50 protein-coding genes and 1 pseudogene (1 of these 51 cut by a window edge) are annotated in these 56,497 nt (G+C 68.7%); 16 read left to right on the forward strand and 35 right to left on the reverse strand.

Annotated elements, in window-relative coordinates; translation table 11 throughout:
- Positions 1-99: 99 nt before the first annotated feature.
- The gene (locus tag HMPREF0321_RS06290; RefSeq protein WP_006945182.1) at positions 100-1,389 is read left to right on the forward strand and encodes a lipase family protein; all 1,290 of its coding nucleotides are present in this window, start codon (positions 100-102) and stop codon (positions 1,387-1,389) included.
- 273 nt (positions 1,390-1,662) lie between these two features.
- Here the strand turns inward: HMPREF0321_RS06290 and HMPREF0321_RS06295 are convergent, their stop codons facing one another.
- The 12 genes from HMPREF0321_RS06295 to HMPREF0321_RS06345 all read right to left on the reverse strand — a co-directional run bounded on the left by HMPREF0321_RS06295 (position 1,663) and on the right by HMPREF0321_RS06345 (position 15,461).
- Positions 1,663-2,049 (reverse strand): hypothetical protein, encoded by a 387-nt coding sequence (locus HMPREF0321_RS06295; RefSeq protein WP_006945166.1) that lies wholly within the window; start codon positions 2,047-2,049, stop codon positions 1,663-1,665.
- A gap of 161 nt (positions 2,050-2,210) precedes the next feature.
- Positions 2,211-2,372, reverse strand: a complete 162-nt coding sequence (locus HMPREF0321_RS16430) for a hypothetical protein (protein WP_006945173.1) — start codon at positions 2,370-2,372, stop codon at positions 2,211-2,213.
- Positions 2,373-2,386: 14 nt separating this feature from the next.
- Positions 2,387-3,748, reverse strand: a complete 1,362-nt coding sequence (locus tag HMPREF0321_RS06300; protein WP_006945174.1) for a threonine/serine exporter family protein — start codon at positions 3,746-3,748, stop codon at positions 2,387-2,389.
- A 198-nt stretch (positions 3,749-3,946) separates the two neighbouring features.
- On the reverse strand, positions 3,947-4,762 hold the full coding sequence (locus HMPREF0321_RS06305) for an FAD:protein FMN transferase (protein ID WP_040014593.1): 816 nt from the start codon (positions 4,760-4,762) through the stop codon (positions 3,947-3,949).
- A gap of 40 nt (positions 4,763-4,802) precedes the next feature.
- Positions 4,803-5,321: an FMN-binding protein gene (locus HMPREF0321_RS06310; RefSeq protein ID WP_006945133.1), complete on the reverse strand. Its 519-nt coding sequence runs from the start codon at positions 5,319-5,321 to the stop codon at positions 4,803-4,805.
- A 29-nt stretch (positions 5,322-5,350) separates the two neighbouring features.
- Positions 5,351-6,832: a ferric reductase-like transmembrane domain-containing protein gene (locus HMPREF0321_RS06315; protein WP_006945034.1), complete on the reverse strand. Its 1,482-nt coding sequence runs from the start codon at positions 6,830-6,832 to the stop codon at positions 5,351-5,353.
- A gap of 152 nt (positions 6,833-6,984) precedes the next feature.
- Positions 6,985-9,417, reverse strand: a complete 2,433-nt coding sequence (locus tag HMPREF0321_RS06320) for a hypothetical protein (RefSeq protein WP_006945189.1) — start codon at positions 9,415-9,417, stop codon at positions 6,985-6,987.
- The gene (locus tag HMPREF0321_RS06325; protein ID WP_006945139.1) at positions 9,414-11,930 is read right to left on the reverse strand and encodes a hypothetical protein; all 2,517 of its coding nucleotides are present in this window, start codon (positions 11,928-11,930) and stop codon (positions 9,414-9,416) included. The genes HMPREF0321_RS06320 and HMPREF0321_RS06325 overlap by 4 nt, the downstream gene beginning before the upstream one ends.
- A complete protein-coding gene (locus tag HMPREF0321_RS06330; RefSeq protein ID WP_006945124.1) occupies positions 11,927-12,880 on the reverse strand; it encodes a glycosyltransferase in 954 nt (317 codons plus the stop codon). The genes HMPREF0321_RS06325 and HMPREF0321_RS06330 overlap by 4 nt, the downstream gene beginning before the upstream one ends.
- 187 nt (positions 12,881-13,067) lie before the next feature.
- A complete protein-coding gene (locus tag HMPREF0321_RS06335) occupies positions 13,068-13,859 on the reverse strand; it encodes a DsbA family oxidoreductase (RefSeq protein ID WP_006945099.1) in 792 nt (263 codons plus the stop codon).
- A 130-nt stretch (positions 13,860-13,989) separates the two neighbouring features.
- Positions 13,990-14,727, reverse strand: a complete 738-nt coding sequence (locus HMPREF0321_RS06340; protein WP_006945143.1) for an ABC transporter permease — start codon at positions 14,725-14,727, stop codon at positions 13,990-13,992.
- Positions 14,724-15,461 (reverse strand): ABC transporter ATP-binding protein, encoded by a 738-nt coding sequence (locus HMPREF0321_RS06345; protein WP_006945069.1) that lies wholly within the window; start codon positions 15,459-15,461, stop codon positions 14,724-14,726. The genes HMPREF0321_RS06340 and HMPREF0321_RS06345 overlap by 4 nt, the downstream gene beginning before the upstream one ends.
- Between HMPREF0321_RS06345 and HMPREF0321_RS06350 the strand changes: the two genes are divergently transcribed.
- From HMPREF0321_RS06350 to HMPREF0321_RS17015, 3 genes are all read left to right on the forward strand, one after another.
- Complete coding sequence (locus HMPREF0321_RS06350) at positions 15,450-16,094, forward strand: TetR/AcrR family transcriptional regulator (RefSeq protein ID WP_254653975.1); 645 nt, start codon at positions 15,450-15,452, stop codon at positions 16,092-16,094. The genes HMPREF0321_RS06345 and HMPREF0321_RS06350 overlap by 12 nt on opposite strands.
- A gap of 126 nt (positions 16,095-16,220) precedes the next feature.
- Positions 16,221-16,466, forward strand: a complete 246-nt coding sequence (locus tag HMPREF0321_RS17010; protein WP_254653976.1) for a hypothetical protein — start codon at positions 16,221-16,223, stop codon at positions 16,464-16,466.
- Entirely contained in the window at positions 16,382-16,774 is a 393-nt protein-coding gene (locus HMPREF0321_RS17015) for a DMT family transporter (protein ID WP_254653973.1), read from the forward strand. The genes HMPREF0321_RS17010 and HMPREF0321_RS17015 overlap by 85 nt, the downstream gene beginning before the upstream one ends.
- Positions 16,775-17,166: 392 nt before the next feature.
- On the opposite strand, the gene HMPREF0321_RS06360 is transcribed toward HMPREF0321_RS17015, so the two are convergent.
- Together HMPREF0321_RS06360 and HMPREF0321_RS06365 are read right to left on the reverse strand one after the other, a co-directional pair.
- Entirely contained in the window at positions 17,167-18,435 is a 1,269-nt protein-coding gene (locus HMPREF0321_RS06360) for a hydroxyacid-oxoacid transhydrogenase (RefSeq protein WP_006945128.1), read from the reverse strand.
- Positions 18,436-18,609: 174 nt separating this feature from the next.
- Positions 18,610-19,527 (reverse strand): hypothetical protein, encoded by a 918-nt coding sequence (locus HMPREF0321_RS06365; RefSeq protein WP_006945108.1) that lies wholly within the window; start codon positions 19,525-19,527, stop codon positions 18,610-18,612.
- Between the two features lie 245 nt (positions 19,528-19,772).
- Between HMPREF0321_RS06365 and HMPREF0321_RS06370 the strand changes: the two genes are divergently transcribed.
- From HMPREF0321_RS06370 to HMPREF0321_RS06385, 4 genes are all read left to right on the forward strand, one after another.
- Positions 19,773-20,834 carry a DUF5336 domain-containing protein gene (locus HMPREF0321_RS06370; RefSeq protein ID WP_040014595.1) on the forward strand — a complete coding sequence of 354 codons (1,062 nt, stop codon included), beginning with the start codon at positions 19,773-19,775 and terminating at the stop codon, positions 20,832-20,834.
- A gap of 78 nt (positions 20,835-20,912) precedes the next feature.
- On the forward strand, positions 20,913-21,596 hold the full coding sequence (locus HMPREF0321_RS06375; protein ID WP_006945178.1) for an HAD family hydrolase: 684 nt from the start codon (positions 20,913-20,915) through the stop codon (positions 21,594-21,596).
- Between the two features lie 205 nt (positions 21,597-21,801).
- The gene (locus HMPREF0321_RS06380) at positions 21,802-23,355 is read left to right on the forward strand and encodes an amino acid permease (protein WP_006945063.1); all 1,554 of its coding nucleotides are present in this window, start codon (positions 21,802-21,804) and stop codon (positions 23,353-23,355) included.
- 149 nt (positions 23,356-23,504) lie between these two features.
- Positions 23,505-24,020, forward strand: a complete 516-nt coding sequence (locus HMPREF0321_RS06385; RefSeq protein ID WP_040014596.1) for a DUF1697 domain-containing protein — start codon at positions 23,505-23,507, stop codon at positions 24,018-24,020.
- A gap of 75 nt (positions 24,021-24,095) precedes the next feature.
- Here HMPREF0321_RS06385 and HMPREF0321_RS06390 read toward each other — a convergent pair whose 3' ends face one another.
- Positions 24,096-25,463 (reverse strand): threonine/serine exporter ThrE family protein, encoded by a 1,368-nt coding sequence (locus tag HMPREF0321_RS06390; protein WP_006945152.1) that lies wholly within the window; start codon positions 25,461-25,463, stop codon positions 24,096-24,098.
- 95 nt (positions 25,464-25,558) lie between these two features.
- Between HMPREF0321_RS06390 and HMPREF0321_RS06395 the strand changes: the two genes are divergently transcribed.
- Positions 25,559-26,353, forward strand: a complete 795-nt coding sequence (locus tag HMPREF0321_RS06395) for a TIGR00730 family Rossman fold protein (RefSeq protein WP_006945177.1) — start codon at positions 25,559-25,561, stop codon at positions 26,351-26,353.
- A 425-nt stretch (positions 26,354-26,778) separates the two neighbouring features.
- Here HMPREF0321_RS06395 and HMPREF0321_RS06400 read toward each other — a convergent pair whose 3' ends face one another.
- Complete coding sequence (locus tag HMPREF0321_RS06400) at positions 26,779-27,207, reverse strand: hypothetical protein (protein WP_006945141.1); 429 nt, start codon at positions 27,205-27,207, stop codon at positions 26,779-26,781.
- A 235-nt stretch (positions 27,208-27,442) separates the two neighbouring features.
- Between HMPREF0321_RS06400 and HMPREF0321_RS14810 the strand changes: the two genes are divergently transcribed.
- Positions 27,443-28,072, forward strand: a complete 630-nt coding sequence (locus tag HMPREF0321_RS14810; protein WP_006945032.1) for a GNAT family N-acetyltransferase — start codon at positions 27,443-27,445, stop codon at positions 28,070-28,072.
- Positions 28,073-28,162: 90 nt separating this feature from the next.
- Here HMPREF0321_RS14810 and HMPREF0321_RS06410 read toward each other — a convergent pair whose 3' ends face one another.
- The 4 genes from HMPREF0321_RS06410 to HMPREF0321_RS17020 all read right to left on the reverse strand — a co-directional run bounded on the left by HMPREF0321_RS06410 (position 28,163) and on the right by HMPREF0321_RS17020 (position 32,909).
- On the reverse strand, positions 28,163-29,911 hold the full coding sequence (locus HMPREF0321_RS06410) for an NAD-binding protein (protein ID WP_006945168.1): 1,749 nt from the start codon (positions 29,909-29,911) through the stop codon (positions 28,163-28,165).
- A gap of 3 nt (positions 29,912-29,914) precedes the next feature.
- Positions 29,915-30,292, reverse strand: a complete 378-nt coding sequence (locus HMPREF0321_RS06415; protein ID WP_006945029.1) for a DUF6394 family protein — start codon at positions 30,290-30,292, stop codon at positions 29,915-29,917.
- 41 nt (positions 30,293-30,333) lie between these two features.
- Positions 30,334-32,121, reverse strand: a complete 1,788-nt coding sequence (locus HMPREF0321_RS06420) for a DNA integrity scanning protein DisA nucleotide-binding domain protein (protein WP_006945087.1) — start codon at positions 32,119-32,121, stop codon at positions 30,334-30,336.
- 182 nt (positions 32,122-32,303) lie between these two features.
- Complete coding sequence (locus HMPREF0321_RS17020) at positions 32,304-32,909, reverse strand: antitoxin (RefSeq protein WP_006945049.1); 606 nt, start codon at positions 32,907-32,909, stop codon at positions 32,304-32,306.
- Between the two features lie 335 nt (positions 32,910-33,244).
- Between HMPREF0321_RS17020 and HMPREF0321_RS06430 the strand changes: the two genes are divergently transcribed.
- Positions 33,245-33,664: a hypothetical protein gene (locus tag HMPREF0321_RS06430; RefSeq protein WP_006945067.1), complete on the forward strand. Its 420-nt coding sequence runs from the start codon at positions 33,245-33,247 to the stop codon at positions 33,662-33,664.
- 6 nt (positions 33,665-33,670) lie between these two features.
- On the opposite strand, the gene HMPREF0321_RS06435 is transcribed toward HMPREF0321_RS06430, so the two are convergent.
- Positions 33,671-34,147, reverse strand: coding sequence for a low molecular weight protein-tyrosine-phosphatase (locus HMPREF0321_RS06435; RefSeq protein WP_006945043.1), 477 nt, complete (start codon positions 34,145-34,147; stop codon positions 33,671-33,673).
- A 126-nt stretch (positions 34,148-34,273) separates the two neighbouring features.
- Between HMPREF0321_RS06435 and HMPREF0321_RS16435 the strand changes: the two genes are divergently transcribed.
- Positions 34,274-34,411, forward strand: coding sequence for a hypothetical protein (locus HMPREF0321_RS16435; RefSeq protein WP_156444997.1), 138 nt, complete (start codon positions 34,274-34,276; stop codon positions 34,409-34,411).
- A 57-nt stretch (positions 34,412-34,468) separates the two neighbouring features.
- Positions 34,469-34,702 (forward strand): annotated as a pseudogene (locus HMPREF0321_RS14815) (DUF2252 family protein); the annotation flags it as partial.
- A gap of 138 nt (positions 34,703-34,840) precedes the next feature.
- Here HMPREF0321_RS14815 and HMPREF0321_RS06445 read toward each other — a convergent pair.
- The 12 genes from HMPREF0321_RS06445 to HMPREF0321_RS06495 all read right to left on the reverse strand — a co-directional run bounded on the left by HMPREF0321_RS06445 (position 34,841) and on the right by HMPREF0321_RS06495 (position 51,269).
- Positions 34,841-35,950, reverse strand: a complete 1,110-nt coding sequence (locus tag HMPREF0321_RS06445) for an LLM class flavin-dependent oxidoreductase (RefSeq protein ID WP_006945122.1) — start codon at positions 35,948-35,950, stop codon at positions 34,841-34,843.
- Between the two features lie 154 nt (positions 35,951-36,104).
- Positions 36,105-36,998 (reverse strand): SGNH/GDSL hydrolase family protein, encoded by an 894-nt coding sequence (locus HMPREF0321_RS06450; RefSeq protein WP_006945127.1) that lies wholly within the window; start codon positions 36,996-36,998, stop codon positions 36,105-36,107.
- A 279-nt stretch (positions 36,999-37,277) separates the two neighbouring features.
- Positions 37,278-40,604 (reverse strand): bifunctional lysylphosphatidylglycerol synthetase/lysine--tRNA ligase LysX, encoded by a 3,327-nt coding sequence (gene lysX, locus HMPREF0321_RS06455; protein ID WP_006945131.1) that lies wholly within the window; start codon positions 40,602-40,604, stop codon positions 37,278-37,280.
- Entirely contained in the window at positions 40,601-40,957 is a 357-nt protein-coding gene (locus HMPREF0321_RS06460) for a hypothetical protein (protein WP_006945125.1), read from the reverse strand. The genes lysX and HMPREF0321_RS06460 overlap by 4 nt, the downstream gene beginning before the upstream one ends.
- Positions 40,954-41,211, reverse strand: coding sequence for a hypothetical protein (locus HMPREF0321_RS16015; RefSeq protein ID WP_139023570.1), 258 nt, complete (start codon positions 41,209-41,211; stop codon positions 40,954-40,956). The genes HMPREF0321_RS06460 and HMPREF0321_RS16015 overlap by 4 nt, the downstream gene beginning before the upstream one ends.
- A 175-nt stretch (positions 41,212-41,386) precedes the next feature.
- Entirely contained in the window at positions 41,387-42,889 is a 1,503-nt protein-coding gene (locus HMPREF0321_RS06465) for a class I SAM-dependent DNA methyltransferase (protein WP_006945146.1), read from the reverse strand.
- 345 nt (positions 42,890-43,234) lie between these two features.
- Positions 43,235-43,495: a hypothetical protein gene (locus HMPREF0321_RS06470; protein WP_006945028.1), complete on the reverse strand. Its 261-nt coding sequence runs from the start codon at positions 43,493-43,495 to the stop codon at positions 43,235-43,237.
- A 138-nt stretch (positions 43,496-43,633) separates the two neighbouring features.
- A complete protein-coding gene (locus tag HMPREF0321_RS06475; protein WP_006945065.1) occupies positions 43,634-44,683 on the reverse strand; it encodes a restriction endonuclease in 1,050 nt (349 codons plus the stop codon).
- The gene (locus tag HMPREF0321_RS06480) at positions 44,680-45,531 is read right to left on the reverse strand and encodes a hypothetical protein (protein WP_139023571.1); all 852 of its coding nucleotides are present in this window, start codon (positions 45,529-45,531) and stop codon (positions 44,680-44,682) included. Before HMPREF0321_RS06480 ends, HMPREF0321_RS06475 begins: the two co-directional genes overlap by 4 nt.
- A gap of 3 nt (positions 45,532-45,534) precedes the next feature.
- Entirely contained in the window at positions 45,535-46,770 is a 1,236-nt protein-coding gene (locus HMPREF0321_RS14820) for a restriction endonuclease subunit S (protein ID WP_050786506.1), read from the reverse strand.
- The gene (locus HMPREF0321_RS06490; protein ID WP_006945012.1) at positions 46,767-49,526 is read right to left on the reverse strand and encodes a DEAD/DEAH box helicase family protein; all 2,760 of its coding nucleotides are present in this window, start codon (positions 49,524-49,526) and stop codon (positions 46,767-46,769) included. Before HMPREF0321_RS06490 ends, HMPREF0321_RS14820 begins: the two co-directional genes overlap by 4 nt.
- A 96-nt stretch (positions 49,527-49,622) precedes the next feature.
- Positions 49,623-51,269, reverse strand: a complete 1,647-nt coding sequence (locus HMPREF0321_RS06495; RefSeq protein WP_006945103.1) for an SDR family NAD(P)-dependent oxidoreductase — start codon at positions 51,267-51,269, stop codon at positions 49,623-49,625.
- 191 nt (positions 51,270-51,460) lie between these two features.
- On the opposite strand from HMPREF0321_RS06495, the gene HMPREF0321_RS06500 reads away from it, so the two are divergent.
- Both HMPREF0321_RS06500 and HMPREF0321_RS16440 read left to right on the forward strand, forming a co-directional pair.
- Positions 51,461-51,664 carry a hypothetical protein gene (locus HMPREF0321_RS06500; RefSeq protein WP_006945101.1) on the forward strand — a complete coding sequence of 68 codons (204 nt, stop codon included), beginning with the start codon at positions 51,461-51,463 and terminating at the stop codon, positions 51,662-51,664.
- A gap of 1,307 nt (positions 51,665-52,971) precedes the next feature.
- Positions 52,972-53,859 carry a CPBP family intramembrane glutamic endopeptidase gene (locus HMPREF0321_RS16440; protein WP_050786507.1) on the forward strand — a complete coding sequence of 296 codons (888 nt, stop codon included), beginning with the start codon at positions 52,972-52,974 and terminating at the stop codon, positions 53,857-53,859.
- A gap of 259 nt (positions 53,860-54,118) precedes the next feature.
- Here the strand turns inward: HMPREF0321_RS16440 and HMPREF0321_RS06515 are convergent, their stop codons facing one another.
- Together HMPREF0321_RS06515 and HMPREF0321_RS06520 are read right to left on the reverse strand one after the other, a co-directional pair.
- Complete coding sequence (locus HMPREF0321_RS06515) at positions 54,119-54,745, reverse strand: GNAT family N-acetyltransferase (RefSeq protein WP_006945187.1); 627 nt, start codon at positions 54,743-54,745, stop codon at positions 54,119-54,121.
- Positions 54,746-54,982: 237 nt separating this feature from the next.
- Positions 54,983-55,864, reverse strand: a complete 882-nt coding sequence (locus HMPREF0321_RS06520; protein WP_006945140.1) for a Dyp-type peroxidase — start codon at positions 55,862-55,864, stop codon at positions 54,983-54,985.
- Positions 55,865-56,303: 439 nt separating this feature from the next.
- Between HMPREF0321_RS06520 and thiM the strand changes: the two genes are divergently transcribed.
- Positions 56,304-56,497, forward strand: the 5' end (the start) of a protein-coding gene (gene thiM / locus HMPREF0321_RS06525; RefSeq protein WP_006945058.1) for a hydroxyethylthiazole kinase. The gene runs 769 nt beyond the window's last position; only the first 194 of its 963 coding nucleotides appear in the window; it begins with the start codon at positions 56,304-56,306; its stop codon lies off the right edge, out of view.

A 56,497-nucleotide genomic window follows, 5' to 3' on the forward strand; every position in this document is an offset into this window, starting at 1 on the left:
TCCCCAACCGTTCCCGCGAAAAGATACTGTGTGGTAGGTCACATCGCGTGGCCGCTCCCTGCTGGTCCCCGGAAAACCCTGCCGCCCGAAGGAACCCCCATGCGCCGAAACCGTCTCGCCGCCGTCGCTCTCACGTTCGCCGCCACCTCCACCGCCTGCGTCACGACGATGGCTGCAGCGCCCGCCGCCCAGGCCGGCACCGCAACCTTCTACACCGCGCCCGCCAGCGTCCCGGCCACGCCCGGCACCCTCATCAAGAGTGAGCCGTTCTTCACCGGCCTCGGCGTCTACGGCAAGACGACGCGCATCATGTACTCGACACGCGACACGAACGACAAGCCGACCGCCGTCACCGGCGCCTACATCGAGCCGTGGGCGAAGTGGGCGGGCCCGGGCCCGCGTCCCGTCGTCAGCTTCTCCGTCGGCACGATCGGCCAGGGCGACCAGTGCGCGCCGTCGAAGATGCTCGCCACCGCGCTCAACCTCGAGGTTCCCGGCTCGATCGGGCTCAACTACGAGACGACCGCGATGAACAACCTGCTGTCGAAGGGAGTCGCCGTCGTCGTCACCGACTACGTCGGCCTCGGCATGAACGACCGCGTCCACAGCTACATGAACCGCGCCGACCAGGCCCACGCTGTTCTCGACGCGGCGCGCGTCGCGCGCAAGGTGCCCGGCGCGAGCGTCAAGGCCGACTCCAAGGTCGCGACGTACGGCTACTCCCAGGGTGGCGGCGCTTCCGGCGCGGCCGTCGAAGCCGCTCCCGCGTACGCGCCGGAGCTGAACGTCGCAGCCGCCTACGTCGGCGCGCCACCCGCCGACCTCAACTCGGTGCTCTCCGGCGTCGACGGCAGTCCGATCGCCGGCGTCATCGGATACATCATCAACGGCGCCTTCAGCGAGTACCCGGCGCTGCAACAGATCGTCGACGACAACTTCAACGGCAACGGCAAGGCGATGCTCGCGAAGACGAGCGGGCAGTGCACCGCCGACACCGTCCTCGCGTTCGGTGGCAAGAAGACGTCGCAGTACACGAAGACGGGCGAATCGCTCGCGCAGATCGTCGCGCGCGAACCGGCGCTCTCCGAATTCATCGACGCCCAGCGCATCGGCCGCCTCAAGCCGACGGCTGCCGTGCGCGTGGCGACGGCGAACGCCGACGACCTCGTCACGCACAGTCAAGCCCGCCAGCTCGCAGTCGACTGGTGCGGCAAGGGCTCCAACGTCACGTACGCGCCGCTGAGCAACCCGAGCACGGGCACCAAGTCGATTCTCAACCACCTCGCCCCGTACATCACCGACCAATCGGCCGCGCGCGACTGGGTCGTCGACCGTCTCGCGGGCAAGCCCGCGACGTCGAACTGTGGTTCCATCGCCGGGATGCCGTGACACCGGGACGCCGTGCGATCTGACGCGTGATCGACGAACCGCCCGAGAATCCTCGTGATTCCGGGCGGTTCGTGCGTACCGGCCCGTCCGGCCCGCACCCGGCCGCCGGGCAATGTGAGCAGCGTGCTTGGCGGGGCCCGCACTTTCCGTCGTGTCGGGGGCCGCATGGAGCGCGCAGGGCTGACACTGCGGCGTGTTTCACGTGAAACACCGCAGCCCCCGTCTCGTCGACGGGGGCTGCGGTGTTGCGCTCGACGTTGAGGTCGAGACGCGTCAGTGCGTGCCGCGCTCGATCAGCGTTCGGTGGATGATCGAACCCGCGCCGATGCCGATGGCCAGCGCGGAGAAGAACGCACCCATGGCCGGGTACTTGAGGAAGATGACGGGCGAGAGTGCGACCAGCACGAGGCAGATCGCCGCCATGCCGGCCGGCGGCAGCTTGAGGAATGTCTTGTATGCCGCGAACCCGAGGACGTTGCCGAGCAGCCAGCCGGCGAGGGGGTCGATCAGCCAGCTCGGCTCGGGCAGCAGACCCTTCTCGGGCTGGAAGATCCACAGCAGCAGGATGAGCACGCCGAGGGCCGTGACGTCGATGGCGACCCAGGCGGCGGTCGGGAACGTGAAGTCGTCGTCGCGACGCTCCGTGGGTGAGGTGCTCATGCCAGACCTTTCAGCGTGGACTCTCGGCGAGGTCGACGGGCGTCGACGTCGAACGTCAGCGCGTCGGCAGACACGCGTTCCTTCATTTTCCCCGCAACGGCGCATCCGGCGCCACCGATTCGGTCAGATTGGTGCCGGATAGCCTGCCCTGGGCAGGGCTATCAGCCCCCGCGCCGCATCTGCATGACGATGAAGCACGTGACGCCGACGACGATCGCGAGCACGACGGCGAGGGAACCGCCCGACAGGCGCGCGAGTGCGATGCCCAGTGCGACACCGCACAGGGCGAGGAGAAAGGCGCGCAGGCGCGGGGACGACGTCATCGCTCCAGCGTAGATCAGGCGGGCGGGTTGGGACGGCGGCGGCGGCGGGTGCGTCGGATCGTGACGCGAAGCCCGCGCGCGGCGCTCGTGCCGAACACGAGCCCGAGAGCGATCCCGACGATGGCGCCGGAGGCATTCGTCGCCGTCTTCCACGACTCATGCGGGTCGATGGCGAGCTGAGTGACGCTGACGAGCCCCAGCGAGCCGGGCACGAGCAGCCAGAAACTCGGCAGGAACAACACCATGCGCGGCAGCGTCGGGCGGGCGAGCGCCATCACCCATGCGCTGAAGGCGGCGATGAAGGCGCCCGCGCACGCGCCGGCCCAGGCGGGGTAGGCGAGCCAGTTCTGGATCGACCACTGCGTCGCGTACGTCAGCGTCGTCACGGCGAGCACCCAGGGTGCGAGGCGCCGCGGCACCGACTCCATGAGGCAGATGCCGATCGTCACCGCCCCGAGGCCGATGAACCCGGCGAGCGGGCCCAGCTCGTCGACGCGGGTGTTGACGAAGGCGCTGCTCGGCGCGTGCGTCAGCAGGCTCGCGCCGGCGACGCCTGCGGCGAACATGACGAGTTGCGCCGTGCCGTGCGCGAGGCGTGCGGCGCCGCTGACCATGGCGCCGGCGACGAGTTCGCTGAGGCCCGTGACGATGAGGGCGCCCGGCAGCAGCACCGCGACGGGTGGCAGCATCGTGCGCAGCGGACTGGCGACGAGACCGGCGTCGAAGGCGGCGAACGCGGCGGCCGCGACGATGAACCCGGCGAACAGCGGAAGCAGTGCCGCCGGGACGAGACGACGGCCCGTCAGGCGGATCAGGGCGACGGTGACGGGGCTCGCCAGGGCCGCGAACAGCACGCTCGGCCAGGTCGGTTGGAGGATTCCGGCGATGCCCGCTGCGACGACGAGGCCGCCGAGGTACATGCCGACGACGGGAAAGCGGGCGCGTTGTCTCCGTAGGCCGCGCAGCGTGGCGAGGGCGTCCGCAGGTGTCAGTGACCCCATTTCCAGACCGTGCTGGATCGCGGCGACACGCGCCGTCTGATCGAGTCGCAACGAACCCTCGACGGACTCGAACGTCGCCGGCTCACCATGGCCCAGCCCCAACGTCACGCCGTTCGGATTGGCCTGCATCTGCACGCCGGGCAGCCCGATGGCGCGGGCGGCGCGCACGACGTCCTCCTCGGCCTCGTGCGCCCCCGCACCGGCAGCCATGTGAGCAGCTGCGAGATAGACGAGCAACTGACGCGTCTGCGCGGGCGTCATGCGGTCGTCAGCGGGGGGCGCGACCCCTGACGTGACACCCGGCGAAACCCCCGTCGCGGCGTCGGGAGTGCGCGAGGTCGGCGGCGTGGGGTCAGACGGGATGGGCGAGCTCACCCGGCGATCCTAGAGCCGGGAAGGCACCGTGAGTTCCAGAGCGGCCTCCCGCCTCGTCGTTGCGCCGTCGCCGCGCTCGAGGCCATCTGGCCCGTACCGGTCGGCTGTTCCTGTGCCCTTCTGCGATTTCCGTGCCCCTTTACTGTCAGTGCTCGACTTGTTCACCAAAGGTGAAGGTGGACGAGAATCACAGAGGTGTCAGCACTGCAGGTGCGCGATGCGGTAGCTGGCGGCCATGCGGCTGAAGGCGAGGGCGTCGGGGTCGAGGAAGCAGGCGGTGGCCCACACGTCGGCCCAGACCAGATCCGGCCCGACGACGGTGACGCTCGCACACCCGCTCCCGTGCCCCATCGGCGATTCCTGTTCTCTTCTGCGATTTTCGTCCACATTCGTCCTCGGGTCGACGATGTGGGCGCCACGCTGCGCGGTGCCCGACGTCGCCAGCGCGCCCTGCGTCAGCTCGATCGTCGCGACGACGCCCGCCGCGTCGCGCGGGTCGCTGATGCCGACGCGCCACACGCGTTCGATGCTTGCACTCGCGCCCGGCCCCGCGTCGCACGTCAGGTCACCGCCGGCGTTGAGGCAGAATACGATTCCCGGGACGGCGCGCAGGACGTCGGCGGCGCGTTCGACGGCAAAACCCTTGACGAGGCCGGTCGGGTCGTACCCGCGGCTGCCGTCGGGCCCGACGAGGTCGGTCGTGAACAGGCCATTCGTGACGGTCGCGGCTTCGTCGCACAACGCGCGAACGTCTGCGTACCAGGGGTCCGCCTCGGTCTCGTCGAGCTCGCCGCGTCGAATACGCATGAGGTCGCTGTCGGCGCGGTAGGTCGAGAACACGTCGTCGGCGCGGTGCAGGGCGGCGAAGGCCCGGTGGGCTGCGTCGGCCAGTTCGTCTGTGCGTGAGTCGAACTCGTCGTGTGCGACGCGAATATGGAGCGAGACGGCCATGCCCATCGTGTGTTCGACGAACGCTCGGGTGCGCCACGTCGGTTCCGGGGTGGTGGGCGTCATGATCTCTTCTCGCGTCGAAGCCGTCGTTGTCATCGCGGGCTCAGATGTGGGCCTGGTCGAGTGCCGACTGCAGGCTCTGGATGTAGCCGGTCGAGGTGTACGTCGCGCCGGAGACCATGTCGATCGAGCTCGTCGTCGTGCCCGTCGCCTCGGAGTTGAGCGTCGGGATGGCCACGGAGTTGATCTCCTGATCGCGCGAGTTCTCGCTCGGGTAGACGATGGCCTCCGACGAGGTGACCTTTCCGTTCGCGACGGTGATGCGCACCTGCACCGGCCCCCAACGCGTGTCGACGCTCGTGCCCGTGTAGGTCGCGGACTTCGCCGAGCTGGACGTCGAAGCCGAGGCCGCGGGCGTCGAACCCGAACCGGTGCCGGACCCCGACGTCGTCGTCTGCGTCGATCCCGCTTCGCTCTGGCCTGTCGCGGTGTTCTGCTGCACCGTAACGGTGTTCGACGCCCCAGCCCCGCCGGCTGCGACTGCCTCGGTCGACGTGCGGTAGCTGAACAGCAGCACGAGCAGCGTCAGCGTGCTCATGGCCCACCAGGTGATGCGTTTCATGATCGTCCTCGCTCAGTAAGTCAGTAGGTTCAGTAGGTGAAGTGCTCGACGTGGATCTGCTCGCGCGGCACGCCGATCTCGCGCAGCGCTCGCTCGACCGCGCGCATCCACCCGGCTCCGCCGCAGACGTAGACGTCGCGTTCGCGCACGTCCGGGCAGGCGAGCAAGAGGGCGTCGGCGTCGCTGAGGTGACGGTGATCCTCGGGCAGCCAGCTCTCACGGCCGGGGATGCGGTGGCCACGCAGCACGATGTATTGGCCACCGCGCGCGGCGGTGACGGCCTCGATCTCGTCGTCGAGCACGAGGTCGTCGTCGGTGCTGTGACGGTGGATGACGGTCGCGTCGAGCCGCCCCGTCGCGGGGTCGCTCGGCAGTTCGTCGAGCAGGGCGCGTAGCGGCGTGATGCCGATTCCGGCGCCGATGAGCAGCGACGTCCGGGTGCGCGCCGCACCTGCGTGCATGCGGCCGTACGGTCCTTCGACGAGGACGCGCGTCCCCGGCGTCAGCGTCGACAGGCGGCGTGAGCCGTCGCCGATCATCGCGGCGGTGAAGCGTAGCTCGACCTGCCCGTCGTCCCTCACGCGAGGCGCGGCGGACAACGAGTACGGGTTCGCGCGCGTCACGCCCGGCCCGCCGAAGCGCCACTGCAGGAACTGGCCGGCGCGCGCGTCGAGCGCGGCCGTGGCACGCCCCACGGCACTGACGTTGACGACGCCGGGCGCGATCTCCTCGACGCGCGTCACGCGCAGGCCGGCGCGCTGGGTGCGCGCGAGCGGCAGCAGCACACGGAACACGATGACGGTGAGCGCCACCGCCGCGTACAGGGCCCACCAGAACGCCGTCGCGACGGGCGAGGCGAGGAAGTCGCGGCCCGTCCACAGCTGGTGCGGCAGGGCCAGACCGACGCCGAGGTAGGCGTACAGGTGCAGCAGATGCCAGCTCTCGTAGCGCAGCGCGCGCGAGCGCGGGGACCGAGTCGCGCTACCGGGGCGCAGCGGTTTGATGCTGGTGACGACGACGAGGCACAGCGCGACGGTTCCGGCCAGGGCGAGCAGCATCGCCGGGTAGGTGAGGGTGAAGTCGACGATCTGCCCCCAGATGCTCTGGTGCGCGTCGGCGGCGTAGCCGAGCGTGATGAGGGCGATGTGGGCGAGCATCAGCGTGAAGCTCGAGAAGCCGACCCAGCGGTGCAGGCGCGTCAGCCCATCCTGCCCGAAGGCCTGCTCCACGAACGGAACTCGCGCCATGAGCAGCACCTGCAGCAGGAGCAGGTAGCTCGCGATCAGACCCGTGAGGCGGCCCGATTCGTCGAGGACGCCCGACGTGGACGTCAGGCCGGCGATCCCGCCGTTCGTCACCCACAGGGCGACGACGAACAGGCCGAGGCCCCAGGCGACGACGATGCTCGCGTCATGCCACCAGGAGGGGATGACGCGCGGTTCGCGTGGTGCCGCGACGGCGGAGGCGCCGAGTCTGTTCGGTGTCGGCGGCATGGTGACCTGCGTGCTCATGACGCCACTGTCCCTCCCTCACTTCACCACCCCGTATGGCGTCGCTGTGAGGCGGCTATGAGGGCGTCGGAGCCGTACCCATCTGCGATGTTCGTCCACATTTACTCCTGGTAAACGGGTACGAAAATCGCAGATGGGTACGCCCGCCCCGTTCAGAGCGAGCGGGGCTCCTCGGAGCGGGTGGCAGCAGATTCGCCTTCCGCCTCACGCCGGCGCCGCGTGCGCAACGGCACCAGCTGCAGACACAGCGCGGCCAGCGTCACCAGGCTCAACGCCGTGGCCGCTCGGAAGTGCGGCGGCTGATAGGCGAAGCTGATCGTCGACCGGCCTCCAGGCGCCCGAACGGTCTGGAAGAGCTGGTTCGGCCCACTGGGCAGGTGCTTCTTCGTGCCGTTGATCGTCGCGGACCATCCCGGCGTGCTCAGCTCGCGGCGCACGAGCGTCGTCGGCCGGGCACAGTCGAGCGTCACCGATTCGCGTGTCTGCTTGTCGACCCGGCATGCACCACGCGTGTCGTAGTACGGGCGGGCTGCGGCGTCCTCGAAGATCTCGGCCTTCTTCGACTCGAACACCCGGCGCAGCCCCAGGCGTGAGGCGCTCGCGCCGTCGACGACGCCCGGCGCGGCGACGAGGTACTTCACGCCCGCGTCACGGTAGGCCGTCTGCTGCTGGCCGTATGCCGCGAGGATGCGTTTTTGAGCCCGGGCAGGCGAGTTGCGGGTGACGAGCAGGTAGGGCAGGAAGGGGTTGAACCCACGCGACGGCTGGATGTAGGCGGGCGAGCCCTTCGGCGCCCGCAGCTGATCCATGACGTAGGTGCTGTACTTCTCCGGCACCGGCAGGTCGTTCACGTTGAGTTCGGCGATCTGCCAGTACGAGCCGTAGTTCGGCTGGATCGGCCCGAGGGTGAAGAACCGCGACGTGCCGAGGTGCTCCTGGAGGTACGTCGGCGGCGCCGTGTCGATGGGCTTCGGGGGGCTGGCGTTCAGCTGGGGCGTCGCGTACGAGGCGCCCGCCTCGGCCACGATGACGAGGCCCGCGACCAGTGCGGCGCTCGCGGCGCGCTTCGTCGGGCGGGGGCGCGCACCCGCATCGCCCGTTTCGGGGCCTGCGGCCTTCGCTCGCGAACCCCACGCGAACGCCACCGTCACGGCGACGATGACGAGCACGAACAGTGCCGCGACGACGCTCGTCCACGTGGGGTGGGACACGCGGTCGGAGAGCACGAGATAGAGAACGCCGGCCGTCACGTACGCCGCCGCGACAGCCGCCGCAGCCCACACCGAGCCAGGTCGCACGTGGCCGCGGCCCAGGTCGTCGAGGCCGTACGCGGTCAGCAGCGTGAACGCGAAGACGAGCAGGATGATGCCGTACTTGTAGAGCAGGACGAGGTCGACGCCGGGGATGGCGTACAAGACCCTGTTGACGACCTCGACGCCGAACATGTTGAGCATGAGCAGTGTGATGAGGGTGACGAGCATGATCTTCACGCCGCGTGGGTGGCGCCCGAACAGGCCGATGACGGCGCACAGCAGCGACGCGAGCGTCACGTAGCCGGCGACGCCGTTCATCAGGGCGCTCGAGCTGAAGGGGCCCCCGAGGAACCCGCCGAAGAGGCCGTAGGACGCGTGGGCGTCGTACTTCCACGGCGGGCGCTCGCCACCACCGTGGTAGGCGGTGAAGGCGAACCCGAGGAAGTGCTTCAGGGTGAGGAGAAGGGGTGCGGCGAGCGCGATTCCGGCGACGGCCCCGATGCCGTTCCACATCAGGAAACGCAGGCGACTCGGTGCGAGCGCGGGGGTGCGTACCAGCACCCATGCGGCGATCACGAGCCCTTGGATGAGGGCCGTCTCGGGGAACCCGGCGTACAGCATCCACGCCAGGCCGAGCGCGATGACGACGATGCCCACGTGCGGCCGGGCGCGGATTCGGACGTCGGAGGCGACGAGCTCGACGCCCCACAGCACCATCGGCAGGAAGGCGATGGGGTTGAACGGCGCGTTCGTCATGACGGAGAAGACTCCGTTGATCGCGAACAGGATGCCGCCGACGGTGGAGGCCACCCAGGTGAGGCGCAGGCTGCGTAGGAAGGCCAGCATCGTGAGGCCGGCGACCAGCTCGAGCGCGAGGTGCATGAGGAACGAGCCGTTGGGCAGCAGGTTGAGCATGATGAACGGCTGGAAGAACGCGGCGGACTGCTGTTCGCCCGCCAACGGCTGCCCGAGCCCCTCGAACGGGTTCCACAGCGGCACCTGCCCGTTCTTCCACATCTGCGCCGACAGCTTGCCGAGCGACTGCACCGTCCACCCGTCGTTGGCGTCGAGGGTGTGGGTATAGTGCCCGCTGTCGGGGCCGATGTGCGTCGGCGAGCCGAGCCCCGAGTGGTACAGCATCGGATCGTTGCTGCGGACGCCGAGCAGGTAGACGGCGTTCGCCAGCAACACCGCCACCACGACGGCGAGGCACGCGATGAGCGCCGGGCGGCGGTTGCGTCCTCGAGCAGAGGCGAGCTCGGAGCCGCCCCCGCCGGTGCGGCCGTACTCGTCGGCGCGGGTGGCACCGCTGACGGATGCTGCGTTACTCATGTGCGCTCCGAACCTTCCTTGGTGGTCGTTCCCTGGTCTGCAGCCGCGCCGGTTCCCACTGAATCGGACGATGACGACGAACCGCATGCGGGCGCTGCCACGTCGGTGTCGTGACGATCTCGTCGACGACGTCGCACGAGCGTGCTCGCACACCCGACGAGCAGCATGAACGCCGCTGCGATCGAGACGCCGACGGCGAGCTCGAAGTGACGCGGACGGTACTCGAACGTGACGTGCGAGGTGCCCTGCGGCACCTCGATGCGCTGGTAGAGCCGGCCGTCGGCGACGGCCACCGCCTTCGTCGGGCCCGTCGCGCCAGCCGTCGCGACCGTGGCGCGCCAGCCCGGAGCGTCGAGCTCGCGGCGCGTGAGGGTCGCCGAGCGGGCGCAGGTGAGCGTGACGTCGGTGCGGGAGCCGCTCTCGACGCGACACGCGCCGTCGCTCGTGTAGTACGGCTGCGCCGATTCGTCCTCGAAGATGTCGGTCTTCGGCGAGTCGAGCACCTTGACCAGGCCGAGCCTCGTCGCCATCGCGGGGCTGACGACATCGGGGCGCGTCACGAGGTAGCGCACGCCGGCCCCACGGAAGGCCTGCTGCTTCTCGCCGTAGCCGACGAGCAGCTTGCGCTCCACCGCGGCCGGCGGGTTGAAGGGGATGAGCTGGTAGTCCTTGAACGTGTCCTGCATCTGCTTGGCGCTGAGCCCGGTGTGAGAGGGGCGCAGCTCGTCGAGCACGAACTCGCCGTACTTCTTCGGCACCGGCAGGTCGTTGACGTTGAGCTGGCCGAGCTTCCAGTACGAGCCGTAGTCGGGCTGGATCGGGCCGAGCGTGTAGAAGCGCGACGTACCGAGGTGCTGCTGCAGGTAGTGGACCGGCTTCATGTCGATCGCAGCCGCGCGGCTGGCACCCGCCTGCGGGACGGCGAAGTGCGCCGCCGCGGTGAGCACGAGCAGAGCGCCGGCGAGGGGTGCAGCGAGGGATCGTCCGCGGGCCGGGCTGCTCGTCGCGGTCGCGCCTGTGTGGGCGGCGGGCGCCCCGGCCGTGTCAGCGGGCACGCATGCTTGCTCGTGGTGCGTACGCGCACGCAGCAGCAGCACGAGGAGGACGGCGCAGACGGCGGCCAGCGCGAGCATCACGGCGGTGGTCCAGCGCGGGCTCACCACGTATCCGCGCGAGACGAGCACGGCGAGGGTGACGGCGGCGTACGCGAGCGTCAAGGATGCGCAGACGAGGGTGCGGCGACGGCCGACGCGGCATCGGGCGAGGTCGTCGACGCCCAGGGCGACGGCGATGACGACGGCGAACTCGAGGATGCTGATGCCGTACTTGTAGACGAGGATCGCCTTGATGCCGGGGGTGTGGTTGAGCAGCAGCTTGATCGGCTCGAATCGGAACATGTTGCCGATGAGCACGATCATCGTCCCGGCGAGCAGGAGGCGGATGCCGCGGCGGCGTGTGCTCGTCAGGCCCACGAGCGCCATGAACAGAGCGGGCAGGGTGAGGTATCCGGCCTGCAGTCGCAGCACCGCGTTGTTGAGCGCGCCGACGGCGAAGGGCAGCGCGAGCGACATGATCTGGCGTCGCGGGTAGGAGATGTCGTTGGCGACGGCTTCGTGGTACGACGTCGAGCCCCACGACATGAAGTCGAGGAAGGCGACGAGGACGGGCGCCGCGAGGGCGAGTCCGAGCACCATGCCCGCCGCGGTCCATCCCGCGAAGGCGAGGCGGTGTCCGCGCGCCTGTCCGAGCCGCACGAGCGCCCAGCAGCCGATGAACAGGGCCTCGAGGAAAGCCGTCTCGGGGAACCCGGCGAACAGCATCCACGCGATCGCAAGAGCGAGGACGGCGACGCCGGCCCACGGGCGCCGGCCCCCGCGTCGAGGCGCGTGCGCGTCGGGCGAGCGCTGCAAGGGCGCCCGGATCATCTCGACGCCCAGCAGCCCCAGCGGCAGGAAGGCGATCGGGTTGAACGGCGCGTTCGTCATGACGGCGAACGCGCCGTTGACCGCGAACAGGCATCCGCCGACCGTCGAGGCGACCCAGCCGAGCCCGAAGCGGCGCAGGAAGGCGAGGGTCGCGAGGCCGGCGAAGATCTCGAGGACGACATGCATGACGAAGACGCCGTTCGGCAACAGCTGCAGCATGATGAAGGGCTGGAACAGCGCAGCCGACTGCATCTCACCCGCAAGCGGCTGCCCTAGGCCCTCGTACGAGTTCCACAGCGGCACATCGCCTTCCGCCCACTGGTGGGCAGCTGCTCGACCGAGCGACTCCACCGTCCAACCGACGTTGGGGTCGATCGTCCACCCGCCGAGGAGCGAACCCGGCGACGGGGAGGCCAGCCCCGAGTAGTACGTCATCGGGCTGCTGCTGCGCAGACCCGTGAGGAAGATCGCGTTCGCGAGCGCCACCGTCAGCAGGACGAAGAGCCACGACAACAGGGCCGGGTTGCGCCAGAAACCGCCCCGGCGCGGCGCAGAGGCGGTTTTGTGGCGGCTGGCGACGGTGCTCACGCGACCGGGGGGAGCCGAAGGTAGGCGAGGCGGGCGTTCTCCTGCCGCTGGCGCAGGTTGCCGTTGAGGATGATCCCGACGACGATCGCCAACGCCCCGACGATCGCGAGCCCCGTGACGAAGATTGCGGTGGGGAGCCGCGGCACGGTGTGCGTGTCGGCGTAGGTGAGGAACAGCGGGATGCTCATCACGATCGACAGGAGCAGGAACAGTGCTCCGATGCCTCCGAAGAAGGCGACGGGGCGTTCGTACTGCAGCAGCGTGGCGATGACGCGCAGGATGCGGAATCCGTCGTGGTACGTGCGCAGCTTCGACTCGCTGCCCTCGGGGCGATCCTTGAACCCGACGGGAACCTCGACCTGCGGCACGCGCAGGTTGACGGCGTGGACCGTCAGCTCGGTCTCGATCTCGAACTCGCGCGAGAGGGCGGGGAAGGACTTGACGAAGCGTCGGCTGAAGATGCGGTAGCCGGAGAGCATGTCCGTGACCGGCTCACCGAACAGGCGGCCGACGAGGTTGTTGAACGCCTTGTTGCCCGCGGCGTGGCCGGGGCGGTAGGCAGACTCGTCCGAGTCCTCGGTGCGCACGCCGAGTACGTGGTCGTACGGGCCCGACAGGAGCGTCTCGATCATGTGAGGCGCTGCGGCTGCGTCGTAGGTGTCGTCACCGTCGATGAGGAGGTAGATGTCGGCGTCGATATCGGCAAAGGCGCGACGCACGACGTTGCCCTTGCCCTTGCGCTGCTCGAAGCGGACGATGGCGCCGGCTTCGGCGGCGACCTGCGACGTGCGGTCGCTCGAGTTGTTGTCGTACACGTACACGGTGATGCCCGGAACGGCGGCCTTGAGGTCGCGGATCACGGTCGGGATCGCGACTTCCTCGTTGTAGCAGGGCACGATGGCCGCGATGTTCATCTCGCTCATCTGGCGCTCGGGGGCGTTGACAGTCATGGCGAGATTGTACGAAGCAGCGGGGGGCGAACGAGGCAGGACGCGCGGTGAGCCGGGGGCCTGCCTCAGGCGGCGCCATTGCACCGCTTCGGCGGTTGGCGGTGTGAGCCGTACCCATCTGCGATTTTCGTCCACATTCACTCCTGGAAAACGGGTACGAGAATCGCAGATGGCTACGGGCCCGCGGTCAGATGGCGCAGTGGTCGGCGTCGCAGGTGCCGAGATGGGTGTTGGTGCCGGCGCGGCCGTGGCCGACTGATTCCGTGCCGGCGTCGCGGCCGGCGGGCGCGGCGTCGTTGGATGACGTGGACGCGCCGTACGTCGCCGCGGCGTCCGAGGTGGTCATGCGAGCGCGCCAGGCCTGCGTCAGGGCGCGCTCGAACGTCTCGACGGGCTGCGCACCGGAGACGGCGAGGCGCTCGTCGAGCACGAAGAACGGCACACCGGTGATGCCGATCTGACGCGCCGCCGCTTCGTCGGCGCGCACATCCTGAGTGAACTCGTCGCCGGCCAGGACGCGGCGGACGTCGTCGGCGGGCAGCCCGATCTCCTCGCCGAGACGCTGCAGCTCGGTCGTGTCGCCGACCGCGACGCCCTCGGTGAAATAAGCGCGCATGAGGCGTTCGTGCGCTTCGGTGGCGCGCCCGTGCTGGGCGGCCAGGTGGACGAGACGGTGAGCGTCGAACGTGTTGCCGAACTTGGCTTCGCGCCAGTTGAACTCGAGGCCGACCTCGGCCGCGCGGGCGGCGATGTCCTCCTGGCTGCGCTCGGACTGCTCCGGCGTCATGCCGTACTTCGCCGCGATCTTCTCGACGAGCGTCGTGTCGGGCACGGCCTCGATCGTCGGGTCGAGCTCGAAGGAATGCCAGGCGATCTCCACGTCGTCGGCGTGCTCGAACCCGTCGAGCGCGAGCTCGAGGTGGCGCTTGCCGATGTAGCAGAACGGGCAGACGATGTCGCTCCAGATGTCGATCTTCACGCGGGGTGAAACGTCATGAGCGTGAGTTCGATTCCTGGGTTCGATCGCCGGCTCGAGGTGTGAGGTACGACCCGGTGTGTGAGCCGCGCTGCTCACGCCCCGGGCCGAAGCTCACAGATCGAAGTCGGTGTCAGGGTGTGCGCCGACGCAGCGTCAGAGCCCCGAGGGCGACGAAGCCGACGACGAAGGCCGCCACGACGCCGATATCGCTCGCGATGTCCCACGTCGCATCGCCTGTGGAGACGGCCGTCATCGCGTCCACGGCGTACGAGAGCGGTAGGACATCGGAGACGAGTTCGAGCGCTCGCGGCAACTGATCGCGCGCCACGAGAAGCCCACACAGCAACATCTGCGGAATGACGAGGGCGGGCAGGAACTGCACGGCCTGGAACTCGGTGCGCGCGAACGCGCTGACGAAGAGGCCGAGGGCGGTTCCCAGCACGGCGTCGAGCACGGCGATCGCCCCGAGCAGCCAGACGCTGCCGGCGATGTTGAGGCCGAGCGCGCCGACACTGAGGGCCACGGCGAGGGCCGCCTGCACACAGGCGACGACGCCGAAGGCCAGGGCGTAGCCGAGGATGAGGTCGAGCCGACCCATCGGCATCGCGAGGAGGCGCTCGAGCGTTCCGCCCGTGCGCTCGCGCAGGGTGGTCACCGACGTCACGAGGAACATGACGATGAACGGGAAGAGCGCCAGCAGCCCCGGCGCGACGCGATCGAAGACGCCGCTGTGGGAGTCGGCGAAGATCCATGCGAGCAGCGTCATGAGAAGGCAAGGCATGACGAGGAGGAGGGCGAGAGTGCGGTGATCGCGGCGCAGCTGCGTGAGCACACGTGCCGTGACGGCGAGGGTGGCGCGGGGCGTCATCGAACGACCTCCAGGAATGCGGATTCGACGGTGTCGCAGCCGGTCTCCCACTTGAGGCGTTCCGGCGTCGTGTCGGCGACGAGTGCGCCGTCACGCATGAGCAAGAGCGCGTCGCAGTGCTCCGCCTCATCCATGACGTGACTCGAGACGAGGAGTGTGACGCCGTCGTCCGCGAGTGAGCGGAAGAGGCGCCAGAGCTCCACGCGCAGCACCGGGTCGAGGCCGACCGTCGGTTCGTCGAGGACGAGCAGGGTGGGCGTGGCGAGCAGGGCCACCGCGAGGCTGACGCGGGAGCGTTGGCCGCCGCTCATGTCGCGGACGAGCTGGTCGCCGCGGGCGTCGAGGTCGACGGCGCGCAGAGCTCTCGCGACGGCGTCAGCATCCGCGCCGACGACCGCGGCGAAGAAGCGGAGGTTCTCCGTTGCGGTGAGGTCGGGGTAGACGCTGGCAGCCTGGGTGACGTACCCGATGCGTTGCCGCAGATCGGCCGCCCCTACCGGTTCGCCGAGGACGACGAGGTCACCGTTGACGTTGTCCTGGACGCCGACGACGGCCCGCATGAGCGTCGACTTTCCGCAGCCGGACGGGCCCAGCAGGCCCGTGATGCTGCCGGATGCGATCTCGAAGTCGAGACCGTCGAGGACGGTGCGCCCGCCTCGCTCCACGCGAAGGCCGCGGGCGGTGACGGCTGCGGGGCGGCTTCGGTGCGCCCCTTGGGTTGGATGCTCTCTCATAGCTCTGAGTGTGGGGTGCGGATGGGCGATAATGCGAAGGTGGTCAATTCTCGCCGCGGACGTCCGCCGGGCCGTAGCGATGCGCGTGAGCGCGTGATCGAGGCTGCGAAAACAGTGTTCATGGAAGTTGGTTACGCGCGGGCGTCGTTGCGGATGATCGCGCAGCTGGCCGGTGTTTCGCACTCGCTGGTCAATTACCACTTCGGCTCGAAGCAGGGTCTCTTCGGTGAGGTGATGTCGTTGACCCTCACGCCCTCGCAGGTCCTCGGTGAAGCGCTACGACAGCGGCCGGGTGAAACCCCGGCCATGCTCGCGCGACGGTTCGTGGGCACCGTCGTCACGGTGTGGGACGACGCGCACCTCAGCGACCCCTTCGTCGCGATGCTCCGTGAGGCGATGGCCGAAGAGAGCACGCGGAGCAACGTCGCCGAGTTCATGGAGCGGGAGGTGCTGGCCGTCGTGGCGACCCGCATCGGCGGACCGGATGCCACCGTCCGGGCCGCCGGAGTCGGCATGTGCATCGCGGGGCTCGTCATGGGGCGCTACCTGCTGCGGGTCGGTCCGCTCGCGGCGTTGTCGAAGGAGGAGATCGTGCGCGTGCTGGCGCCAATGGTGGCCGTGCACCTCCGCTGACGTCCGCCGCATCGTGGCGCCTGCCGGGCGCGCTGCCCAGCCGGTGGCACAGTGCCCATGAAGCGTGTTCCGACCTGGGTGCAGTTCGTCGCCCTGGCTTTCGCCTGGGGATCGAGCTTCCTCTTCATGAAGGTCGGATTGGAGGGGCTCTCGCCCGGGCAGGTGGTGCTCGCCCGCCTCGCGAGCGGCGCTGCGGTGCTGCTCGCCATGTGCGCCGTGAGGCGTCAGCCGCTGCCGAGGCGGAGGGCCGGGGCCATCTGCTCGTCGTCGGTCTCCTCCTGTGCGTTGTGCCCTTCCTCCTGTTCGCGTGGGCCGAGCGGCACATCTCCTCGAGCCTCGCGAGCGTCTACAACGCCACGACACCGCTCATGACGATGGCCGTGGCCATGCTCGTGCTGCCCAGCGAACCGCGCACATGTGGCAAGACGCTCGGACTCCTGCTCGGGTCCGTCGGCGTCATCGTGGTCCTCGCACCCTGGAACGGGTTGGGGCACAGCGGTCTTGCCGGCCAGCTGGCCTGCCTCGGCGCTACGGCCTGCTACGGCATGGGCTTCACCTACCTGCGCCGCTTCGTCACGCCGCTCGCCCTGCCGTCGGCCAGCGTCGCTGCGGTGCAGGTCTCGCTGGCCGCCGTCGTCATGCTGGCCCTCACGCCGATCGCCGCAACCGGCGCCACGTGACGTGGCGGGGCGCCGTCAGCATGCTGCTCCTCGGCGGCGTCCGAACGGGCCTGGCCTACCTGTGGAACACCACCATCGTGCGCGAGTGGGGCGCCACGACGGCCTCGACGGTGACCTACGTGACGCCCGTCGTCGGCGTCGTCGGCGGGCGTGCTGCTCCTCGGCGAATCCATGACGTGGACACAGCCTCTCGGCGGAGTCGTCATCGTGCTGGCCATCATGGCGAGCCGGTGGCTGTTGCGCCTGCCCGCGAAGGCGTAGAACACCTCGGTCGTCACTCGCCTCGCCGCTCAGTTACCAACAGGCTGTGCGAGTTCGGTGAGCCTGTGCGAGGTAGGAATCGCACAGGCTCACCGATCTCGCACGGTCGCGGCTAGGGCTTCGTCAGTTCGTCACCAGAGCGTCATCGACTCCCGCAGAACGCGCTCGACGTCGGCCGCCGTGATCTCGGCCGGCGCCGTGGCGAGCAGGCGCTGCTGCTTCATCGTTCCCTCGACGAGCCTCGGAAGATCGGCGTCCGAATACCCCAGGGCGGCAAGCCCGTTGGGGAAGCCGATGTCGCGCATGAGGCGACGCAGGGCGTTCGGTAGGGCGTCGCGCCCCAGGTCGCTCACCGACGTGCCGGGCTCGAGCAGCGCCGCCAACTCGTGGTGACGCCCCGGGTCGGCGGGGTAGAGCAGCGCGAACGCGGCGGGCGCCGTCATCGCGACGGCCATGCCGTGCGGCACCATCGGGTGGTCGGCGTCGTAGCCGTCGGGGCGGAAGTCGCGCACCATGCCGGCGATCGGGTAGGCGCAGGCGTGCGGCACGTGGACGCCGGCGTTGCCGAACCCCATGCCCGCGAACGTCGCCGCGAGCGCCATCGCGCCGCGCGCGTCCACGTCGTCACCGTCCGCGACGGCGGTGCGGAACGACGTCGCGAGCAGACGCACGGCCTCGCGCGACCACATGTCGCTGATCGGGTTGGCGCCGCAGTACGGCACGCGCTCCTCGGCACGCTTGGCGGCGAATTCGGTGTACGGCTTGGCCGTGTAGCTCTCGAGGGCGTGGCAGAGGATGTCCATGCCCGCGGCCGCGGTGACGCCGGCGGGCTGCGTCATCGTCAATTGCGGGTCGATGACGGCGAGCCGCGGGCGCAGCGACGCATGGCTGATGCCCGTCTTGACGTTCGCTTCGAGCACGTCGAGGACGCAGATCGTCGTCGACTCGCTGCCCGTGCCTGTCGTCGTCGGCACGGCGATGACGGGCACGAGCGGCTTCGTCGGGTTCTTGCCGCCACCGACGGGCGCGTTGATGTAGTCGACGAGGTCGCCGTCGTTCGTCGTCATGAGGGCGATGGCCTTGGCCGTGTCGATGCTCGAGCCACCCCCGACGGCGACGATCGCGTCCCACGGCCCGTTCTTGCGGGCCCAGTCGGTGGCTTCCTGCAACGAGGCGTCGCTCGGCTCGACGCGGGCGCCGGTGAAGGTGTCGACGCTGATGTCACCGCCCGTCAGGACGTCGGTGACGCGTCGCGTGATGCCTGCGTCCGCGACGCCCGGATCACTCACGACGGCGACGCTGCGCGCGCCGAGATTGGATGCGTCCCAAGCGATCTCGTCGATGGCTCCGGGGCCGAACTTCAGTTGGGGGCTGCCGTAGGTGAACACCGTTTCGTCCATGGGTTCGACGGTACGCGAGTGAAACGAACAAGGCACCTGGCCCGGGGCGGAACTGTTCTGAACCTCGTGACGTCCTACTCGGCGCAGATCGCCGAGTGGGGCAATTGGTCGGCGCGAACGCCCCACGTGGTGCAGTTCCGCGCCATGTGGGGCGTCGGGCGTCGCCCCGCCGCGTCAGCGTCGACGTCTCGAGCGCGCCCGAGTCGACGATCGCCGCACCTGCGCGGCCGTCAGCCGCTCATGCCGGCGCATCTCACGCGCGACGCGGGCCTGCGCGCGCTCGAGCGGCAGTTCCTGACGGCGTCGGCGCGCGGCCTGCATCTGTGAGCGCATCGTCGCGCGCATCTGTTCGCGCGGGTAGGGGCGGCCGCCGATGAAGTCGCGCACGGCGTTCCAGCGTTCGTCGTAGGCGTCGTTGAAACGCGCGTGGGAGCGCCGATCGAGCCACCCGCCCGCCTTGTATCGCTTGGTCGCCCACCACGATTTGGGTTTCGCGACGCGCACGGCACCCACGACGGCGAGACCGGGCACGAACACGCCGATCAACCCCGTCAGCAGCTTGCCCTTGAGGATCGTCAGGACGACGAACCCGAAGTTGATGACGATGCCCACCGCGACGACGACGCCGGGTACTCCGTCGCTGCCGGGGACGATGTCGAGCGGGTTCGCGCCCAGGACGAGGGCTGCGGTGATGGCGACGGCGACGAGCAGGGCGCTGATCGACTGGCGTCCCTCCTCCTGCCAGTACACGTCTTCGAGGTGCAGCCACATCGCGAACTCGTCGAGGGTGAGGGCGGCTCCCGTGCCGAAGATCGCCGCGAGCACGTCGAGCCACAGGCCGCGCTCGGGCAGGTACGTGATGAGCATGAGGCCGCTGAAAAGCAGCATGAGGATGCCCCACACCTGATGGTGGATGTGGATGCCCGCGATGGCGATGTTGCGGAACATGCCCGGCTCGGCGTTCTCCTTGAGGTACGCCTCGGCCTGGTCGGCGCGGTGACGGATGTAGCGCGTCGCGGTGCGCGTCGCGGCCGTCGCGAGGACGAAGAAGATGAGCAGCCACAGCACGGCGTGGCGGCTCGGGTCGATCATGTCTTCATCGTAGGCGCGGCAACTGACCGTGCCCCGGACGGCATCAGCCGGCGTCGCACCCTCGTCGCAGCATCATTGCCCGAAATCGCGTCGTGCTTGACGCGTTCTCGGGCAATGATGCGCCGCTACCTAGCCGGCCGGAATGCTTTCACGTGCGGACGTTTCTGACCTCGCGAGCGTGAGCGGCGTCATACTGGTCGGGGTCGCGACCCCGCCCGACCTCACTCGACAGCAAAGGCAGTCCGATGACCGACAACACCACCCCGACGGGCGGCTCGTCCCGCATCGACGGCGCTTCCGAGCGCGAAGTCGCCCGCAACGACACGCCGGATCGATCGGTTGGCCAGAATGATGCACGACTCGACGGCGGCTACGCCCAGGCGCACCAGCAGCGCGGTCCGCAGGGAAGGACAGGTGATTCGGCGAGCGAGTACCCGTCTCACACGTCTCAGGGCCAGAGCTACGGACAGCAGAGCGCGACCTACGCAGAGCAGGGCGAGTCCCATGATTCACAGCGATGGCAGGACACGAGCGGGCCACATTCCGCAGCGTGGCAGGACGGCCGACCATACGGGCAGCAGCAGCCTCAACCCGGACAGCACGATGCCCACCAGCAGGGTCAGCAGTACGGTCTTCAGGGCCACGCCTTCTCGAACCACGGGTTCCAGAACTCTCCCCACGACCAGCAGGCTGGTGCGCCCTTCTCGTCAGGCGGTCAGTGGCATGCGTCGCCCGGGTACCAGGGGCAGCAGGGTGCTGGAGGCGGGCAGTACGACCAATCCGCAGGCGGGCAGTACGGTCAGCAAGGGGTGCCGTGGGGCGCTTCGGACGGACGGGGCCCGGGCGCTGCGCCGGGCAACCCATGGAATGCTCAGGGTGCCCCCACCAACTGGAACACCAAGGGCGCGCCCGCGAAGGGGGCGGCCCCTCTGCGCCAGCCCGACGGCACGTTGCACCTGGGCAATTCGGCGCTGGCGGCCTCACTCCTCGCCCAGCTGTTCGTCATGCTGGGGTGCATCGGCCCCTGGGCGAGTGTGTTCGGCATCTCCGCGTCGGGAATGAACGGTGACGGCGTCTTCGTGTTGCTGTTCGCATTGGCGGCGGCGGGTCTCGTCGGGGCGTTCCTCGCCGGGAAGCTCCCGCCGAAAGCACTGTGGGGCGCTGTCGTCGCGGCGGGATTGTGCGCGTTGATCGGTCTCATCGACGCGGTCAACGTCGGGTCCTACATGGCGTGGGGGCTGGTCATGGTGGTGTTCTTCAGCATCATCGCCACTGCTGCGACAGTGTTCGGCACGTTGCGCCGCTGAACCGGCCGTCGCCCGGCGCCGGTCGCGGTGGCGCCGCGTTCATTGCGTCGGGTGCTGCGAACGGGCAAGGATGGTGGGATGACTGACGATTCGCAGCAGGCTTCCTGGGCCGTCGACACCGTCCTGTTCGACGTCGACGGCACCCTCATCGACTCGACGTACCACCATGCCATCGCGTGGGCGCGCGCGTTCGCGCGCTTCGACCTGTATCCGCCGCTGTGGCGCGTGCACCGCTCGATCGGCATGGGCGGCGACCAGCTCGTCCCGAGCCTCGTCGGCGACGACGTCGAGAGCAAGCACGGCGGCGACCTGCGCGACGCGTGGGAGGAGGAGTACGAGAAGCTCCTGCCCGAGGTGCGCGGATTCGACGGCGCCGCCGACGCCGTGCGCGCCGCGCGCAGCAAGGGCTACAAGGTGGCGCTCGCGAGCAGCGGCAAGGAGGAGTTCACCGACGCCGCGCTCGAGAAGGTCGGGCTGACGCGCGACGACTTCGACGCCGTCACCTCCTCCGACGACGCCGACAACAGCAAGCCCGAACCCGACATCCTCGAGGTCGCGCTGAAGGAGGCAGGCGGCTCGAAGGGCGTCCTCATCGGCGACGCGACGTGGGATGTCGAGGCCGCCAAGAAGGCCGGCATGTCGACGATGGGGCTGCGCACCGGCGGTTTCTCCGCCGCCGAGATGCATGACGCGGGCGCCACCGACGTCGTCGACGCCATCACCGACCTGCGCGACGGCACCTGGCTCGACCGCCTGAACTGACGCCGTAGATCGGGCCCGTAGGTCCATCTGGCTGGGGGCACCCCGAAGACATCGAGCGAAATGTTCGAATGCGAGCGGCACAGCGCTCGTGTTCGACCATTTCGCTCGTTCTCACCCCACTCGTCCCGGGTCGGACGTGCGTCACATCCCGGACTCGCCGACCGTCCGAGTGGCAATCACCCGTTGAACAGGGGACGGTGTTGACATGTCGACTCAAGCCGGTGGCGACAGACGGGCCTCGCCCGTCTCGCCCGAACCGTCGAAATCGTCCTCCCAGCCGCCCACCGACGACGCCCCACTGGGCGCCCTCGAATCGGGGCTGAAACCGCGTCACGTCACGATGATCTCGATCGCCGGCGTCATCGGCGCCGGCCTGTTCGTCGGCTCGGCGAACGCGATCCAGCTGGCCGGCCCGAGCGCCATCATCAGCTATGCGGCGGCCGGTCTCGTCGTCGTCCTCGTCATGCGCATGCTCGGCGAGATGGCGACCGTCAACCCGGATACGGGTTCGTTCAGCGTCTACGCCGACCGCGCGCTCGGCAAGTGGGCCGGGTTCTCGATCGGCTGGCTGTACTGGTGGGCGTGGGCGCTCATCATCCCCGTCGAGGCGACCGCCGGCGCGACGATCCTGCACAACTGGATCGACTGGCCGCAATGGGTGTTCGCGTTCCTCATCACGGCGATCCTGACGGCGACGAACCTCGTCAGCGTCGGCAACTACGGCGAGTTCGAGTTCTGGTTCGCGCTCATCAAGGTCGTCATCATCATCGGGTTCATCGCGCTCGGCGTACTGGCGATCCTCGGCATCCTGCCGACGAGCGACGTCTCCGGCGTGCACGGCCTCACCGACCACGGGTTCTTCGGTGGCGGCGTCGGCGGCATCTTCGCCGCGATGCTGACGACCACGACGACGTACCTCGGCACCGAGATCGTGACGATCGCCGCGGCCGAGTCCAACAACCCCGTCGGCGGCATCCGCAAGGCCGTCAACAGCGTCATCTGGCGCATCTCGATCTTCTACCTGGGTTCGATCATGGTCGTCGTGTGCCTCGTCGACTGGACGAGCCCCGACCTCGCGTCCAAGGGTTCGTACCAGTACACGCTCGAGACGATCGGGCTCGGCCGACTGACGACCGTCCTCGACCTCGCGATCCTGACGGCCGTCGCGAGCTGCCTCAACTCGGCGCTCTACACCGCGAGCCGCATGGCGTTCAGCCTGGGCCGGCGTGGTGACGCGCCGAAGTCGTTCGGGCGGACGAACAAGCGCGGCGTGCCCGTCGCGGCGATCCTCGCGAGCGTTGTCGTCGGCTTCTTCTGCGTCGCCCTCAACTACGTGCTGCCCGACAAGATCTTCGCCTACCTGCTGTCGACGGCCGGATGCGCGGCACTGTTCGTGTACCTGTGCATCTCGTTCACGCAGCTGCGCTCGCGCCGCGCGATGGACGCGGCAGGCACGACGGTCCGGGTGCGCATGTGGCTGTTTCCGTGGCTGACGTACGCGACGATCGCGTTCATCCTGCTCATCCTCGTCATGATGGCGTTCGACGACGGCCAATCGCAGAACCTGTGGTTCTCGCTCGCGGTGGCAGCGATCGTGCTCGTCGCGGCGTTCGCCCGTCACGGCTTCACGGGTGGCTCGGACGAAGAGATCGTCGAGGCCGCCGAGCAGGGGCTCGCCGAACACGACGACCCCGATGACCCCGACGATGCCGACGACACGGCGGCTACCTCGACCGAGGCTCACCGCAACGACGCCTGAGCACTCCCGTCCACCCTTGCGATTCCTGCCCCCATCGGTGAACGGCGTCCACAACGGCGATTCCTGTCCACATGTGCGATTTTCGCCCGCCTTCACCCCGAGCCCTCGGCTTCGGCGGCGAACGCGACGTCGGGTGGCAGGATCGAGCTGTGAGCACCTACGTCATGTTCCTGCGCGGCATCAACGTCGGGGGCGTGCGCGTGCCCATGCCGCGTTTGCGCGAAGTGCTGACGGAGGCGGGTGCCCGCGAGGTGACGACGTGGCTCGCGACGGGCAACGTCCGTCTCGCGTTCGACGGCCCCGCCGACGACCTCAAGACACTCGCCGAGCGTGTCCTGAGCGACGAGTTCGGCTACGAAGCCTACGTTCTCGTGCGTGACGCGGACGAGCTCGCGAACATCGTCGACGCCTGGCCGTTCACGCCCGACGACGCCCACCACCGCTACGTCGTGCTCGGGGGCGCGCCCGCCTATGACGACGCTCAGGCCGCCATCGACGCCAACCCCTGCGACGAACACGTCCTGGCCGCCGGCGACGACCTCTACTGGCGAACCCTCAAGGGCGCCACGACCACGTCGCCCGTCGCAAAGGTGCTCGCCCGCCCGCGCTGGAAGTCGACGACCACCACGCGCAACCTCAACACCCTCGAGAAGATGCTCGCCTGACGCACCAGCACCAGTACCAGCACACGCACCATCGGGCAACGGCCGGATGGCGGGTAACTCCGCCTCACCAGCCCGTCACCCCCGAGGCGCTTCACCGCCGTGGTCGATGAACGGACGTCGGAAGTCGGGTGTCGACAGGCCCTTGGCGGCGAACTCGGTGTCGTCGAGGTCGGCGTCGCCGTGCTGCGACGCGTGCTTGTACTGGACGCTGCGGGCGCTCCACAGGGATCGGCTCGCGATGAACTGCCCGAGGACGGCGCCGGTGCCGATGGCGAGGGCGACGGCCATCGCTTCGAACAGGTACGCGCCGGCGCTACCCGAGTGCGTGGCGAGCGCGGCGAACCCCTTGTAGAGCACCATGCCCGGCACGAGCGGCGAGATGGCGACGTCGAGGGCGCCGGACGTCGGCAGGTGCGTCGGGCGTGCCATGACGACGCTGACGATGCCGAGCCCCATCGCGGCGACGCTCGTCGCGGTGAAGTTGGAGATCCCGGCGGCGCTGAGCAGCAGGTAGATGGCGCGCGCCGCGGCGCCGAGCAGCGCGAACAGCGGCAGGTGGCGCCAGCGTGCGTGGCTGAGCAGCGCGAATCCGATGGCGATGAGCGCGGCGGCGAGCGTCGTCTGCCACGCGACGGGGTTGCCGTTGCCGGTCTTCTCGATGTCGAGATGCACGCCGACGTGCGCCACGCCGTACACCGCGCCGATGGCGCCGACGACGAGCCCGAGCGTCAGGATCGTCGATTCGATGAGGCGCCCGCAGGCCGTCAGGTACCAGCCCGTCAACAGGTCCTGGATGGCGCTGACGGAGGCGCTGCCGGCCAGCTGCGTCACGAGCGCGGCGGTGATGATGACGCCCGGCGAGCCGATCGGGAACACTGCGACGAGCACCGCACCTGTCGCGACGGCGAGCCCGGCGGCGATCGCGCGTCCGTAGTACGACGGCAGCTGCACGCGTGCGAGCCAGGCGCTGACGACGTCGATGATGACGGCGCACACCGTCGCGATGAGGCAGACGCCCAGCGACCCGCCGAGCAGCCACGCGAACCCGAAGCCCATCGCCGCTGTGCCGAGCGTCTTGAGAGTGCGCGTCTGCGGCGGTTCGGCCTCCAGCTCGTCGAGACGTCGCAGCGCTTCACGGATGTCGATGCGTGAGGTGACGACATCCTCGACGATGTGTTCGAGCACCGTCAGCACGTGCACGTCGAGGCCGGCCGCGCCGACGGTCTGGACGCGCGTGACGGGTGTCGCGTCGTCCGCGGGCGTGTAGCTGAGCGTGATCTGACCCATCGTGACGTTCGCCGTCGTGGTCGCGAAACCGTTGACGCGGGTGATCGTCAGCATGGCCTGGGTGACGTTGGCCGACGGAGATCCGTTGCGCAGCAACATGCTTCCGGCGCGCAGGGTGAACGTGAACAGGTCGTCGATGGGGCGGGAGGAAGGCACGCCGTCACGGTGTCAGGACGCGGGGCGCGGAGTCCACTCGGACGCTCGCCCAGCAGGCAGGGTGCGTTGTCACCGCTCGGCTCTAGGGTGAGTGCATGAGTGAAACCGGCGCGAGAGACGGCCACGGCGAGCGCGCGAACGAACCCGTCCGCGGTTCGACGGCCCCTGGCGACGCGAGGGGCGCGGACGCCGTGCATGGCGGCGGGATGGGCGCCGCCACATCGGGCCGCATCGCGGCGATGCCGACCGCGGCGTCGTCGACTTCAGCGGGCGCGAACGCCGGAACGATGCACAGCGTCGCCGTGTTCTGTGGGTCGACGCCGGGCGCTGACCCGGCGCTCATGGACGCGGCGTACGACGCGGGGCGAGTCATCGCCGAACGGGGTCTGACGCTCGTGTACGGCGCGGGCGGCGGCGGCCTCATGGGTGCGGTGAGCCAGGGCGCGCTCGACGCCGGGGGCGAGGTCGTCGGGTTCATTCCGTCGCTCATGGTCGAGCGCGAATGGGGGCGGCACGACCTCACGGAGTTCCACGAGGTCGACACGATGCATACGCGCAAGGCCGGCATGACCACGCGCGCCGACGCCTTTCTCACGCTGCCCGGCGGCCTCGGCACGCTCGAGGAGATCTTCGAGGTCTGGACGTGGCGCACCATCGGTTACCACGACAAGCCGGTGGGTTTCCTTGACGTACAAGGGTTCTGGCGCCCGCTGCTCGACGCGGTGCAGGGTCTGGCGGACGCCGGGTTCATCCGACAGAGCGTCATCGACGACGCCGTCGTCGCCCCGACCATCGATGAGGCCCTCGACGCTCTCGCCGCCCGCTGCATCGTCAGCGGTGCGGATCTGCGCGGCGGGTCGAGGCGCGTCCGGATGTGCTCGCGCGCTTGAGCGGTGAGGCCGCCGACGTCGATGACGCGCACGTGGCGACGGTGGCGCCTGCTGACGGCGGGTTTGCCTGGGCGAGAACGGCAGTGAGCAACGAGTCGCCTGCCGGCAGAGCCACCGATGGCGGAGATGATGCTGACAACGTCGGTCGTGATGACACCGATGACGCCGACCTCACCGACTGGCAGCGTCAGTGGCTCGACGTCAGCGCACCCGAGGATGAGCCTGACGAAAGCATCCCGACCGTTGACGCCGGCGGTTGGTGGGAGGGCATCCCCGCCGTCAGACAGTTGCTGCTCGACGGTCTCGAGCCCGCCTGCCGTCGGTGCCAGGCCCGCCCACACCGCAGTGACCTCGGAGGGGCACGCCCGAAGCCCGAGACGCGAACGCCCCCGCACCGTCAGATACGGGAGCGTCGAGCGGGCCGGTCAGGCGGCGTGCTTCTGCAGCGTCGCGCCGATGGCGGGCAGCGCGTCCTTGATCATGTCGGCGGCCTTGCCGCGGAACGTGCCGTAGACCTTCGCGATCTGGTCGCGCGACGTCGAGTTGGCGCGCGCATCGGCGATCTTGAGTATGTCGGCGCTCACCTCGTCGCCGCGACCCTTGAGGTATGCGCCGAAGTCGCCCTGGCCACCGAAGGCGTCCCAGTACGGGTCGAAGATCGCGACGATCTGGTCGAGGTTGTCGTTGAGCGCCGACGCAACGTCGACCTTCTTCTTCGCGCCCGCGTACGCCGTCTTGATCGCGGCGCCGCTCAGGCCCTTCTTGCCGGAGACCTCGGAGTCGATCGTGGCAGCGAGATCCTTCGCGACGGCGGGACGCACGGCCGGCTGCAACAGCTTCTCGGAAAGCGACATGATGATGCCTTTCTGTAGCGGTTCGTTTCGCCCGTCAGCCTAGCGTCAGCCCTCGTCGACGGCCCGCGCATCATGCGCCTTCGCGCCTGCCCCACCACACCAGGGCGCCCACCCCGTACACATCTGCGATTTTCGTCCACGTTCGCCAGCCACCGCCGACGGGCGGCGCGCCAGAGCCGATCCCACGGGCTGGGGCCGGGCAGAGCGGGCGGGCGTCTCGCGGTACAACAGGACGGTGACCGAACCCCGCGAACAGCGCCGCACCACCCTTCCGTCGGCAGCGCCGAGACACCCGCTCGTCACCGGGCGCACCGTCCTGCGCGTCATGACGGGTGACGACATCGACGCGGTCGTCACCTACCGCACCCGCCCGAACGTCTACCGCTGGCTCAGCCACGGCGGCCTCGCCTCAGCGCAGCTTCGGGAGAAGTTCCAGCGGCGCATCGATCGCATGACGAAGCCGAGCGACGAACGATCCGAGGTCCAGTTCGTCGTCGAACGGGAGGGGCACGTGATCGGTGACTGCGGATTCGCGATCACCCGTGCCTGGACGAAGGACGACGCTCCGACACCGCATCTCGTCGCGCGCATCCACTACGCACTCGACGATGCCGTCGCCGGCCAGGGGATCGGCACGGAAGTGGTGCGTGCACTCGTCGACCACGCGTTCAGCCTCCCTGACGTCCACCGCGTGCAGGCCGACGTCTTCGCCGGCAACGTCGCGTCAGGCCGCGTGCTCGAGAAGCTGCGTTTCCGGCGAGAGGGCTACTTCGTCGATGACGGCGTCATCGACGGCGCGTTCGTCGACGCTTGCCTCTACTCGCTGCTGCGTCGCGAATGGGAGGCCCCCGACCACCCGGCCTGATTGCCCGGAATCGCGTCACATCCGACGCGTCTTCGGGCGAAGATCGACGACCCCGAGCCTGTCAGCCCCGGACGACCAGCCCGAACCCCGTCACCCCACCGGCTGACGCGAGCGACTGCGCCGCTTCGACCGGTTCAGACGCCGCCACACCCACGTCTCGGGCACCTGCACGCCGGTGGCGATGTATTCGGCGGAGGCGTCGCTGAACTGTGTCTGCACGAGTGCTTCGAGGCCCCAGTGGTGGCCGACGACGAGCACCTGGTCGTCGGGTGTCACCGTCATCGTGTCGTCGGGTGCGTAGATGTGCTCACCGTTGCGGATGAGCATGAGCGCGACGAGCGGGAGCTTCGAGTCGCGGTCGTCGGGGTTGGCGAGCAGCTGTCCGATCGTCAGTTCGGCGTGCAGCAGCCAGCGATGCAGCGCGGGCGAGCCGGCCGCGGAGAGGTCGATGATCGCGCGGTCCTTCGCGACGTCGCCGCAGCGGTTCGTCAGGTTCGTCAGGAGGCGCTCGGCGAACTCTTCCGGCTGCGTCACCGCGTATTCGACGAAGCTCCAGAACAGCGGCGTGATGACGCGCGCGAGGCTCTCCTGCGCGACGAGTTCGGTGGGCGTGAACACCGAGTCGATGCCGAGCGCCGTGATGATCGACGCGCGCGCGTCAGACTGCTGGCGCACGCCGACGAACAGGTCCTTGCGCTCGAGCTTCGCGTGCTCGGCGAGGGCGAGGTTCGTCGTGTCGTTGCGCGTACCGGCGATGAAACCGCTCGCGCCACTGACGTCGGGGTGGCCTTCTTCCGGGTCGGCCATGACGACGTGCATGCCGGCGCGATGCAGGTCGTTCGACACCTCGGCGCCGAAGTCGTCATCGGAGGCGACGACCCACGTCCCGCCCGATTTCGGTTCGTACCGCGGCGGCAGCGGCAGGTCGCGCGGGTCCATCAGCCACGTGACGAGCCGGTACGTCTCGGGCCGTTGCAGCGCGAGCACGAGGTAGGCGCCGTAGCGGTCGCTCGGGTTGATGACGGCGTTCGGTGCGAAGTCGCGCATGCTTTCCTCGACGCGCGCGTCGGTGCAGCGCGCGATGACGCTCATGCCGGGGCGCAGCACCGTGGCGTTCATGACGATGGCGAGGTTGTCGGTGTCGTCATCGGTCAGGGCGAGCACGCCGTCGCAGTGCTGGTTGGCGAGGCCCGCCATGCCGAGTACCGCGGGCAGGCTCGCGTTCGCCTCGAGCGCGGGCACCTCGCTCTGCAGCTCGTCGGTCATGATGCGGTCGAGGCGCCCTTCGTGCCGGTCGATGACGACGAACCGGCGCCCCTGGAAGTCGAGCTCGCGACAGACCTGACGCCCCGCCTGGCCGTACCCGCAGACGATGAGGAACGGCTCACGGATGCGCTTGACCTTCGCGCGGAAGCGCTGCATCGCGAGCGCGTGCTGAAAACTGGCCGACTGCAGCAATGACAGCAGCGTTCCGATCGCGTACGCCCATCCGACGACCGTCATGAAGATGCACACCGTCACCCACATGCGTTGCGGCGTCGTGAACGGGTAGATCTCGCCGAACCCGATCGTCGAGGCGGTGTAGGAGATGAAGTAGAACGCCTCGAACGCGCTCAGGTGCGTCGTGTGGCCGCCCTCATCACGGCCGGGCACGAGCGTCAGGCCGAGCACGGAGATCGCGAACACCGTGATGATGAAGATCAGCGGCGCGCGCATGCGTCGGATGACGATGAAGATCGCGTCCGTCGACGGCGCCTCGTCGGGGATCTCCACGGCGCGCCGCACGCGCGTAGTGTGCCGCGTCGGGCGTCGGACGAGGAAGGCGAGCAGGTTGTTCATGGCTCAGCGGCGACGGTAGGAGATCGTCTCCGAGACGAGCAGGACGACCGAGACGATGTTCGCGAGCAGCGCGCCGCCGGAGAGGCTGACGATGCTCGCCGTCGTCCCGGGGCTGTTGTGATAGCCGCCGGCCAGGACGTAGTACGCGGCCGCCGCGACGAGCTGCAGGACGGCGACGAGCGACGTCGCGAGGTGCACGGCGCCGATCTGCGTGCGGTCGCCGAACTTCAGCACGAGTGCGATGAGGTTGACGAAGATCGCGACGTACAGCTCGTTGATGTTGTGCAGTTTCGGCTCGGCCATGTCGCCGATGAAGAAACCGAAGTTCATCGTGGCCGACAGCAGCACGAAGAAGCCGAAGACGACTTTCTCGAGGTTCATGTCCCCGAGCCTAACGGGGACGCCGCTGCGGGCCGGCACGCTCAGTTCGGCGGGGCCGGGGGCCCTTCGGCTCCCGGTGAGATGAAGTACGAGTCGTCCATGGCCGGGTGCGGCGCGATGGGCACGACCTGCATGCGCACACGCTCCTCGGCCCAGCGCTGCTGTTCGACGCTCTCGCGGGCCTCGTTGACGGCCTCGCACTGCTCGGCGTCGAAGTAGAACTCGAGCGCTGCGGCACGCGAGTCGAGGCGCGAGAACTTCTCGTAGTCGGTCGTGCCGTCGGCGGCTCGCACGAGCTGTGCGACGGCGCGTTCGACCGACGCGCGCCGCACGCGCCGCGCCACGTGCGGCAGGATGTCGACGCGCCCGTCCTCGCTGACGATGATGACCATCGAGCCCTTGCCTCGCCCTGCGAGGTACCGGATGGCGGAGTTGTAGCGAGCACCGCGTGAGATGTCGCCGGTGCCGGTGGCTGCGCCGTCGAGAATGACGCCGACGGCGTGACACTTGCCGTCAGGGCTGACGAGGACAGCGCCGTCGATCTTCGTCAGCGCATCGAACGCGTGCGCGCCCAGGTGCGTGGGCTCGATCGTGTAGGCCTGCGGCAGCAGGCGTTCCCCCTCGCGGCGCGCGTCGGGGTGGACGACGAGCATCGTGCCGTGCTGCTGCCGGACGCAGGCCTGCGTCATGCCCCACAGCGCGTCGACGTGCTCGCTGAGCGCGTCGGGGAAGACGCGGTTGACGGCGTGCGCGAACGTCTCGACGTCGATGACGTCGCGCGGCAGGCTCGGCTCGCCGTTGTCGACGCGCAGGAACGGCGTGTCGGCGTGCCACAGCTCCCACGCGCCGTTGCCGACGACCTTGATCTCGAATACCTCCTCCGTCGCCGGGGCGTACCCCTCGAGCATGCGCCCGATGCCGTAGACGGTGCGCCCGTCGCACAGCAGCTCGAAGCCGGGGCCCGTCATCTCGAGGGCCTTGCGGAACGAGCGTGGCACGCCGACGGGCACGTCGTGCTCGAACGTCACCTCGCACGCGACGTCGGGGTGCCCCTGGGGGGCGAGGACGACGGAGCCGAGGCTCGCGCGGCCCTCGTACGTCTGCGCGCTGACGGCGTCGCACGCGTCGCGCAGGCCGTGCGGAAACTTCTGCCCGGCGCGTGAGGCGCACCCGTTGATGAACGTGTCGGCCGCCGAACGCAGCACAGCGCCGGCGTCGAGGCCGATGAGCGAACCGGGGTGGACGCGGTCGAGTTCGTGGCTCGCGGCGCGCAGCACGTCGTCGATGACGGCCTCGGGAAAGTTGCCGGGCACGCCGAGGCCGTCAGCGAGCGTCGTGCGTAGGCGCGGCACTTCACTCGCAGGGTCGCGCAGCACCGCGAGCACCGGGAAGACGCGGTAGTCGCCGACGACGATGCTGATGCCGACATGGACGACGCGGTCGGCGAACGTCGCCGCACGCGTCAGGGCCTCGCGCATCACGTCGCGGCGGCACCCCTCGCGCAGAGCGGCGAGGTAGTGGTCGGGGTGCCAGGTCGCCGTCGACTCATCGTCGGTGCGCGACGGGCACATGCGCGCGCGACGCTCCTCGAACAGCGACGTGAAGTGCGGGTGCAAATTCTCGAGGCGGGTGACGTCGAACGCGTCGCGCTGTGGGTCGACGAGGACGGGCAGCGCATCGTCGCCGTCAGGGATGCCGATGAGGTAGCCGCGCGGGTCGAGTTCGACGCCCGCGCGGTCGAGGGCTTCGTCGGCAATGCGCTCGATAGACCACCGCAGCTCGTGCTGGCCGTCCCACATGTGCGGCGCGAGGCTGATCCGGGGGTCCATGCCCGCCATGGTTTCATCCCTTGGCGGTGCCCCCCAAAGGGGCATTCGTTCGGCAGACGGACGTTGCCACGGCGCGGGCAGATCCGAGTGGGGCGATGGGGCCAGGTTGCCATGAGACCCGGCACCACCACCCTTGGGGAATGTCGCTCAGTGCCGCCCACCACGGGCGTCGCGCGCTCGCGTCAGCTCTGCGGAGCGTCTCCGCCGCGACGCATCGGCGTCTCGCCGTCGCCGTTCGTGTTGGCGCGGCGCTCGCCACCGAAGTCGCCCTCGGAGCCGGCCGACTCGAGACCCTCGCCCCGGTACGACGTGTTCGGGTCGAGCGACGACGACGGTGCGTCGGCGCCGATGGCGCGCTCGACCGGGTTTTCACCGCGCGACTGGTCATCAGCCGCCGACATGCCGTCCTGGCCGACGGTGCGCTGCGTCGCCGTCTCACCGCTGTCCTGTGCGCCGGCCGCGAGGTCGGCGTCGTAGGCGCGCTCGGAGCCGACGGCCGTCTCGCCGAACGAACCCGTCGTCGTGCCGGCGCCCGCACCTGCTGCCGCGCCTGCCCCCGCGCCCTGCTCAGCAACCTTGTCGACGCCCTTGAGCGCAGCGCCCTGAGCCTTGCTGATCTTGTCGCTGTACTTGCCGCCCGTCTTCGAATCGACGGTGGCGCCGGCCTTGTCGACGGCGCCGGCGATCTTGTCACGGTTGGCGTCGGCTGCCGCGGCGGCCTTCTCCTTGGCGAGGGCGGCCTTCTCGTCGAGGCCGAGTTCGGTGGCCTTGGCCCTGATCTTGTCCATGAATGACATCGTGGTCTCCCTGCGTCGATGGATCTCTTGACTCGTACAACACAGCGTGCGCCTCGAAAGGTCCCCGGCGCAACAGCTCGCGTGACATGACCATCGCGTGGTCCCTCGCGCCGCGACGCCATGACCGCAGCCCTGTCGAGCGACACTGCCGGCGCGCTCGCCGCAGCAGTCGGCGTCGGCGATCAAGGCGCTCCACCTCGTCGCGTACGCGGAGGCCGTCAGCCGCGGCCGACTCGATCCTGACGCGCGCGTCACCCTGCGACTGGGATCGCTGGTACTACCCAGCTGACGGCGCTGCCCACGCGCCGGCGCTCAAGCGGCTGCGCGTGCGGGCCCAGGGCAACGGCACACGCACGAGCGCCCACGACCTCGTCCGTCTCTACGATCGCGTCGCCGCCGGCTCGATCGCCGGCGCCGACGTCATGCGCCGCCACCTCCAATGGCAGCCCGCGAGCGGTGACGTCGCGGCGGGTTTCAAGGCCGGCAGCCTGCCGGGCGTGCTCACCGTCGGGATGGAGCAGCGTGTCGTCGGCACGAAGCGTCGCGCCACCGGCGCGCTGCTCATCGGTGGTCTCGACGAGGCGATGGCGAGCTCGACCGACTTCGGGTGGCAGGAGCTGCTCGTCGAGGCGATGGGTGACCCGACGTACGCCCGCCGCGTCATCGCGACGTTGGACGGCACGTCGTCGGGCACGCCGGGCAGCACCCCCACCGGGCCGCTCGTGCAGACCGACCTCGTGCGCTGAGCGCCGTCAGCTCTGCTTGATCGTGCGAACCGCGTCGGCGAGGCCGGGCATGGCGCGTTCCATCGTCGCGAGGGTCGTGACGAAGCCGTCCTGGCCGCCGTACCAGGGGTCGGGCACGCCGTCGCCGGGGTTCGCCTGCGGGTCGTAGTCGGTGAGTAGGACGACGTGGTCGGGCAGCTCGCCACCGTAGATGTCGCGCATGCGCTCGAGGTGGATGTCCTCCATCGCGACGACGAGGTCACAGGCGTCGATCTCGTCGCGCGTGATCTGGTGCGCCGCGTGGTTCGACGCGTCGTACCCGGCCTTCTCGAGTTCACGGACGGCGCGCGGGTCGATGGGGTTGCCGATCTCTTCGCGCGACGTGGCGGCGCTCGTCAGCTCGACGTCACCGAGCCCGTGCTCCGCGAAATATTTCGCGGCGACGCGCTCGGCCATCGGTGAGCGGCAGATGTTTCCCCAGCAGACGAAGACGACGGAAGTCATGCTCGCCATCCTGGCATCTGCCACCGATAGCGGCCATTCGCGGCGACCCTGCGGGCATCGAGTCGTCAGGTCAAGCGTTCCGAGTCAGGCCCGATGGCCGTGGCGCGGCAGCGCGAAGATGACGGCATGGTCATCGCTCTCGACCCCTCGGCCGACGCAGCCGAACTCACACCGCAGGCGCAGTTCGACGCCGAGCGCAGCCGCCGAACGTGTTGCCCCGACCGATATCGCTCGTTCAGCGCTGTCGCAGCCACAGCAGCGTGATGCCGTCGACTACGTCCTTTCGACGCAGGAGGGGCGCCTGCCCGCGTCACCGTTGCGGCAGTTCCGCAACGCGAAGGTTCGATCGATCCGCTCGACCTCGCCGGGCAGATGCTCGAAGACTTCGGCCAGGTCTGCGCCGTCATCCTCGCGCGCGGGCACACGCGCACGCTCCACCCGTCAGCGCTTCGGGGTTACCTCAAGGGTGCCGAGGATCTCGACGAGGCCCTCGCCGCGTACGCGCAGGACTGTGCGGACCAGGTCGAGCGCGACCACGCCGACCTGAACGGGTGACGTCGCGGCGTCGCCATGCAGGATGGCGGGTAACTCACAGGTAAGCGGCCAGTTGCCTGCCTACCTGTGAGTCACCCGCCATCTCGTGAAGGTCGGGCCCGAGCCGTTGTCCGCCACCGATCTCGCCGGGCGGGTTCGTCAGCGAATCCCGCCGACGATCTCGAGTGCGCGCTTCTGGGCGTCGAGGCCGCGGGCGGAGTTCGTCATCATGAGTTCGTCGGCCATGGCGTGCTCGGCGAACTGTTCGAGGTACGCGGCGATGCGCTCCGGGCCGCCGATCGCGGTGTAGGTGAGCATGTGCTTGGCCTGGTGGCCGGCGGGCGAGTCGAGCAGCATGTCGAGCTCGGCGTCGGTGAAGTCGCGATCGGCCACGCCGAAGCGCGTCGCTATCATCTCGACGCGCGAACGCAGCACCTTTTCGTACATCGCGGACGCTTCGTCGTCGGTGTCTGCGGCGACGACGTTGAGCGCGGCGATGACGTACGGCGCGTCGAGCTGGGCGCTCGGCTTGAACTCCGAACGGTAGGCGTAGACGGCGGCCTGCAGCTGATCGGGTGCGAAGTGGCTCGCGAACGCGTACGGAAGGCCTAGTGCCGCAGCGAGTTTCGCGCCGAACATGCTCGAGCCGAGGATGTAGAGCGGCACGTTCGTGCCCTTGCCGGGGATCGCCTCGATGCCCGCGAGCGGGCTCGTGTCGGAGAGCAGCCCCTGCAGCTCGACGACGTCCTGCGGGAAGCGGTCGCTCGCGTGCGGGTCACGTCGAAGCGCCTGCCAGGTGCGCTGATCCGTGCCGGGCGCGCGTCCGAGGCCGAGGTCGATACGGCCCGGGTGCAGCTCGGCGAGCGTGCCGAACTGCTCGGCGATCGTCAGCGGCGAGTGGTTCGGCAGCATGACGCCGCCGGAACCGACGCGGATCGTCTGCGTCTGCGACGCGACATGCGCGAGCAGCACGGACGTCGCCGCCGACGCAATGTGCTTCATGTTGTGGTGCTCGGCGAACCAGATGCGCTCGAAGCGACCCGTCGCCTCAGCCCGCTGCGCGAGCTCGACGCTGCTGCGGATCGCGTCGCCGACGCTCTCATGGCTGCCGACCTGCGCGAGGTCGAGGATCGACAGCGGAATGTCGGCTGCCTTCTTCGCGAAGGAGCCGGCCGAGTGGGAGGTCTCGTCAGGGGATCGCAGGTCGGTGTTCTGGGCGGCGTCGAAATCACTCACGCACTCGTCAACGCGGGCCCCGGCCTCGCCCATTCCCGGGCTGCATCCCGAAGGGTCCAGGCCGGCTGCGTCACATGGTGCCCGCTGCGTCAGTCGTGACCGACTCGACGAGCACGAATCGACTCACCTGGTCGGGCGTGGTCGCTTCGGCCCGGCTCCGATAGCGCCGTGCGCGCACGAACGCCGATCACGCGAGCAGCGCGTCGATCTCCTTCGCGAGCTTCTTGTGCAGCCACGGCGAGGGGTGGAATCCGTCGTCGGCGAAGGCCTTGTCGCGCGCCCATTTCGGGTTCGTCAGCGGTACGTGGCGGGCGGTGGGGTAGTCCGCGACGATCGCCGCAGCGATCGCCTCGAACCGACGCGCGCGCCCGCCGAGGGCATTACCGAGCTGCTGCGGCATCGCGGGCAGCGCCTCGATCGGCGGCAATCCGAGCAGGATGACGGGGGAGTCGCCGGCGAGCGCCGTCACGCGGGTCAGCAGCTTCGTCAAGCTGACGCGCCACGCCTCCTCGGTGCGCAGGTTCTTCACGTCGTTGACACCGACGCTGATGACGACGACGTCAGCGCGCGCGAGTTGCGCCTGGGCGCTCGCGGGCTGGGTGAGGTGGGCGACGTCGCGGGCGTCGGCGCCCGAGCGGGCGAGCACGTGCCAGCTGACCGGCCGTTCGAGCCGATCCGACATGCGGCTCGCGAGGCGCCCCGCGATCGAGTCGCGATGGTGTTCGACGCCGGCACCGTCGGCCACGCTGTCGCCGAGCACGACGAGATGCGGCTCGTGACCGTCCCGCTCGGCGTGGTGCTCGCAGATCGTGCTCGTGACGCCCTCGCGCCCGGCCGCACCGGGTAGGCGCGGCACGTCGCGCTGCACCTGACGCCCCTGCGCGATGAGCACCGGGCCGTGCAACAGCACGTCCGTCAGCGAATATCCGGGCAGCGACGACCCGCCCGTATCGGATGGCGCGTCAGCCGATGCCGCCTCGTCCGGTGCGGCGGAGCCCGACGTGGTTTCCCGTGAAACAGGGTCACGCGGCGCAGGGGGTCGTCGGTCGGCGTCCCCGTTGGTCGCCGAGATGTCACGCATGCCCCCATCGTCACCCATTCACCTGCACTTCGGCGCAATGACGCGCGGCGTTCACCGCACCGTTATCCGCATCGACTCTTCAGACTTTAATCTTCGCCAGACCCGACGGCCCCGCCTCAACGCCCCAACCCGCCGCGGCTCAACGCACCCGCGCCGTAGCCCGACCCGTCCACACCCCACACGACGAAACGTGGCGCGCACCCGTCGACGAGGAGAGAGCTCCTGGCCGACCGATGCGCGCCACGCTGTGAACAAGGCGACAAGGCGACGGTTACGCCATCACTGCCCCTCGTTGGGTCGCGTGAACGGGAACGCGAGCGTCGCGCGGATGTTGTTGCCCGTCAGCATCATGATGAGGCGGTCGACACCGATGCCGAGCCCACCCGTCGGGGGCATGGCGTACTCAAGGGCGGCGAGGAAGTTCTCGTCGACCTCCATCGCCTCGGGGTCGCCGGCGGCGGCCTTGAACGACTGCTCGGTGAGGCGGTTGCGCTGGTCGACGGGGTCGACGAGCTCCGAGTACGCGGTGCCGATCTCGGCGCCGAACGCGACGAGATCCCAGCGCTCCGACAGCTTCGGGTCGGTGCGGTGCGTGCGCGTCAGCGGTGACGTCTCGAGTGGGAAGTCGGTGTAGAAAACCGGCATCGTCGTCTGGCCCTCGACGAGCTCGTCGTACAGCTCGAGCACGACCTCACCGGCCGTCATCGTCTCCGCCCAGTGCACGTCGTGCGCGTCGGCCACGGCGCGCACCTCCTCGAGCGGCGTGTTCGACGTCAGCGTCGTGCCCGTCGCCTGCGAGACCGCCTCGTGCACGGGCACGACGGGCCACTCGTGGTCGAGGCGCAGGCGCTCGACGCCGCCGTGTCCGTCGGGGCGGACGGCGACGGGCTCGCCGTGGATGGCCGTGGCGACCTCGAGGACGAGCTCGCGCGTCAGCACGCGCATCGTGTTGTAGTCGCCGTGCGCGGCGTACGCCTCGACGGAGGTGAACTCCGGGTTGTGCGTCGCGTCGGCGCCTTCGTTGCGGAAGTTGCGGTTGAGCTCGAAGATGCGGTCCATGCCGCCGACGGCGAGTTCCTTGAGGAACAGCTCCGGCGCGATGCGCAGGTACAGGTCGGCGTTGTACGCGTTGATGTGCGTGCGGAACGGTCGCGCGCTCGCGCCACCGTGCACCGCCTGCAGCATCGGCGTCTCGACCTCCATGTAGCCGCGCTCCTCGAACGCGCGACGCAGAGCGCTGACGCCCCGCGAGCGCGCGCGCAGCAGATTTGCCGAATCCTTGTTGACGATGAGGTCGAGGTAGCGCTGACGCACGCGTGCCTCGGGGTTGGTGAAGCCCGTGTGGTCGCTGGGGATGGGGCGCAGCGACTTCGACGCCATGCACCACGACGACGCGAGCAGCGACGGTTCGCCGCGACGGCTGTGGCCGAGTGTGCCCGTCACGGAGACGTGGTCGCCGACGTCGACGGTGCGTCGCCACAACCGCATGAGCTGCGGATCGACAGCGCCCGCCTCGAGCACGACCTGCAGGCGCACGTCGTGCTCCTCGATGAAGGCGAACACGACGCCGCCGAGGTCGCGCAGCGCTCGTACGCGGCCGCTGAGGGAGACGACGCCGGCGTCCACCCCGTTGCCTTCGACAATCGCTTTGCGGGCAAGATCGACCGTCATCGTGTACGGCACGTCGACGGGGTAGGGCTCCATGCCGGCCTCGCGCAGGACGTCGAGCTTGGCGTGGCGCACGCGCTGCTGCTCGGTGAGGCGCTGCACGGGTCGTGCGGGCGTGAGCAGCTCCTCGTCCTGCGCGACGACGAGCTGCGCCAGCGGTGCTTCGACGCCGTCGGGCAGGTGGACGATCGTGTCCGCGTCGTGGCTGGGGCGCGGTGCGTGGCCGGGCAGGAAGCCCTCGGCGCGGCCGGAGGCGATGCCGATGAGTGGCAGGCTGCCGACGGAGTCGAAGCAGACGAACCGGGTGTCCCAGCGCGGCAGGTACTTGGCGTTCGCCTCGTACAGCGATTCGAGCTGCCAGAAGCGGTTGCCGATCGACAGGATGCGGTCGGCGAGGCGCACGCCGATGCCGGCGCCCACCTTGTCGGCACCGGTGAACACGGAGCGGAACATCGCGAAGTTGAGCGACACGTCGCGCACCCCGAGGTCGGACGCCGCGTCGGCGAGCGCCGCGACCATCGCCTCGTTGACGCCGTTGGGCGCCTTCGGGGAACGGCGCATCAGGTCGAGCGACAGCCCTCGCATGCCCCACGGCACGAACGACTGCAGTGCGACGATCTGACCCTGTGCGTCACGGACGAGGACGGCGACGCAGCGGCCGTCCGTCGCGTCCTCGAGGCGGTTGAGGGCCATCGAGAAGCCGCGGTCGGGTTCGTCGCCACGCCACTTCTCGGACAGTTCGGTGATCTGGTGCAGCGTCTCGGCGTCGAGACGCGAGTGGCGTTCGACGTCGACGGTGCAGCCGGCCTCACGCACGCGCGCGACGGCGCGCTTGACGGGGCGCATCGCGCGCCCTTCGAGGCTGAACGTGTCGAGTTCGACCACGGCTTCGTCGCCGAGGGGGCGGGCCTTGAGCCCGGCCTCGACGTAGGCGCGCGCACCCGTCTCCGAGGCGGACAGGACGCCGGAGCGCCACGCGTGCTCGCGGGCGAGGGCCTGCCAGGCGCCGATGGCGGCGGGCCATGACTCACGGGCACCGAGCGGGTCGCCGGAGGCGAGGCAGACGGAGCCGATGACGCGGTAGCTGACGGCGGCCTCGCCGTCGGGGGAGAACACGACCGACTTGTCGCGGCGCGTCGCGAAGTAGCCGAGCGAATCCTGGTTGCCGTGCAGCGCGAGCAGGCGGCGTACGTGCAGTTCGTCGGCGGCCGACTGCACCTCGGAGCGTTCGGCCGATTCGGTGTAGCGCCACACCGTCAGCAGCAGCACGCCGGCGGCGAGGATGCCGGCGAACGCGGCGAGCCAGTGGGGCCCGTTGGCGCCGTCGGAGATGCCGTGCGGCATGGAGATGCCGGTGACGCTGCGGATCGAGAACCACAGGTGCTCACCGCCGTGCAGGTCGCCGGGGGCCGCCCAGGAGAGCATGAAGATGACGGCGATGCAGGCGAGCAGACCGGCTAGCAGCGTGACGATCGCGCGCCGCAGGGAGCCTGAGCGCATGCGGGCCGGGAAGTCCTTGCGCCGGATGACGAGCAGGACGAGCCACGCGCCGGTGACAATCGTCGTCACGACGATGAGGGCGATCGTGATGTCGTCGACTTCCTCGTCGAGGCTGTCCGTGCAGATGCTGACGGCGACGATCGCGCAGGCCACGAACTGGAGGGTGAGCACGGCGAGGGCGACGACCCACGCGGCGCGCAGCCCGCGCTTCAGGGCTGCGGCGGTGATGAGAAGACACAGGGCGAGGAAGAGACTCGGGCCTGCGGGGACGCCGACGACGGCGAAGAGGTCGTCGACCCAGTCGGCGAAGTCGCTGCGCGGCAGCGGGATCGACACGAGCGACCACACGCCGCCCAGGGCGACGAGCAGCCCCAGCAGCTTGGGCAACCATCCGTGGTCGTTCGCCACCGCGGGGTGGTGACGGGTGGGGGTGCTCATGCTGACGGTGCTCCTTCGACGTGCTCTGCGTTCGTTGCGGGATGGGGGGTCTCTGGGAGGCGGGCTGCTTCCTGTCTCGCGCGTTCGGCGCGGGCCCAGAGGTTGAGTGTCAACAGTGCGAGGGCCTGGAGGGCGGCTTCGAGCAGGATCTCGAACTGGCTCGTGTAGGCGCCGAGGGAGTTGGCGACGGCGAGCATGAGGACCATCGCGATGGAGCCGTAACGGAACGCACGCTCGACGTTCTGGTGCTTCGGGCTCATGGCGCGGAACGCGATGAGCGACAGGATGCCTGCGATGACACCGACGGCCGCTGACGCGAGGTACATCGACGCCGCGAGCGAACCGAGCTTCACGCGATCGTCAGCAGCAGCCCGCCCCAGAGGGCGCGCGCGATGTGGGAGACCTCGCCGCCGACCCGCGGGTAGCCTGTCAGGACGAGGTACGCGCGCGTCGCCGCGATCGTGACGGCGCAGGCACCGGCGAACAGCAACACGAGCGACGAGGCGTCCTCGCACGGAACGATGCCGCGGGAGCCGCCGCGCCCTGACGGGGCCGACGACGCGCCTGCAGGCGTCGACGAGCCCTCTCTGGCAGGGGTGGCAGTCATGTCATGACGCTAGCAAAGCGTTTCGCCCCTGCCTGGAAGACCGTGCGGCCTGCGGGGCGCCCTCTTCGCGCGCGATGGCGCGGAATCGGGCACGCCGGGGGCGCGTGACGGGTCGCACATCACACCCGACAGCCGTCGTCCCCCCATGAGCGGGCGAAACGGATGTCGGGTTCGTTTATGCGGTGGTGTCCCCGGCGTGCGTGTGCCCCAGCTGCTCTTCGAGTGCTGTCGCGACGGCTTCGAACTCGGCGAGAGCCGCGGTGAGATCCTCGACGATCTCGCGCGCGATGACATCGGGTGATGGCAGGGAAGCGAGGTCCTCGAGTGATTCGTCGCGCAACCAGGTGATGTCGAGGTTGGCCTTGTCGCGGGCGACGATCTCGTCGTAGGTGAAGGCCTTCCACCGCTCTGATTCCTTGCGGTTCTCGCGTTCGCCCACGCGGTAGTTGTCGACGAAGTCGTCGAGGTCCGCCCGTGTGAGCGGGTTCTGCTTGAGGGTGAAGTGCTTGTTGGTCCGCAGGTCGTAGACCCACAGCTTCTGCGTCCACGGCCGGCCAGGCCGCGCCATCTTGCGGTCGAAGAACAGCACGTTGGCCTTGATGCCCTGGGCGTAGAAGATGCCCGTGGGCAGGCGCAGCATCGTGTGCAGGTCGTAGTCGTTGAGCAGTTTGCGACGGATGGTCTCGCCGGCGCCGCCTTCGAAGAGGACGTTGTCGGGCAGCACGACGGCGGCGCGACCGTTGGTCTCGAGGATCGTCATGATGTGCTGCACGAAGTTGAGCTGCTTGTTGCTCGTCGTGGCGACGAAGTCCTGTCGCTCGATCTCGCGGTCGTCACGGCTCTCGCGTCCGTCCGCGCCCATCATCGTGACGGATGACTTGCGCCCGAAGGGTGGGTTGGAGAGCACGACCGACCACCGTTCGCCCGTGTCGGCGCTCAGCGAGTCGCGGACGTGGATGAGTGAGTCGCCGTTGCTCGATCCCATGCCGTGCAGCAGCAGGTTCATCGCGGCGAGGCGAGCGGTGCCGTCGACGAGTTCGACGCCGTGCGCGAACGAGTGCTGCAGGTTGTGCCGCTGGTTGGGCGTCATCTCGTTGACATTCGCGGAGGCGTGCTCGTGGGCGACGAGGAGGAAGCCGCCCGTGCCGCAGGCTGGGTCGGTGACGCGGTCGTCGACTCCGGGGTCGACGACGTCGACGATAGCTTGGATGAGGGCGCGGGGCGTGAAGTACTGCCCGGCGCCCGAGCCCTTGTCGCTCGCGCCCTTGGCGAGGAGGCCTTCGTAGGCGTCACCGTTGATGTCGGTGCCTGTCTGCGACCAGTTCTCCTTGCCGATGAGGTCGACGACGAGGCGGCGCAGCTTCGCGGGGTCGGTGACGCGGTTCTGCGCCTTGCGGAAGATGGTGCCGATGACACCCTCTTCGCGTGCGAGGCCGTTGAGGATGCGGGTGTACTCGAGTTCGAGATCGTTGCCGGTGGCCTGCACGAGGCGATCCCACGAGTACTCCTCGGGGATGATTCGCTCGGCCTTGAGGGGCCGCTTGGCGCGTTCGTCGGCCATCTTGAGGAACAGCAGGTAGGTGAGCTGTTCGGTGTACTCGATGACGCCGACGCCGTCGTCGCGCAGGACGTCACAGTACGACCAGAGTTTGTCGACGAGCTGCCGTGCGGTGGTCATGAGTCCCCTTGGCTGATGGAGCGGGCATTCTTGCAGAGTCGGAATGAGTCGATCCGCTTACCTTATGGCTCGCGTGGCCGCGACGGCGCGGCAGCGCCGATCGGCCGGTACTTGTGGGCATCGAGGGTTCTTGGCGGCCACACAGCGGGGCAGCCTTCACTCTCAGAGTCCAACTCAGAATCTGACTGTTGGAGTGTGAGTGGGACTCTGGACAGATTTTCGAGGGGCCCGGACTCATAACTGCTCACTGCCGAAGGCGAGGAGGAGCGAAACCGTGGTCGAGCATGGGGACGGCGGACCCCGCGTCTTGCAGGACTCGCGATGTCAGCCGTCTGTGCGGGGTCTTCAGGCCTTCGGAACCCCGCCGAGGTCGTCGAGTTCGCTGTCGCCGATGTCGGCGAGCATGGCAACGGCTGCGCCGCGGGAGCCGTCGAGCTGGGCGAGCGCGGCACGGACTGCGCCGTTGATCTCGTCGCGGTGGTTGTCGATGTACTCACGAACAGCGTCCTCGACGACGCTCTTCTTGGACTTTGTGAGGAAATGCGCGGTGTGGGAGACGAGTTCATCCGTCTCCTCAGACACCTTGATCGGTGCGAGCGCAGGCATGTCACGTCCCTCTCAATAGAGGTACCAAATGGCACTTGGATACCAAGGCTAGCTCGAAGCAGGGTCCGGGAGAAATCAGGAGCATGTCAGCCTCGGTCGAGGCCATGGGGACACGCCTGCGGCGAGGTGGGCCAGCCCTTACAGGTCCCGGCGTTCGACGACGTAGACCTGACGCAGCGGCAGGCGGTCGCGCCATGCCAGTGGTAGTGCCGGGTAGTGCGCGACGACGAGACGCGCCACGTCCGGGCCATCGAGAAGGCGCAGGTTCTGGCGCTCGCGTTCGACGTCCCGTGCCTCGCGGCTGTACGTGCCGAGCGTGACGAACAGGCCGTGTTCGTCCTTCGGTGCCAGCACGCCGAGCAGCTGCTGCACTTCGGGTCGCCCCGCCGTGCCGGCCCGATGCTTGCACTGCACCTTGATGAGCGGCGGTTCCAACCCGAGGGTGTCGCGGTGCGCGATGACGTCGATGCCGCCGTCGGCGCCCGCCCTCGTGGTGCGTGCGACGTACCCCATGGCGGTGAGGAGGTCGGCGGTGAAGAACTCGAATTCGCGGTCGCTCACGTCTTCGAGCAAGGTGCGGATGATGAAGTCCGACGTCGACTGTTCGATGGCTTCTGCGTCAGGCAGTTCTACGGCCTCTGGAGAGGTTTCGTCGTTCAGCTCGGGCGTGATGCTTGCCGGGTCACTTTCGTGCGACAAAGGCGAGGTGAGGAATGCGTCTTCAGTAGGGGCGTCGAGGAAGGCTTCGAAGATCTGCTCATGACGCTTCACCTGGAAGAGCGTGAGAGCAGAACCGATCTCATGGAGGGCGCTCTGCGGGAAGAGCCCCCGCGGCACGTTCGTCTTGAGCCATTCGACGCGGCGGCGGTGTGGGTGCAGACGAGCGGTGGCACTGAACTCGTACGGGCCAACCACGCGACCGAAGTTTAGGGTGCTCGTCGCCTTGTCCGGTGCGACGACGAGGTCGCCCTCGCGCATCGTGAAGGCGAAGCGCAGCAGGATGCCGGCCCAGACGGGGATGGCGCCGGGCTTGGCCCCGGGGTAGCGGCGCATCAATTCGGCTTTCATGCGCTCACGGTCGTCGCCGATCGTGCGCAGATCCGGCATCTCCTCCCACCCGAGCGAGACGAAGCCGCCGGAGACGAGTTCGTCACCGATCGCGTCGTTGTGAATGCCCCACATGGTCATGTCAGCTCGCCTTCAGTGGTTGCGGCTCGGGGAGTGGTGTCGGTCAGTCGCAGAATGAGTGCCCCTGTCACATGCACCATGAGCCAGGCGTCGGCGATGGAGGCTGTCGAGTTCTTGTGTGCATCTCCGGTCGTGCTTCGGTCAGCGCTCGCCCAGTCGACGAAGGCACTGATTCCGCTGAGGAGGTTCTGGTCGTGGGCCGTCACCAGACGGCGCTTCTTGGCGTCCTTCCAAAGAGGGCCGAGTGCGTTTCCATTGCATCCGAGATCTTCGAGGACGTGTTGGAGGGCCGATCCGGCGTCGGTGATGGCATTACCCGCGTCCCCCGCAGCGATCTGCTTGAGTGCCGCCAGGAAGGACGCGTGGGCGTCCTTGTGCTTCTCGGTGACGAGGAGACGGAGCGTCGGCTCTACCACATCGTGATGGAGCGCGTCGGACTCAAAAGGAACGAACTCGCAGTCGATGCTCTTGAACGCGACTCGGTGAGCTACGAAGATCGCGTTGATTGCCTCCTCAAGAAACTCCGCAACATTGACGCGCTGTCTCTTGGCTACACGCATTAAAGCTTCTAGTGCTGACAGACAGACGGGGGTGTCGTCACAGATCTGCCAGTCGCCCGGGCGCCATGGGGCAGAATCATCACCTAGGTCTGTGCATAGAGTGAATTGAATTTCACGTCCAAGATCGTAGAAATCCCAGCCTTCCTGCGCTTCCTGGTCCACCATGGCCCATAGGGATGCGATCTTCACTCGCGCAGGACGCGGTATGTCGCTAGTCCAAAACGACTCGCCGTTTTCCTCGCGTTCGGAGAGCTCGGCAAGTCGCTTTCGCTCCGCAAAGAGAGGCATGAATTAACCTTCCGATTCGTGGTGAGGTGTCAGGCGCCCTGAGAGCGCGGCGGTGAGGACGGCTCGGCGCAGGGCAGCAGCCCGAGTGGCGGCTGTTCGCAGGGCGGTGCGCCCGCGCTCGATTTTCTCCCGGTGATTGTTGCACTCAGCCACTATCTCTCCTTGGGTCATGAGATCTGGCACCGGGATTCGCAGTGAACGAATTGCGGGCCCGTTGATCTGGGGGACGTTGGAGCCGTCTGAGATCTCGCGAAGGTCGACGCCTTGGAACCAGTGCCACAAGTACTCAGGGTTTAAGGAGGGCCCTGGGATGAGTCCCATCGTGTTGAGGTCGTAGGCGGCCCCGGATGACAAGAGCCGCTTTTTATTCGTTGCGATGGCGCCGCCACGCTTGGGTAGCACCAATGTCCCGGCGGGTCGAATATGCAACCTCAATTCCGCTGCGTCTGATCGAGAGACGGCGGTCCTGGAGGCAGTGAGAAATTTCCCGTCGCCCATGTTCATGTCACCGACCTTGTAATAGGCGACGTAGTCATCTTTGAGTCGATCGACAAGTCGATCGGCAAGGCCGCTGGGGGTTTGCCCATTGGCGATAGTGACCAGACGGGAAAGATCGACATGCTCCCCGCGCCCATGTCGGAATGCCTCGAACACTCCGCGGGCAGCGACTGGGAGTAACCGCTCGGCGGAGGCGAGGGAGGCGTCGGCGGCGTCGAGGTGGGCCACCTGCTCCTCCACTATCTCCACGATCCGCCGCTGCTCGGGGAGGGGCGGTACCGGCAGCTGAAAGGATTTCACCTTGCCAAAGTCCAATGAGGCGACGGTCGTGCCGGCCTTGCGAGTCCCAGTCAGCAACGGATGCTCAAAGGCTCGGAAGGCATGAGCGAGCCATTCGGGAGTCACGATATCGGCGTGCGGAACTAGGGCCTTCATATCCTGGTTCAGCGTCGTGGGGAAGCTGACGAGGGTCGAGGGTAGGGCCCGCTCCAATATGCCTGAACGCACCACAAAAGCGACCGCGCCTGCGGGGACCATACGCACGGCTGAGCCGCTCACCGCGGCGTCAGTGATCTTGTCTCGCGTGCCGCTGAGGCGAGTCTCCCCCATGTCTTTGGGGCTCAGCCATGGGACGGTTCCACCGTCCCAGAATTCTGGACGTGACTTGGAGGGTGTCCCGCCGCCGAACCACGTGCCGACCTCGTCAAGGGTCATCGTGCGCCACCCGTCAGGCACGTTCATGCGGTGAGCTCCTTGTCGAGGCTTTCGAGAAGATTGCCGGCGTTGTCGCCGAGGTCGCGCAGGGCGCCGTCGACGCCGCCGCGCTGGGTGAACGGTTCCGCGTCGAGCGCGTCGACCGTGATGCCGGCCGAGGTGACGACGAAGTCGCGCATGCGGTCGAGCCACCAACGTTCCGTCTCCGAGAACGTCGCGCCCGCCTGCGCCTGCTGCGCGAGCCAGCTTTCATAGCGCTCCTGCACCACGTCCTCGTACGGCACGAGTTCATCGTCGAGATCCAACGCATAGCGCAGGAGCGACACGAGGTCGGTGGCCCGGGCGTGCGGGTTCGGGCGCACCTTGGCGCCGTCCAACTGCTCGTAGGCCGCCCACAACTTCTCGGTTGTCCACCGCTCCGGGGTGCGCTCGATCTGCCGGGCCAGGTCGTCGAGAGCCTTGAAGGGCACCCGGTGGGTCTTGAACTCATCGAGAACCTGAAGCGCCGTGATCTCGTCGCGGTTGTCCTCCAGGTACTTCTTCCACGACTCGACGATCTCCAGCGCGGAGTCGGCGCGCGAAACCCCCTCGGCACGCCGGATCGTGTCACGCGTGACCTCGTCGATGATGCGGTCGTGCTGCCGCCGCAGTTCCATGATGCGTGAACGCAGCACTGGGTTGTCGGCCAGAGGCGCCACCGCCTCGTCGAGAAGGTCACGCACCGCCGCTGCCGGGTCGGGCGCGCCCTCAGAGGCGGCCGCCTGCACGTCCGGGTTCACGGCGTGCACGAGCCCGCGCACGATGGAGCCCAGATCGGAACTCGGCCCGGCGACGTCGTCCAGCTCGGCGCGTTCGGCGTCGCTCACCTGACGCTCCAACGCGGCCAGGCGCGATGCGAGGGTCGCCGTCTCGTCCTCGGTCAGCTCGTACGCGGCAGCCTTCTTGAGCAGCTTCTCCAGGCTGACGCCGGGTTCACGGTTGAGCGGCGGAGCCACGAACTCGTGCTCGGTCACGCCCACGGCGTCGACGAGGACGAAGTGCGTCTTCGCCTCGGCATCCGGCGTCACCGCCTGGAAGTCCGACTTCGAGATCGTGCGCGCCCCACGGCCCTTCATCTGCTCGAAGTACTGCCCCGAGCTGACGTCGCGCATGAAGATGACGCACTCCAACGGTTTCACGTCCGTGCCGGTCGCGATCATGTCGACCGTCACCGCGACACGCAGCTGAGAGCTCGTGCGAAAGGCCTTGAGGTGGCCCTTGGGATCTTTCGCGCTGTACGTGATCTTGGCCGCGAACTCGTTGCCGCGGCCAAACACCTCACGCACGCACCGCACGATCTCCTCGGCGTGCGCGTCATCCTTCGCGAAGATGAGCGTCTTCGGCACCTCGCTGCGACCGGGGAAGATGTGAGTGAACAGCTTGTCGCGATACGTCTCCAGGACGAGACGGATCTGCGACGTCGACGTCACCATCCGATCGAGCTGGGTGGGCGTATAGACGACGTCCTCGTCGAGCGTCTCCATCCGCTTCTCACGGGTCCGACGATCGACCAGCGGCACATGCGTACCCGCCTCGATGCGGCTGCCCTCAGCCGTCACCTCCGTCTCGATGCGGAAGATCTCGAAGTCGACGTTGACGCCGTCTGACACCGACTCCTCGTACGTGTACTCGCTCACGAGGTTCTGCCGGAAGAATGCGAACGTCTGCTTGCCGGGCGTCGCGGTCAACCCGATGACGTGCGCGTCGAAGTACTCGAGCACGGCCCGCCACTGCCCGTAGATCGAACGGTGCGCCTCGTCGACGATGATGAGGTCGAACGTCTCGGGCGGCAGGGCGGCGTTGTAGGTGACGGTCACCGGCTTGTCGGGGATCTGGCTGTCGAGCATCGCGTCGTCGCCGGCGGGGACGTTCTCGCCGCGCAGCGTCTTGAAGACGCGCTGGATCGTCGAGATGACGACGCTCGCCGAATCCGCCGGAGCGTCGCTCTTCAGCTTGTCGACGGGGTAGAGCTCGGTGAAGCGGCGGCCGTCGTCAGGCGTACGGAAGTTGGCGAACTCGGCCGCCGTCTGATCGGCCAGGTTGTTGCGGTCGACGAGAAACAGGACGCGCTTGAAGCCGCCGAACCGCAGTAGCCGGTAGCTGGCTGTCACAGCCGTGTACGTCTTGCCCGCACCGGTGGCCATCTGCACGAGCGAGCGGTCGAACCGCTGTTCGCGCAGGCTGCGCTCGATGCCCGTGATCGCCGTGATCTGGGCCGGACGCAGCGCCCGCTCGTCGAGCTCGGGCATGGTCTGCAGGGCGCCGCGCCACGTCGGCGCGTCGGGGTTGGTGCGTGCATCGGCGATGATCGAGAGCAGCGTCTCCGGCTTCGGAAAGTTGAACACCGCCCGCGCGCGAGGATGCGGGTCGTAACCGTTCGTGAAATGCGTCTCCGACCCGGACGCCTCGAAGACGAACGGCAACTTGCCGTCGACCATCGTCGCGCGCAGCTTCTGCGCATCAGTGAGGCCCTGGGCGTACATCGACGACTGCCACTCGACCCCCGACAGCGTCTTGCCCATCGGCTTCGCCTCGACGACGCCGACCACGCCCTTGTTGAGATACAGCAGGTAATCGGCGCGTCCATGCCCCGACTTCATCGTCACCTCACGGACGGCGACGCCGACCGCCGCGCCAAGGGCCTGATCCTTGAGATCCTGAACGACCCATCCGGCCCGCGTGAGCTGCTCGTCGATCAGCCTGCGCGCACGCTGCTCGGCTTGAAGGCGCTCGTCGTCGGTCATGGAGTCAGATTAGTTGGCTTCGCGACAGAGGGCGTGGGTGACGAGAATCTGCCTGCCCCTGCCCGGCGGACGAGTGATTCCGCCTGAGCGCGCCCGTCACCAGGGATGCTCGGCGAAGTCCTTGAGAAAGACGCCGTACTGGTCGATTCCGTTCTCACCCATGACGATCGGGTCGTAGACGCGGGCGGCGCCGTCGACGAGGTCGAGCGGCGCGTGCCAGCCCTCCTCGGCGATGCGCAGCTTCTCGTGGTGCGGGCGTTCGTCGGTGATCCAGCCGGTGTCGACGGCCGTCATGAGGATCTTGTCGGTCGCGAACATCTCACCCGCCGACGTGCGCGTCATCATGTTGAGCGCCGCCTTCGCCATGTTCGTGTGCGGGTGGCCGGGGCCCTTGTAACGGCGCGAGAACTGCCCCTCCATCGCCGAGACGTTGACGACGTACGCGCGCCGCGCCCCCCGCGCGACGGCCGCACGCATCGCCGGGCGCAGACGGCTGACGAGCAGGAACGGCGCTGTTGAATTGCAGAGTTGCACTTCGAGGAGTTCCAGCGGATCGACTTCCTCGACCTTCTGCTTCCAACTGTTCGTGTCGACGACGTCGGGCAACAGGCCACCCGCGTCGACCGCCGTGCCCGCCCGATGCGCCTCGAGGCTCGCCTGCCCCGCCGACAGAGCGAGCGACGTCATCGCCGCCGCGCTGCGGGACGGGTCGAGAGCGTCGGACGGGTTGAGCGGGCCGGCCGCGGGCGTGACGCCGGGCGCATGGACGTCACGTCCGGCGTCGGGCTGGGGCTCGGCTTCGTCAGTGGCGTGGGTGTGCTGATAGGCCGCGAGGGTGCCGGCGAGGTTCGCGGGGTGAGCGTCACTGATGCGGTCGAACTGGACGATCTGCGGCAGCTTGACGTCGCGCGGCAGCGGAAGCTCTTCTCCCGCAGTGAGATTCGAGTACGCTCCCGGCGAGCGACGCACCGTCTGCGCCGCGTTGTTGATGAGGATGTCGAGCGGGCCGTCGGCCGCGACCTCGTCGGCGAGGGCGATGACCTGCGTCGGGTCACGCAGGTCGATGCCGACGATCTTGAGGCGGTCGATCCACTCCGGTGAGTCGGCGAGCTCCGCGAAACGACGCGCGGCGTCGCGGGGAAAACGCGTCGTGATCGTCAGGTGCGCGCCGTCGCGCAGCAGCATGAGCGCGATGTACATGCCGATCTTGGCGCGACCGCCCGTCAGCAGGGCGCGCTTGCCGCACAGATCGACGCGCTGGTGACGCTTCGCGTGACTCATCGCCGCGCAGTTCGGGCACAGCCAGTGATAGAACGCGTCGACGGTCGTGTACTTGGCGTGGCAGATGTAGCACCCGCGCGGCGTGTTGAGCTCTCCGGCGACCTCACCGATGACGTTGGACGTCAACGGGATTCCCTTCGTCTCGTCGTCGATGCGCAGCGGCGAACCCGTCGCCGTCGACGCCAGCACCTTCGCGTCCTGCTCGCGCAACGGGCCGAGCTCAGCAGCCCTCGCCTCCGCGCGACGCGCCTTGCGCACCCGCTTGTACATCGTGCCCGCGGCGCGCTTCACCGTCTCGATGTCGGGGTGGCCCGCGGGCAACTCGTGCAGCATCCCGATGACGCGCAACGTCGTCGCCATGTCCTCGGCATCGATCGCGGTCTCGGCGAACAGCTGTTCCTGCTCAGGTGTGACGGACGCGTCGTCACGGGCGTCGTCGTCCTCTGCGGGCTGTTCGTTCACGCCGTGATTCTAGAGGTTGCCGGTGAGGCGAGCCGGCGCTGCCCTCATGGGTGGGTGTGCCTCCCCGTGAGACTCTGCCCCGCCATGACCGGAGCCGGCGGTGTTTTCGCGGGGCGGGTGGCGGTGGGGTCGGCGCGCAGGGCCTCGGGGGCGTTCGGCTGAACGCGAGGTCAGCAGGTGAAAGGTGCACGATGAACCACGAACACCGCAAGATCTCACTCGCGGAACGACTCATCGTGACGCTCGTCGACGGCATCTCGCTGGCCGTCATGGCCGTCGTCCTGATCCGCATGGCGAGCACCGGCGCCCACCCCGTCGCGGTGTGCCTCATGGCTGCGGCGCTCGTCGGGGCGCTCGTCGTCGCCATGCGCCTGTGGCGCGGTTCGCAGGGCTGACGTTCGGCGCCGCCCGCCGGGTGTCGTCCGCGCGGTGAAATCGGCCTGGCGTGGCCGGCTCGGCCGCCGGGGCGTGTCCCCCTACGCTCGTCTTCTTGGCGCCGCCGGTCTGTACCCATCTGCGATTTTCGTCCACATCCGTGACGGGGGCCGACGACGCGAACGTGGACGAAGATCGCCGATGTGACAGAGGACCGCACATGGGGACGCGGTTCGCGAAGGTGGACGGACATTGCGAATGTGGACGAGATTCGCAGGTGGGGCCGGGTGTCTCAAGGTGCGCCGTCTCTGTTAGCCGTCGGACGAGGTGACGGGGGGTGGTGCGGCGTCAGAAAGCAGTCGCTCGCTGCGCACGACCAGATCGTCCGACGGCGGGCTTGCATGACGGGTGGCCCACCGTCGCGCTGTCCGCGTTGTTGACGGGCACCGCCGACAGGGCTCCCGGGAATGGCCCCGTCGCGTTGACGACGCGTGGCCGGACGGCGCGCTTCTCGTGTTCCTGGGCGCTGCCGGCAGGTCGCGTGGCTGTTCCGGGTGGCTCCGGCGCGCTGTCGACGCGTGGCCAGACGGCGCGCTTCTCGTGTTCATGGGCGCCGCATTCGCCGGCGTCGTGGCGCAGGCCGTCATCGATCGGCTGTGCTCAGAAGACGGTGTGCAGCGTGTGAACGGCGGCGGACGGGTCGCCCGAGCCATACGGCGACACCGCACGACCCCTGCCATCTCATGTCGTAAGGCCGAGCGCCGGCTCACCGCGTCGTGTCATGGTGCTCAGCGCACCCTCATCGACGCGTGACACAGTAGGCGTCGTGACCGACGAACGCACCCATCCGGACGACGACGCCTGGCGCTACGTTCCCCCGCGACCGCGCGAGACCCCGGCGTCGGTTCCGGGTTCGCCCGCGCCGGATTCCCGGGCGCACACGTCGGCAGCTTCCGCGAGCGACGCCGCGGCACCGACGGGGCAGCAGCCCAACGCATGGCACGAAGGCGCGCCCATGCCGGACGGTTGGTCACAACCGCCCACAGGATCGATGGCGTCGCCTCCTCCGGCGCCGAACGCCCCCGGTGCGGGATCGTTAGCCCCGGGCGGGTGGCCCCCGCCGTCAGCTCCCGGGCCCGCAGCTTCGGGCGCGCCTGCGCCGGCGGGTTGGTCCCAGCCGTCAGCTCCGCAGCCTCAGTATCCGCCTGGGGTGTTGTTGGCGCCGGCGTCGCCCGGCGCTGCGTATCCCGTTGCAGCGCAAGCCGGTCCGCGCAAGCCACCCCCGGCGTGGGCATTCGAGCAACCGAAGCCGTTGCCGTATCACCGCATGGCACGCATCGACTGGCGCGTCGCGCAGTGGTGGCGTCCTTTCGCGACGCTGGGTGTGGCGTTCGGTGTCACGATCGTCATGATGATCGCGCTGGGCGTCGTCGCGCTCGCATGGGAGGGCCTCGGCCTGCCCGCTGCGAGCGAGAGCCTCGAGGACGGTGGCAACCCGGCCGACCTGATGGCGATGCTCGGTCCGCTCGCGGCGCTCGTCCCCATCGTCGTGCTCGCGTCGTGGTGGGGCGCCGGGCGTCGCGGGTCGATCCACTCGGTGTTCGGGCGATTCCGCTGGGGTCTGCTGGGGCGTGCGGCGCGCGTCGTCGTGCCGATCTATGCCCTCGTGATCCTCGTGCCGCCCCTGCTGTTCGGCCGCGACGAACTGACGGTGCCGCCTCTCTCGGCGTCACTCGTCGCGTCGTACGTCATCATCCTCGTGCTGACGCCGTTGCAGTGCGCGGGCGAGGAGTACCTGTTTCGCGGCATGCCGCAGCAGGCGCTCGGGACGTGGCTGAAGTCGCCGCTGTGGGGCATCATCCTGCCCGTGCCGCTGTTCATGCTCGGCCACGGGTATGACTGGGTCGGCCAGATCGACATCGCCTGCTTCGCGTTGTGCATGGGAGCGCTGGTGTGGCGCTCCGGCGGCCTCGAACTGGCGATCCTCGTGCATGCGGCGAACAACACGATGTCGTTCTTGCTCGCGCCACTGACGCCGAACTCGCTCGAGCAGGGCGCCGTCAACCCTGCTGCGCTGCTGTTCTCGCTGCCGCTGATCTTCGGCATCACGGCGTGGCTGTGGTGGTGGGTCGGCAAGCAGTACGGCGTCGACTGGAAGACCCCCGTCCGACGTCTCCCCGGCCCGCAGCACGAACAGGTCGGCCGCTGGTTGTGACCAGCTGCGATACGCGTCCGCATCTGCGATTTTCGTCCACATTCGCCGCGGTTGTTCGTCGCGGGGCGGCAGGTGCGCGACGTCATCGGCGCTTTCGTCTCCGCGTGACGTGCCGGTGAGCTCGCCCGATAGCCATGACGCCCGGCGGGCGCGACGCTGCGATCGTCGTCGGGCACTGGCGAATGCCGAATGTGGACGAAAATCGCAGGTGTGTCACGTCGGGGAGCAGGCCGCGCCTGGCGGGGGCGGGGCTGGCCCTTCAGAGGCCTCGCTGGTGTCGAGGCGTGGTGGAGTTCTCGATCGCCAGGTGCCAATCGCCCTGCGGCTCACGCGGTTCGTCGGCCCGAAGGACGGCGTGCCAGGCGTCCTCGAGGCGGTCCTTGCCCACGAGCAGGCTGGAGATGTAGGTGAACTCGTGGAAGCCGTTGCCCCAGGCTGCTCTCCAGCTGCCGACGTTGCCCGCGTACGCCTCCCAGATGATGGTCTCGAGGCCCAGCGAGTCAAAGCCATACTCGACAGCCGCCGCCACGGCGCGCGTCATCACGCCCCGCCCGCGCGCCCAGGGGCTGAGCGCGAAACCGACGCTCGCCGCGCCGTAGGAGAAACCGCGCCCCCACGTCGTCAGGTCGATCGAACCTGCCATGCGGCCGTCGACCTCGATGGCCCACCAGATCGCGTCGCGGCTCGGCCCCGTCATGCGCGTGACGAACTCGAGCGCCATGTCGCGCGTGTAGTTCGCGGGCGTCGTCGTCCACCGCTGGACGAGCGGGTCGGCGCCACGTCGCGTCACCTCGTCGGCGTCGTCGATCGTGTGGGCGCGCAGCACCACACCGTCACGCTCGAGGCGCGGCACCGGGATCGGTTCGAGGTCGGCGGGGTTCGTCATCGTCCGAGCGTAGGCGTGCTCGACGTACCGTGTCGCGTGGATTTCGGGTGGGGTCTGCCAGGGGTGCCGGGATACGCCACGCGTCGGGTTCGCAGATCAGGGCCTGCTGCAGGTGGCAGCGTGGCGGGTAACTCACGAGTAGGCGCGTAGTTGTCTGCCTACTCGTGAGTTAGTCGCCATCTTGCGCCTGTCTTCGATCAGCCGCCCGCTCTCGGGCGCGACGTCGAGGGCTCGCCGTCAGCCCTTGAACGCGTCGACCGGCGGGATGACGTAGTACGAGCCGGTCTCGGCGTTCGAGTACTTCGTCAGTTCGTCGCGCGGGTGGTCACCGACGCCGGCCATCGATTCGAGCATGTCGTGCAGGCGCTTCTGCTCGCACGCGAAGCCGACGAACATCGTGCCGTGCTCGCCGACGTCACCGAACGGCATGTTGCGGCGCACGATGTGGCCGAAGTCGTCCTGGTCGGTGCGTTCGGCGTGCGATGTCTCGGGCTTGGGGTCCATCTCGATCGAGTCGACCTTGGAGCGGCCGATGACCTTCTCCTGCTCCTCCGTGGAGAGGGCCTCCCACTTCGCCTGCTTGTGCGGCCACTTCTGCAGCAGCAGCACGCTCGAGCCGGCGCCCGGCTTGCCGTCGGCGACGATGGCCTCGTCGTACTGCTCGATCGTCGTCGGGTTCTCGGTGCCGTCGATGAAACCCGTGAGGTCGCGGTTCGTCTGGTAGACCCAGCCCTCCGTCTCGTCGACGACGCGTGTGCCGGGCACGACCTGGCGCGTCAACGAGATGAGGTGACGCGTCGCGTCGAACACCTTGTCGCGCGCGCCGCCGAACACCCAGAAGACGAGGTCGCGCTGCGTGCCCGGGATGACGTAGCCGTCGGTTCCGACGACGTCGGTGTCGAAGTCATGAACGTTCTCGGGGGCGTGATCGGCGGCGATCTGCTGCATCAGCGACGGCCGCACGCCGACGACGAAGTTGACGCCCACGTCGTCCTGCTCGGCCTCGAACAGCGGCAGCAGCTGCGACAGCTTCGTCAGCGAGCCGGGCTCGACCTCGAACTCGACGTACTCGCTCGACGTCGCACCATCGACGAAGATGCCGATCTGGGCCTGGGGCATGTCTGACTCCTCGCGCGCGGGGTGGCTGATCTGCCACCAGGCTACGTGACCCACCCGTTGGGGGCGGCGCAGGTGACCGTTGCCGCCAGGCCCCACGCGAACTTCCTGGGGTGACGACGCGTCGGACTCGTCGGTGCTGACGCGTGCTGCGCGACGGACTGTGATGGGCGCGGTGGGTTTCTCGCTCGGCGTCGTGACGCGCGAGGGGGAGGTATGGGTACGGCGGTGGGGCTGGCCGGGCGAACACGTCCACACGCCATCGACGTTCCGCACCTGCGTCCGTGGGACACGAAGCCCACGCGGGGTACGTCATCTGCGAAGCTGGGGTCGTCCCGCGGGAGCCATCACGGCTGAGGGGCGCAAGCCGACCGCCAGCATCCTCTTCACGAGGGTGCCTACACCTGATCCGGATCATGCCGGCGGAGGAAGGAGACGCACGATGACTGCGCCCACGAACGAGCCCGACCACACCCCAGGCGCGTCGAGCGACGCGACACGCAGCGTTAGCCAGAGAAGCGGCGACAGGAGCCGCCCCGACGCACAGTCCCCCGACGCCGCGCACGAGGCAGGCACGGACGCGTCAGCTCAGGCGCTCGCCATCACCCCCGAAGCGATCGGGCGCGTCATCGACGC

It is taken from the genome of Dermacoccus sp. Ellin185 (assembly GCF_000152185.1).
GTDB lineage: Bacteria > Actinomycetota > Actinomycetes > Actinomycetales > Dermatophilaceae > Dermacoccus > Dermacoccus nishinomiyaensis.

Excerpts from the sequence above, each read along its gene's own strand:
- HMPREF0321_RS06290 (WP_006945182.1), top strand. The coding sequence starts at position 100 with ATGCGCCGAAACCGTCTCGCCGCCGTCGCTCTCACGTTCGCCGCCACC.
- HMPREF0321_RS06295 (WP_006945166.1), bottom strand. The coding sequence starts at position 2,049 with ATGAGCACCTCACCCACGGAGCGTCGCGACGACGACTTCACGTTCCCG.
- HMPREF0321_RS16430 (WP_006945173.1), bottom strand. The coding sequence starts at position 2,372 with ATGACGTCGTCCCCGCGCCTGCGCGCCTTTCTCCTCGCCCTGTGCGGT.
- HMPREF0321_RS06305 (WP_040014593.1), bottom strand. The coding sequence starts at position 4,762 with ATGACGCCCACCACCCCGGAACCGACGTGGCGCACCCGAGCGTTCGTC.
- HMPREF0321_RS06310 (WP_006945133.1), bottom strand. The coding sequence starts at position 5,321 with ATGAAACGCATCACCTGGTGGGCCATGAGCACGCTGACGCTGCTCGTG.
- HMPREF0321_RS06315 (WP_006945034.1), bottom strand. The coding sequence starts at position 6,832 with ATGAGCACGCAGGTCACCATGCCGCCGACACCGAACAGACTCGGCGCC.
- HMPREF0321_RS06320 (WP_006945189.1), bottom strand. The coding sequence starts at position 9,417 with ATGAGTAACGCAGCATCCGTCAGCGGTGCCACCCGCGCCGACGAGTAC.
- HMPREF0321_RS06330 (WP_006945124.1), bottom strand. The coding sequence starts at position 12,880 with ATGACTGTCAACGCCCCCGAGCGCCAGATGAGCGAGATGAACATCGCG.
- HMPREF0321_RS06340 (WP_006945143.1), bottom strand. The coding sequence starts at position 14,727 with ATGACGCCCCGCGCCACCCTCGCCGTCACGGCACGTGTGCTCACGCAG.
- HMPREF0321_RS06350 (WP_254653975.1), top strand. The coding sequence starts at position 15,450 with ATGCTCTCTCATAGCTCTGAGTGTGGGGTGCGGATGGGCGATAATGCG.
- HMPREF0321_RS06345 (WP_006945069.1), bottom strand. The coding sequence starts at position 15,461 with ATGAGAGAGCATCCAACCCAAGGGGCGCACCGAAGCCGCCCCGCAGCC.
- HMPREF0321_RS17010 (WP_254653976.1), top strand. The coding sequence starts at position 16,221 with ATGAAGGTCGGATTGGAGGGGCTCTCGCCCGGGCAGGTGGTGCTCGCC.
- HMPREF0321_RS06360 (WP_006945128.1), bottom strand. The coding sequence starts at position 18,435 with ATGGACGAAACGGTGTTCACCTACGGCAGCCCCCAACTGAAGTTCGGC.
- HMPREF0321_RS06365 (WP_006945108.1), bottom strand. The coding sequence starts at position 19,527 with ATGATCGACCCGAGCCGCCACGCCGTGCTGTGGCTGCTCATCTTCTTC.
- HMPREF0321_RS06370 (WP_040014595.1), top strand. The coding sequence starts at position 19,773 with ATGACCGACAACACCACCCCGACGGGCGGCTCGTCCCGCATCGACGGC.
- HMPREF0321_RS06375 (WP_006945178.1), top strand. The coding sequence starts at position 20,913 with ATGACTGACGATTCGCAGCAGGCTTCCTGGGCCGTCGACACCGTCCTG.
- HMPREF0321_RS06380 (WP_006945063.1), top strand. The coding sequence starts at position 21,802 with ATGTCGACTCAAGCCGGTGGCGACAGACGGGCCTCGCCCGTCTCGCCC.
- HMPREF0321_RS06395 (WP_006945177.1), top strand. The coding sequence starts at position 25,559 with ATGAGTGAAACCGGCGCGAGAGACGGCCACGGCGAGCGCGCGAACGAA.
- HMPREF0321_RS06400 (WP_006945141.1), bottom strand. The coding sequence starts at position 27,207 with ATGTCGCTTTCCGAGAAGCTGTTGCAGCCGGCCGTGCGTCCCGCCGTC.
- HMPREF0321_RS06410 (WP_006945168.1), bottom strand. The coding sequence starts at position 29,911 with ATGAACAACCTGCTCGCCTTCCTCGTCCGACGCCCGACGCGGCACACT.
- HMPREF0321_RS06415 (WP_006945029.1), bottom strand. The coding sequence starts at position 30,292 with ATGAACCTCGAGAAAGTCGTCTTCGGCTTCTTCGTGCTGCTGTCGGCC.
- HMPREF0321_RS06420 (WP_006945087.1), bottom strand. The coding sequence starts at position 32,121 with ATGGACCCCCGGATCAGCCTCGCGCCGCACATGTGGGACGGCCAGCAC.
- HMPREF0321_RS17020 (WP_006945049.1), bottom strand. The coding sequence starts at position 32,909 with ATGGACAAGATCAGGGCCAAGGCCACCGAACTCGGCCTCGACGAGAAG.
- HMPREF0321_RS06435 (WP_006945043.1), bottom strand. The coding sequence starts at position 34,147 with ATGACTTCCGTCGTCTTCGTCTGCTGGGGAAACATCTGCCGCTCACCG.
- HMPREF0321_RS16435 (WP_156444997.1), top strand. The coding sequence starts at position 34,274 with ATGGTCATCGCTCTCGACCCCTCGGCCGACGCAGCCGAACTCACACCG.
- HMPREF0321_RS06445 (WP_006945122.1), bottom strand. The coding sequence starts at position 35,950 with ATGGGCGAGGCCGGGGCCCGCGTTGACGAGTGCGTGAGTGATTTCGAC.
- HMPREF0321_RS06450 (WP_006945127.1), bottom strand. The coding sequence starts at position 36,998 with ATGCGTGACATCTCGGCGACCAACGGGGACGCCGACCGACGACCCCCT.
- lysX (WP_006945131.1), bottom strand. The coding sequence starts at position 40,604 with ATGAGCACCCCCACCCGTCACCACCCCGCGGTGGCGAACGACCACGGA.
- HMPREF0321_RS16015 (WP_139023570.1), bottom strand. The coding sequence starts at position 41,211 with ATGACTGCCACCCCTGCCAGAGAGGGCTCGTCGACGCCTGCAGGCGCG.
- HMPREF0321_RS06465 (WP_006945146.1), bottom strand. The coding sequence starts at position 42,889 with ATGACCACCGCACGGCAGCTCGTCGACAAACTCTGGTCGTACTGTGAC.
- HMPREF0321_RS06470 (WP_006945028.1), bottom strand. The coding sequence starts at position 43,495 with ATGCCTGCGCTCGCACCGATCAAGGTGTCTGAGGAGACGGATGAACTC.
- HMPREF0321_RS06475 (WP_006945065.1), bottom strand. The coding sequence starts at position 44,683 with ATGACCATGTGGGGCATTCACAACGACGCGATCGGTGACGAACTCGTC.
- HMPREF0321_RS06480 (WP_139023571.1), bottom strand. The coding sequence starts at position 45,531 with ATGCCTCTCTTTGCGGAGCGAAAGCGACTTGCCGAGCTCTCCGAACGC.
- HMPREF0321_RS14820 (WP_050786506.1), bottom strand. The coding sequence starts at position 46,770 with ATGAACGTGCCTGACGGGTGGCGCACGATGACCCTTGACGAGGTCGGC.
- HMPREF0321_RS06490 (WP_006945012.1), bottom strand. The coding sequence starts at position 49,526 with ATGACCGACGACGAGCGCCTTCAAGCCGAGCAGCGTGCGCGCAGGCTG.
- HMPREF0321_RS06500 (WP_006945101.1), top strand. The coding sequence starts at position 51,461 with ATGAACCACGAACACCGCAAGATCTCACTCGCGGAACGACTCATCGTG.
- HMPREF0321_RS16440 (WP_050786507.1), top strand. The coding sequence starts at position 52,972 with ATGGCACGCATCGACTGGCGCGTCGCGCAGTGGTGGCGTCCTTTCGCG.
- HMPREF0321_RS06515 (WP_006945187.1), bottom strand. The coding sequence starts at position 54,745 with ATGACGAACCCCGCCGACCTCGAACCGATCCCGGTGCCGCGCCTCGAG.
- HMPREF0321_RS06520 (WP_006945140.1), bottom strand. The coding sequence starts at position 55,864 with ATGCCCCAGGCCCAGATCGGCATCTTCGTCGATGGTGCGACGTCGAGC.